The following is a 56,927-nucleotide window of genomic DNA, read 5'->3' as shown; positions in this document are numbered from 1 at the left end:
TTTTACATTGATATCATGATTGGTTCTGGCGAGACTAGCCGAAGTGTTCACCTTGATTTGCCACCGTTCACGCTAATTGGGGCGACGACTCGGGCAGGGATGCTTTCCAACCCTTTGCGTGCTCGCTTTGGGATTAGTGGTCACATGGAGTATTATGAGCTCGATGATTTGGCGGAAATAGTAGAACGTACGGCCGATATTTTTGAGGCGGAAATTACACATGAGGCCGCAATCGAGTTGGCTAGACGTAGCCGAGGGACGCCTCGTATAGCTAATCGTCTGTTGAAACGCGTGCGTGACTTTGCTCAAATTATGGGTGATGGTTTAATTGATGACCAAATGACCGATAAGGCTCTCAATATGTTAGATGTTGACCATGAAGGTTTGGATTACGTTGACCAGAAAATTTTGCGTACCATGATTGAAACATACGGCGGAGGTCCTGTTGGTCTAGGAACTCTTTCTGTCAATATCGCTGAAGAAAGAGATACGGTAGAAGATATGTATGAGCCTTATCTCATTCAAAAAGGATTTATCATGCGGACACGGACCGGACGGGTTGCCACAGCTAAAGCCTATGAACATTTGGGATATCCTTATCAGGAAAAATAAGAGACGGAGTCTCTTTATAGAAATACAGAACAAGTTAAGATTGATGTCTTAGCTTGTTTTGCATTTCTGAATGGATTTTCTATTTTACTTTTATCTTCTGAATGCTTATTCTAAATAGGGGAAAAGGGTTGAAGTAAATTGTGTATTGGTTATAATAAAAATGTAAGCGGTACCAATACAAATTTTCTAAAAAGGAGAAACTATGTCACAACGTATCACAAAAGAAGAATTTCTAGGGATGATACGGTCAGGGATTATTGTTTCTTGCCAAGCGTTACCAGGTGAGCCTCTTTATACTGAAAAAGGAGGGGTTATCCCTTTGCTAGCCCTTGCTGCTGAACAGGCAGGTGCAGTCGGTATTAGAGCCAATTCAGTCCGTGACATCAAAGAAATTCAAGAAATCACAGATTTACCGATTATCGGTATTATCAAAAAAGACTATCCTCCAGAAGAGCCATTCATCACACCGACAATGGCTGAGGTGGACGAGTTAGCCAAGTTAAATATTGCAGTTATTGCCCTAGATTGTACACAAAGACCACGTCATGATGGCCTAACAGTAGTAGAATTTATTCGCCAAGTTAAGGAAAAGTATCCAGATCAACTATTGATGGCAGATATTTCAACATTTGAAGAAGGGGCTTTGGCGGCTGAAGCGGGTGTTGATTTTGTAGGCACAACGCTTTCGGGATATACATCTTATAGCCGTCAAGCAGATGGGCCTGATGTTGATTTAGTACATCGCTTGGTAACAGCGGGTCTAGATGTTATTGCTGAGGGTAAGATTCATTCACCTGAGGATGCGAAACTAATCAAAAAACAGAATCCAGCGGGGATTGTTATTGGTGGCGCTATTACACGTCCTAAGGAAATCGCGAGTCGCTTTATCAAGGCATTAGCTGAAGATTAAAGAGGCAGTTATTATAACCGTCATATAAACTATTATCACTAACAAAAGGAGTTAAGGATATGAAACTTAAGAAAACGCTTATGTCTCTCTTTACAGGAGCAGCCGTCCTATCACTGGCCGCTTGTGGAGGTGGAGGAAAAACTGAAAAAGCAGCTGATACTGGTTCTGGAGAACTATCTGGAGATATAGTTATGTGGCATTCTTTTACACAAGGTCCACGACTTGAGAGTATTCAAAAATCAGCAGAAGAATTTATGGAAGAACATCCCAAAGTAAAAATTAAGATTGAAACTTTTTCATGGAGTGACTTTTATACTAAATGGACTACTGGTTTAGCAAATGGGAATGTCCCAGATATTAGCACCGCCCTACCTAATCAAGTTATGGAAATGGTAAATGCTGATGCAGTAGTTCCTCTCAATGATACAATTGATAAGTTAGGGGCAAGTAAGTTTAATGAGACAGCGCTTAATGAAGCAAAGGTTGGGGATAACTATTATTCAGTACCTCTTTACTCACATGCCCAAGTTATGTGGGTTCGTACCGATTTGTTAAAAAAGCATGGTCTAGAAGTGCCAAAAACATGGGATGATTTGTATGAAGCAAGTAAGAAACTAAAGGAATCAGGAGTATATGGTGTATCAGTACCTTTTGGAACTAATGATTTAATGGGAACCCGATTTTTGAATTTTTATGTACGTAGTGCAGGTGGAAGTTTATTAACCAAGGATCTTAAAGCAGACTTAACGAGTGATTTGGCACAAGAAGGCATTAAATATTGGGTGAAAATGTATAAAGAAATTTCTCCACAGGATTCATTAAATTTTAATGTCCTACAACAGGCAACTTTGTTCTACCAAGGTCAGACAGCTTTTGATTTTAATTCAGGTTTCCATATTGGAGGTGTGGAAGCAAATAGTCCGCAATTATTAGATTCTATTGATGCCTATCCAATGCCTAAGGTAAAAGAATCTGATAAGGATTATGGTATTGAAACTTCTAATATTCCGATGGTAGTTTGGAAAAATTCAAAATATCCAGAAGTAGCAAAAGCATTTATGGAATATCTTTTTGAAGAAGATAATTATCTCGAATTCCTTGATTCTACACCAGTTGGCATGCTTCCAGCATTTAGTGGAGTATCAGATACAGATGAGTATAAATCAAATGAGACACGCAAAAAATTCCAACATGCTGAGGAAGTTATTTTGAAGGCTGTGGCCTCTGGAACGGCAATTGGTTATGAAAATGGACCAAGTGTACAAGCAGGTATGCTAACTAATCAACATATCATTGAGCAAATGTTCCAAGACATCATTACAAATGGAACAGATCCTATGAAAGCAGCGAAAGCAGCAGAAAAACAACTTAATGATTTATTTGAAACAGTGATTGTTGAAATAGATAAGTAGTTAATTTGATGGGCTAAGGAATGGCTCCTTAACCTTATTTATAGAGAAAGGAGAAAGAGTGCCTTGGAAAAACGAAATTTGACACGTTGGGTCTTTGTTTTGCCAGCTATGATTATTGTAGGTGTATTATTTATTTATCCATTTTTTTCAAGTATTTTTTATAGTTTTACAAATAAAAACTTGATTATGCCTAATTATAAGTTTGTTGGCTTTGATAACTATGTTGCAGTTTTACAAGATTCTAATTTCTTTAATGCATTCTTTAACTCACTAAAGTGGACGATACTTTCACTTAGTGGACAGGTTCTAGTTGGATTTATTTTAGCTTTATCACTTCATAGAGTGAAGCATTTAAAAAAGTTCTATCGTACATTATTGATTGTACCGTGGGCCTTTCCTACAATAGTCATTGCCTTCTCATGGCAATGGATTTTGAATGGAGTATACGGTTATTTGCCAAATGTTTTAGTAAAACTCGGTTTTATGGAAGTAGCTCCTTCATTTTTAACAGATAGAACATGGGCATTTATTTGTTTGGTATTTATCAATATTTGGTTTGGTGCTCCAATGATTATGGTTAATGTATTGTCAGCATTACAAACTGTACCAGAAGAACAGTTTGAAGCAGCTAGAATTGATGGGGCATCTTCTTGGCAAGTCTTTCGTTATATAACCTTTCCACATATTAAGGTAGTAGTTGGACTATTAGTAGTATTGAGAACCGTTTGGATTTTTAATAATTTTGATATTATTTATCTTATTACGGGCGGAGGACCCTCTAATGCAACAATGACTTTACCTATTTTTGCTTATAATCTAGGTTGGGGAACCAAACTTTTAGGACGAGCATCAGCTGTTACAGTATTGCTATTTATTTTCTTACTAAGTATATGTTTTATTTACTTTAAAGTAATTAGCAAATGGGAGAGAGAGGGAAGATAGAATGCACAAAAAAAATAGCTTATTTTTAGATATTGGTTCTCACCTTATATTGATTACGGCTACAGTAATTGCAATATTTCCTCTTTTGTGGATTATACTTTCATCAATAAAGGGTAAAGGAGAATTAACACAATTTCCAACAAGATTTTTTCCAAAAGAATTTACTTTAGATTATTTTACACATGTTATCAATGATTTGAATTTTTTAGCCAATATAAAAAATAGTTTATTAATTTCTTTAGGTTCGACAGTAGTTGCAACGATTGTTTCTTCAATGGCAGCCTATGGAATAGTACGTTTTTTTCCGAAGTTAGGTGCCATTATGTCAAAACTGCTTGTAACAACTTATATTTTTCCTCCTATTCTTTTAGCAATTCCCTATTCAATTGCAGTTGCAAAGATGGGATTGTCGAACAGTTTGTGGGGACTATCAATGATTTATCTTTCTTTTAGTGTTCCTTATGCAGTATGGCTTTTAGTAGGATTTTTCCAAACGGTGCCTATAGGAATTGAAGAGGCAGCTAGAATTGATGGAGCAAATAAATTTGTTACATTTTATCAAGTAGTTCTTCCAATTGTTGCACCTGGTATAGTTGCAACAGCGATTTATACCTTTATAAATGCATGGAATGAATTTTTGTATGCACTGATTTTAATTAATGATACAAGTAAAATGACTGTTGCCGTTGCGCTTAGATCGTTAAATGGTTCAGAAATTTTAGACTGGGGAGATATGATGGCGGCATCAGTAATTGTTGTATTACCATCAATTATTTTCTTTTCAATTATTCAAAATAAAATTGCTGGTGGCCTATCAGAAGGGGCTACTAAATAAGGAGGTCAATATGGTCAATACGCAAAAAAAGAACTTCATTAGTTCTATTGGGATTGCTTTAATAGCGATAACATTGCTATTAAGTATTCCGCTAACTGTTAGTGCAGTTGATTTTGGTGCAAGTCAATTAATTCAAGATTCAGTATATCACTCTGGAAAAGTTGAGTTAAATAGCCAAGGCATTGATATTACTACGGGTACTCTTGATAAATTCAAATCTGATAGTCAAAGCATAGTTGTAAAGTTTGCATCTAATAAACCTAATGCATTGCAAAGCCTTATAGGAATTTCAAATAGTAGTCGTGGATATAAAAATAATTATTTTTCAATTTTTATGCGAGATAATGGTGAAATAGGTATTGAAGTCCGTGATGCTGGTAAAAGAATAAATTATTTATTTTCTCGCCCAGCTTCTATTTGGGGAGAGCACAAAGGAATAGCTGTTGAAAATACAGTAGTATTTGTTAGTGATGCCACTAATAAAAGCTATAGTATGTTTGTTAATGGAACAAAAATTTTTACAGAATATGTAGATAATTATATCCCGATTTCAAGTATTGAGGGGCAGGATAATATTTCTTTGGGAGGTGTAAATAGAGAAGGAAAATACCATTTTGGAATGGTTGGTACAATAGCAGATTTATCCTTATATAATCGTTCGCTTAGTTATGAGGAAATTAAGGAAATATCACATAATTCTCCTGCGAAACTTATTTTTCAATCTGGTGATACAACTCAAGCTAATTATTTCCGCATACCGGCTCTCTATACTTTGAGTAATGGAACTGTGTTAGCTAGTATTGATGCTCGTTATGGAGGAACTCATGACTCTAAGAGTAAAATAAATATAGCGACATCGTATAGTGTTGATAATGGTGAAACGTGGTCAGACCCTATTTTTGCAATGAAGTTTCATGACTATGAAGAGCAATTGGTTGAATGGCCACGTACAGGAAATGCTAAAAATTTACAAATTTCGGGAAGCGCATCATTCATTGATTCAGCAATAGCAGAAGATAAAGCAACAGGTAAAGTCATTTTACTTGCAGATGTGATGCCGGCTGGGATAGGAAATAGAAATGCTGATAAATCTGATTCAGGATACAAAGAAATTTCTGGAAATTATTATTTAAAGTTGAAAAAAGAAGGAGAAAGTAGTTATAATTATACAGTTCGTGAAGATGGAGTCATTTATGATGATAGAACAGGAAATCCGACGCAATATAGTTTAAACGCTAAGTATGAAATTAGCGAAGCTGGTTCTCCATTAATGCAAGAACAGTATTCTGTAAGATTTGAAGGTGAATCTTTACAAGAAGTGAAAAATGGTGTACAGATACCAATGAATATTTTTTATAAAGATAGTTTGTTCAAAGTATCTCCAACCAATTATATCGGGGTATCTACGAGTGATAATAGTGGGCAAACATGGAGTGACTTTAAGTTGTTACCACCGTTTTTAGGAGTTAATCACAATGCGACATACCTAAGTCCTGGGCAAGGTTTGGCGTTAAGTAACAGTAACCGTATTATTTTTGCAACATATACTAGCGGAGAATTGACATATCTTATTACAGAAGATGCAGGGCAAACATGGAAGAAGGTTTCAGCTAAAATCCCCTTTACAAATGCTACAGCAGAAGCTCAAATGGTAGAACTTGGTGAAGGGATTATTAGGACATTCTTTAGAACAACTACTGGTAAAATTGCCTATATGACAAGCTATGATTCCGGAGAAAGTTGGTCTGAGACTTTCTATCTTGATAATATTACGCAGACTAATTATGGTACACAGGTATCTGCTATTAAGTATTCACAGTTAGTTGATGGTAAAGAGGCTATTATTTTGAGTACATCCAATGCTACAGATGGGCGTAAAGGAGGTCAACTAAATGTTGGTTTAGTTAACCCAGAAGATTATTCAATTGATTGGAAATATAGTTATAATGTTGATTTACCCAAATATGGATATGCTTATTCTTCTCTAACAGAACTACCTAATCATAAGATAGGTGTTTTATTCGAAAAATACGATTCATGGTCACGTAGTGAGCTACATTTAACAAATGTTGTACAGTATATTGATTTAGATATAACTGATATTACTAGATAGAAAGAAGATAATTATGATTAAATATGGAGTAGTTGGTACAGGTTATTTTGGTGCAGAATTAGCAAGAGCACTAACAACAAATGAGGGAGCAGAAATTACAGTTGTTTATGACCCTGAAAATGCAATAGCTATTGGTGAAGAATTAGGTGCTCGTGTAGCAAGCTCGCTAGATGAATTGGTATCTAGTGCAGATGTTGATTGTATTATTGTCGCGACTCCTAATAATTTACATAAAGAACCAGTTATTAAAGCAGCACAAAATGGGAAACACGTCTTTTGTGAAAAGCCTATTGCTTTATCCTATCAAGATTGTCGTGAGATGGTTGATACTTGTAAAAAGTGTGGTGTAACCTTTATGGCTGGACATATTATGAATTTCTTCAACGGTGTTCACCACGCTAAAGAATTGATCAATGATGGCGTCATTGGTGATATTCTTTATTGCCATACTGCTCGGAATGGTTGGGAAGAAGAACAAGAAACGATTTCTTGGAAAAAAATTCGTGAAAAATCAGGTGGACATCTTTATCACCATATTCATGAATTAGATTGTGTCCAATTTTTAATGGGTGGTATGCCAGAAACAGTTACAATGACTGGTGGAAATGTTGCACATAAAGGTGAGAATTTTGGTGATGAAGATGATATGATTTTTGTAAACATGGAGTTTTCAGGAAAACGGTTTGCACTTTTAGAATGGGGATCAGCATATCGTTGGGGAGAACATTATGTACTTATCCAAGGAACTAAAGGTGCTATTAAAATTGATATGTTTAATTGCCGAGGCACGCTAAAAGTTAATGGTGAAGAAACCTATTTCTTGGTACATGAAACTCAAGAAGAGGATGATGATCGTACAAGAATTTATCATAGTACTGAAATGGATGGAGCAATTGCTTACGGTAAGCCAGGAAAACGTACTCCTATGTGGTTATCTTCTATTATTGCAAAAGAAATGCAGTATCTACATGGTATTATGGAGGGAAAAACGGTGTCAGAGGAATTTATTAAATTGTTAACAGGTGAGGCTGCTCTAGAAGCCATTGCGACAGCAGATGCGTGTACTTTATCAATTAATGAAGATAGAAAGGTAAAACTTTCAGAAATTGTAAAATAGTTTAATTAGACAGCAGGACTATCTCATAGAAGATATTTCTACTGTCTAAATTATTAGGATATATACAGTACGAGGAGTTAAAAATGATTTACGACCACATCAAAAATCTTGGACTCTACAAAGGTATTCATCCCAATTTGGATAAGGCGTTAACTTACCTTGAGGAAAATGACGTCAGCAAATTGACAGTAGGTACCTATGATATTGATGATAAAAATGCTTTTTTCTTTATTCAAGAAAATATATTGGATGATAGTTTAGAAAATCGTTTTGAATACCACGAAAAGTACCTAGATTGTCACCTTATTATTGAAGGTGAAGAACTCATTCGTTATGGTTCTGGAGAAAAGGTAGAATTGGTTGACTTTGATAAGGACAGAGACATCGGTTTTGTTTCTTGTAAACGAAGCTATGATTTTGACCTTGTTGATGGTTATGCCACTTTGTTCTTTCCTGAAGAACCTCATCGACCAAATCTTTTTAAAGAGCATTTAAGAGCCGTTAAAAAGTGCGTAATTAAGGTTTTAATTGATTAATTGAAAATATAGGAGGTAAAGATGAAAAAAACATCAACGAGCATCATCAAAACGATTTTTGGGCTAGACAATGCCTTTGTGCGTATCTGTGCCCTTATCTATGATTTGTTTTTGGTTAACGTGATTTTCATCTTAACTTGCTTACCTGTATTTACAATTGGTATGGCCAAACGTAGTCTCTATGAGACCTTAGTTAAGAGGCGACAAAGTGCGCAACTATCCGTTATCAGAATCTACTTAAAGGAATTTAGCAGCAAGAAAGGGCTTGGTTTAGGACTTTTAGAACTTCTTTTGATTATGGTATGTCTTCTTGATATCATCCTCCTCTTAGGTCAGGAAACGTTGGTTGCGCAGCTTATTAAAGTGCTAAGTTTTAGTGTTTTATTTCTTGTGACCATGACCTTTCTTATGGTCTATCCTTTGGAGACAAGGATGGAACTACCAATCAAAGAAGCCCTTAAACGCTCATTTTTACTGGCTGGCATTCATTTACCAGTAACTCTAATCACGATGACAGTCTTATTGGGTATCCTATTTATTCTTTTCTATTCAGGATTTACCTTATTGATAGGTTTGTCACTCTTGAGCCTAGGAGGATATGCTGGCTTAGTTTATGGGCATCTTTACTTAATTGAAAAAAGGATAACATAATGCCGAAGTGTTTATCATATGATTGAACAGTTCTTGAATAGATATCCTATGACTTAGAAAATTGGAGAAACTAAAATAATGAAAAATCTCGAAAAATATGAGGGCGTCATTCCAGCTTTCTACGCTTGTTATGATGAAGCTGGTGAAATCAGTCCAGAAGGCGTACGTGCTTTGACACAATATTTTATTGATAAAGGTGTTAAGGGACTTTATGTGAATGGTTCTTCCGGGGAATGTATTTATCAAAGTGTTGCGGATCGTAAATTAGTTCTTGAAGAAGTGATGGCAGTGGCGGAAGGGAAATTAACCATTATTGCCCATGTTGCTTGCAATAATACCAAAGATAGTATGGAACTAGCAGCTCATGCAGAAAGTCTTGGAGTTGATGCGATTGCAGCTATTCCACCAATCTATTTCCGCCTACCAGAAGCCTCAGTAGCAAACTATTGGAATGCAATCTCAAGTGCTGCTCCAAATACTGATTTTGTCATTTACAATATTCCACAGTTAGCAGGAATTGCCTTAACTCCAAGTCTTTACCGTGAAATGTTGAAAAATCCACGTGTTATTGGTGTTAAAAATTCATCAATGCCTGTCCAAGATATTGAGACTTTTAATGCTATTGCAGGTGATGGCCATCTTGTGTTCAATGGTCCAGACGAACAATTCTTAGGTGGTCGTTTGATGGGGGCTGCTGGTGGTATTGGTGGTACTTATGGTGTTATGCCTGAACTTTTCTTGAAACTTAATGAGTTAATTGCTGAGAAAGATTTAGAAACTGCTAAAGATCTTCAATACGCTATCAATGCTATTATCGCTAAACTTTGTTCTGGTAAAGGTCATATGTATGCTGTTATCAAAGGTGTTATGGCTATTAATGATGGTCTAAATCTGGGTTCTGTTCGCTTGCCACTTAGCCCGTTAACTGAAGAAGATCAAGTGGTGGTAGAAGAGGCAGCTAGTCTTATTCGTGCCGCTAAGGAACGTTTTTGCTAGGAGGTAACTATGGTTACTTTAGCGATTGATATTGGTGGAACAGCTGTGAAGTATGGCTTGATTGATGATAAGGGTCTTATTGTGGAACGCTATGAAACACCAACTGAAGCTCATTTGGGTGGACCTCACATCTTAGAACTTGTTTGTTCACTCGTTGTATCTTTTAAAGAAAAGGCAGAGCTAAAGGGAGTTGCTATTTCTTCCGCGGGGATGGTTGACCCTGTTAAAGGAGAAATTTTCTACGCAGGTCCTCAAATCCCAAATTATGCGGGAACTCAGTTTAAAAAAGTTATTGAAGAGCGCTTTAATCTTCCTTGTGAAATTGAAAATGATGTAAACTGTGCTGGTCTAGCAGAAAGTATTTCTGGAGCTGGAAAGGGAAGTTCATTATCACTTTGCTTAACCATTGGAACAGGTATCGGAGGCTGTCTCATTCAGGGTGGACAGATTTTCCATGGGTCATCTTATTCAGCCTGTGAAGTCGGCTATATCCCTCTTCCGAATGGAGCTTTTCAAGATATTGCCTCAACGACTGCTCTAGTTAAAACAGTTGCGGAAGCTACAGGTGATGATGTTAGTGATTGGAATGGACGTCGTGTTTTTACAGAAGCTAGATCAGGCAATGACATTTGTCGCTCTGCTATTTCACAACTCGTTAAAAATCTTGCTTTAGGAATTGCTAGTATTTGTTATGTGGTCAATCCTGAGATTGTTATTTTAGGTGGCGGCATCATGGCTCAAGAAGATTACTTGCGGCCTGAATTAGAGGCAATGCTCAAGGAAGTTTTGGTTCCAAGTATTGCTGAAAAGACACAATTAGCCTTTGCTCAGCATCAAAATGATGCAGGAATGTTAGGTGCTTATTATCATTTCATAAGTAAATTGGGGGAAAAATGATGAAGGATACGATGACTTTGCAGGAGATGAAAACCTATAAAGGTCGCGATGAGATTCCTGCAGATTTCGATGAGTTTTGGAATAGTCTTTTGTTAGAAACGTCAGTGCCAACCTATGAGTTGACAGAGAAAGACTTTGGTCTCAAATCAGTTGATTGTTATGAGTTGAGATTCCCTTCGCCAAAAGGATCGACTATTTTTGCGAAGTGCCTCTTCCCTAAAGGTGTCACCTCTTGTCCTGTAGTCTTTTATTTCCACGGTTATCAAGGTAAAAGCCCCGACTGGACAGAAGGGCTCAAATATACTGCAGAAGGTATGGGAGCGGTCTTTATGGATGTTCCTGGACAAGCAGGGCAGTCACGTGATGTGGGAGATTACTCGGGAATTACGGTTAAAGGGCAAGTGATTCGTGGGATGTTAGACGGTCCTAAAGAGTTATTCTTTGTAGATGTTTATCGCTCAATTGTGAAACTGATTGATATCGTGGCTGATTTTGAATGGGTAGATGAACAACAATTATACAGTTACGGAGCTTCTCAAGGAGGAGCTTTAGCCCTTATTGCGTCAGCTTTGTCACCCAAAATCACAAAAACCGCTAGTATCTATCCGTTTTTATCTGACTTTAAGCGTATCTTAGAATTAGGGTTGACAACGGAGCCTTACGATGAATTCTTCAGATATTTTAAATATTCAGATCCTTTTCATGACACTGAAAAAGCGGTGTTAGGTACCCTAGCTTATATGGATGTGAAAAATTTTGCTCATCGCATCACGTGTCCTGTTCTTTTTATAACAGGCTTGGAAGATGATGTCTGTCCACCATCAACTCAATTTGCCATTTACAATCGATTGACAACAGAGAAATCACACTATATCTTACCAGATTATGGACATGATGCTATGCATGTCAAAGTAAATGATTTGGTCTATGATTTTCTGACGGGAAGTTGTGTTTTAACTTGTTAAAAATAATGACTTATTGTCAACAGTAGTGGGATTTACTCATTCCACTACAGAAATTATAGAGCCAAAATAATGAGGTTGGGATAAAATATCTCAACCTTCTCTTTTTGTATAGTAATAACAGATCAACGCAGTGGTTGATTGGAGGTCTGCAACTGGACACCTCTTCATTTTCAAGTGTCCACCTAAAACATCCACTGGATTTTTGTCCCACTCTCATTTTTCTTTTATGACAATACTGGCATTTTTTGCTACAATAACGGCAATAATAAGGTAAGTATCTGTTGGGCTTACTGACGTGAAAAGGAGGTTGCTATGTCAATGTTATTGTCACCAGTTGAACTAGCTGGTCTATCGCTAAAAAATCGTGTGGTCATGCCCCCAATGTGTATGTACGAGGTTAAAGCAGAAGATGGTCTTCCTACTGCTTTTCACCATGCTCACTACGGTGCGCGTGCTATAGGAGGGGTTGGCCTTATCATTCAAGAAGCGACAGCTATTGAACCAGATGGACGTCTAACGAAGCATGATTTAGGGCTTTGGAATGATGACCAAAAGGACGCACTATCAGCATTAGTTGCTGAACTGCATGCTTTTGGAGCTAAAGTGGGTGTTCAGTTGGGGCATGGTGGCCGTAAGTCTGCGGATGCACCAACACCCTATGCTCCAAGTGCCATTCCTTTTGACGATAGCTACAACGCTCCTCAAGAGATGACCCTTGCTGATATCAAACGTATTAAAGCTGCCTTTGTTGCGTCAGCGATTCGTGCCGACCAAGCAGGTTATGACATGATTGAACTTCATGGAGCTCATGGTTACCTCATTAACCAATTTTTAGAACCAATGACAAACCAACGTACGGATGCCTATGGTGGTTCTTTGGAAAATCGCTTCCGCCTCCTAAAAGAAATCGTTGAAGAGATTAGAAAAGTCTTTTCAAAACCTATCTGGGTCCGCCTATCTGTGACATCATACGATGAAGCTGGAAATACACTTGAAGATTACCAACACATTTCGAAGTGGTTAGAAAAGTTAGGGGTTGCAGCGCTGGATATTTCGACAGGAGGTCTCTTACCAATCCGCCCTAATATCCCAATTTATGGTGGTTATCAAGCAGGATTTTCTGCAAAAATCAAAGAAGTTGTCACAATTCCAGTTACTGCGGTTGGGCTTCTTAATAGCCCAGAACTCTGTGAGTATATTTTACAAAATGGCCAAGCAGACTTGATTCAAGTTGGACGAGGTCTGATTCGTAATACAAATTGGTTAGCTGATGCAGCAGAAGTGCTTCATGATCATGACTATAAAGTTTATAACAATTCATACAAACGTGGACAAGTCAGATAATTAAAAAATCCTAATACTTACCTTGAAATAGAAGTATTAGGATTTTTTTATGATTTAATAATTGTTCCTTTGAAAATTTGTTCTTTCTTTGCTTTGTTTATTTCTAAGAAGTAGGCGTAGAGAATATCAACCATGACCAGCATTGGAAATTGTGGTGAAATCCGATTACCATAGTCCAAATGGTGCGTAGAGGCGACACGAACAACATCTGTAAAACTTGGTTTATGCTCAAAATTTGCTGTCGTGATGAGAACTGTCTGTGCTCCTTTATCATGAGCTTTTTCAAGACTGGATAACACAGAGTGTGTTTTTCCCGACAGTGAAAATCCAATGACGAGACAGTTTTTAGTCAGACTATTAGTATTCCAAATCATGCTCTCAGTGGTACTAATAGCATCACAAATGAGTCCCAATCTCATGAGTCGAAGCTTTAATTCTTGGGCAACAAGGGCAGAGCTTCCCTTTCCATAAAAGTAAACCCGATCTGCTTTTTCCAACATTTCAGCGATGGCTTGCAGTTGCTCCTCATCAACCAAATCATGGGACTGTTGGATAAGTTCATGGTAATCAAGCATGACACGTTTGGTTAAATCCCAATGAAAAATCTCAAAATCTTTTTTATCTGATTTCTGACTATTGAGGTATTCAAAGACAAATTCACGATAGCCTTTAAAGCCACATTTTTTAGCGAAACGTGTCAAAGTTGCCTGAGAAATATGTAAAGTCTGAGTAATTTGCGTCGTCGCTAAATCGTACTCCGTAAGTTGCTGAGAAATAAAATAATCTGCAATACTACGCTCCAAACTTGTCATACTAGGTAAGTAGGCAGAAATCTTTGTAGTGAGAGAACTTGTCATAGAAAGCCTTTTCAAATATAGGATAAATTAAGTATAACATAAAAAATTTAAAACCCCCAAATTTAGGGTTATTATATATAGGAAGAAAGCGGTAAATATATTGTTATTATAAGGTTTTTTGGTTATTTTCCCTGATGAAAAAACGTGACCTTTTGTGAAAAAAGTGCTATGATAATTCCTAAGGAGGTGGACTATGAGTCTTGCATCACAAGCTATTTTAGAGGTCGAAGGAAAAATTTCAGATCGTCTAAGAGAGCATGAGGAGGCAATTTCAGCCCTTAGTCACAAGACAGACCAAGATTTAGCAGCTGCGGCAGAAGCTAGTGGCAAAGCGATTTTAGCATATCAAAAAGCTAAAGAGTCTCAGTTGACTGGCGAAATTGCCCAAAAAGAAACGGCATCTCAGCAACAGATTTCAGAAGAAGTTGCGAGATTAACAGATAAGGTTGCTCAGAAAGAAGCTGAGCTTATTGCTAGCATTTTAGAGGAGGTAAAGACGCGGTATGGCGGTATCTAAAATGCAAAAACTTCTCATTCTGACGGATTATCAGACGAGAGGTGAACTTTTAAAATCCGTCCAAGAATTTCAAGCTTTCGAGCCGGCTGCGGTAGAGGATATGCGTTATGGGGACAATACATTGAGTGAGTTAACAACTCAAATACAGTCCCTGGAGACAGAATTAGCTCAAGTAGCGCAGGCTCAGACTTATTTGAAAGCTGTCACCCCTAAAAAAATTTGGAGTGACCGTTTCCATTTAACTGCACAAGCTTTTGCCAAAAAAATGACAGAGGTAAGAGAACGTGACCTTTTAGGACAAGTTCTGGCTCTTCAGCAAAAGGAAAATTTACTACAGAAGCAATTGGCGGATTTGGATGAAAATATCGAGCTTGCTAATAAGTGGAAGACACTTTCCTTTTTGAAAAAAGATCGCAGAGCATTGAAGGCAACTTATGCTATCATAGGGACCTTGCCTGAGGATCCCAATCAAGAAAAGCTAAATCAACTTTTGGCGCGTGACGATTTCTATGTGGAGCGTCTGTTTCAAAATGATTTAGAACAAGGATTGGTGGTTTATGCGGATCGTTCTGCTAAGCATGAGCTCAAGGAGTTTTTGGACACTCTTCACTTTGATCAGTTTGATTTTCCGTTTGGAAAATTACCTGCCGAGCAATTGGAAGATTTCAAGATTGAGCGTTCTGAATTATTAGCTGAACAAAAAGCAGGTGCTGCTAGATTAAAGGCTCTCAGTCAAGATTATGCAGATTTGATGTTCTTAGAAGAAGACCTTTACAATCAAAAAGAACGCCTTCGTGCAGAGCAATTATTGGCATCTGGTCAAGAATTGGTTGGTTTATCTGGATGGGTCAGAGAAGATGATATCTCTCACTTGAAAGAGCTGTTAGCAGAGACTTTGCCGGAAGGCACTTACATCAGTTTGGTTGATGATACTGAGGTTTCTGAACAAGAGATCCCAACGCAATTAGTCAATCATCCGCTTGTTGAACCTTTCGAAGCATTAACTGAGATGTATAGTCTGCCTAAGTATTCTGAGGTTGACCCAACGCCTCTTTTGGCTCCGTTTTATGCGGTATTCTTTGGAATGATGGCTGCTGATGTGGGATATGGTTTATTATTATGGTTCGGAACCTGGTATTTGTTGAATAAGACAAAAGCGTCTAAAAGTGCGAGAAAGAACTATAAACTGTTTCACATTTTATCCTATCCAACTATTTTATGGGGGCTTTTCTTTGGTTCCTTCTTTGGAATAGAATTACCTTTCCATGTGCTATCAACGACGACAGATGTTATTTCAATTTTAGTATTGTCAGTAGTCTTTGGTTTGGTGCAGTTACTGTTTGGTTTGGCAGTCAATACACAGTTACAACTCAAAGCTAAGGATTACCCTTCTGCGATTTCAGATGGTCTGGGTTGGATTGGATTACTGGTTGGTGTGATTTTACTAGTCCTACAGAACTTTACAGGACAAGCTGTACTGGGAGATATTGCTAAATGGTTAATCATTCTTAACGTGGCTATGATTATCCTTGGAACAGCAGTAGGTAGTAAGAATAAACTACTAGGTATTGGTTCAGGATTGTACAAATTATACGGCGCAACTTCTTATATCGGAGATATTGCTAGCTATACTCGTTTGATGGCCCTCAGTGTGTCTGGAGCAAGTATTGCGGCTTCCTTTAATATGGTGGTTGGTCTATTGCCACCTGTAGCACGCTTTACAGCAGGCATTCCTCTGATTATTGCTTTACAAATGCTCAATATGGGAATGTCCTTCCTAGGTGCATATGTGCATGCTATCCGCTTACAATTTGTAGAATTCTTTGGTAAATTCTACGAAGGTGGTGGTCATGCCTTTAAACCTCTTAAAACTTACGAAAAATATACCGATTTAAAAACAAGAAAAATGGAGAAATAAACTCATGAAAGACTTTTTAGAATTTTTAACTTCTGCAAATGGCGGAACAATGATGGCGGCAGCTGGTATGGCATTCTCAATGATTATGGCTGGTACTGGTTCTGCGAAAGGAACTGGTATGACTGGTGAAGCAGCAGCAGCACTTGCAAAAGAACAACCTGAAAAATTTGGTAAATCATTGGTACTTCAATTGTTGCCAGGTACGCAAGGTTTTTACGGTATGATCATTTCATTGATGATTTTTGGTCAAATGGGCAGCGGTCTTGATTTCCAAACCGGGGCAAAATTATTGGCAGCTGGTTTGACAATGGGATTCACTGGTCTAACTTCAGGTATTGCTCAAGGTCGCGTTGCAACAGCTGGTATTCAAATCTTAGCTAAAAATGAAGAGCACTTCATGAAAGGTGCTATCTACGCAGGGATGGTTGAAATGTACGCTATCCTAGGCCTTGTTATTGCCCTCATGATGATTATCTAAGGGTGAGCCTATGACAGAATTACAGGAATTTACGGCTAATATTTTAGCCCGTAAAGAGGAAGAATTGTCGCTTTTATTAGAAAAAGCAACAGCTGATGAGAAGGCAAGACTAGAAGCAGGTTTGATGGCTATTTCTGAAAAAGAAAGAGCAGAAAAAGCAAAGCTAGATAGTAAATTTGCCTTAGAAACGGCAACGGCCTTGCAAGGTATTGACAATAAAAGTCGTAATGCCATTCTTTCAAATCGACAAGAGCAGTTGCGTAGCTTATTTGACAAGGCCTATCAAGCCATGGCAAATTGGGACAGCCAAACTTTTAACAGCTTCTTACAAGGCGTCTTGGAACAGTTGGATAAACGTAAACACTACAGTTTACAGCTAGGTGAACAGAGTCAACATGACTTAAACCTGCCATCTCATGTGAGTTTGAATGCAGAAAATATTCCAAACGAAGCAGGTTTTGTTCTTGAAGCTGATGGTGTGCGTTACAATTACCTTTTCCGTGCCCTTTTAACTGATTTGACCCAAGACATGATGGGACGTTTGTCACGTCAACTTGGATAGCAAGGAGGTTGCTATGCTAGATATTGACTATGCAAGTATCAATACGGCTGTCCGTATTCGTGAAAAGGAATTATTGAGTCGAGATACCTTTGAAAGTCTGCTAAAGGCTAAAGACTTCGTTCAAGCTCAGCAACTGTTGAAATCAACTCAATACCATGATCTTACTGAGGATTTTGAACCGCTATTAATGGCAGAGTTGGCTAAAACATCTGAATTTGTGACAGAACAAGTTGAAGATGCCCCAGTAGCTCAGATTTTTTCTCTGATTTATACTTATCATAATCTAAAAGTACTTTTGAAAAATCATTTAGCAGGTTTGGAGTTAACAGATCTCCTCTTACCTATGGGGGGGTATCCTATTGATGAGTTGAGAAATCTAGTCAAGACAGAACAATCTGAAACCTTACCAGAACTCTTGGTACAAGCGGTGCAGGATACCTGTCAAGATTATCGTGAGTATGGACGACTAGAAAGTGTTGATATCCTTCTTGACCGTCGTTACTTCAAACACTTGGTAGCAGTTGCGCGCGAGTTAGATGACTCAGTTATTCTTAACATGGTACAGGCTTGGGTTGATCTTTATAATTTGAATTGTATTTTCCGCTTGCGGGATAAAAAGCTGTCGCGAGCCTTTCTGATAACTGTTTTATCAAATGAAGGTCAACTTAATCAACTAGAACTCATTGGGCTAGCGCAAGCCAATCGGTACGAAGAGATTCTTAACTTGTTGAATGAAACAGCCTATGCTGGTGCTCTAGCAGGTATGATTGATCAAAATGGAAACTTAAATTTATCGCTCGAACTGGCACGTGATCGTGTATCACATGTCTATTTGGATGAGGCTCGCTTTGAAGCCTTTGGCTATTTACCATTATTAGCCTATCACTATTACAAGGAAATGGAAGTCAAAAATCTTCGCCTCATCTTAACAGGCAAGGTAAACCATTTTGACCAAGCTATGCTGAGAGAAAGGATGAGACCGATTTATGACTTATAAGATTGCTGTTGTCGGTGATAAAGACTCGATTCTCCCTTTCAAGATGATTGGCTTTGATATTTTTGATGCGAAAACAAGCCGAGTGGCTCGCCAAACGATTGACCAATTGGCTCAGGATAATTATGGGATTATTTATGTGACAGAAAGTCTGGCTCAAGAAATCCCTGAAACGTTAGAGTGCTACCGCAGTCAGGCAGTGCCTGCAGTTATCCTAATTCCTAATCATAAAGGGAGTTTGGGGCTAGGTATGCAAAATATTCAAGATAATGTTGAAAAAGCCATTGGGCAGAATATTCTCTAGAAGATAAAACACGAAAAGATCTGATGAAAGGAGCTCGTGTGAAAACTGGAACAATTATAAAAGTATCTGGTCCGCTGGTCATGGCTAGTGGCATGGAAGATGCTAATATTCAAGATATTTGTAAGGTCGGAACTATTGGCCTTATTGGTGAAATCATTGAGATGCGTAAAGATGTCGCATCTATTCAGGTTTACGAAGAAACATCAGGAATTGGTCCTGGTGAGCCAGTTGTGACGACTGGTGAAGCTCTCTCAGTAGAGTTAGGACCTGGTATTCTCTCGCAGATGTTTGATGGAATTCAACGTCCTTTAGATACCTACCATGAAGAAACAAACAGTGACTTCCTTTTACGTGGTGTAGAAGTTAAGCCTCTAAGCCGACAAAAAGTATGGCATTTTGCCCCAACAGTTACAGTTGGTGACAAGGTGGTTGCTGGAGATATTGTCGGAACGGTTCAAGAAACCTCTGTTATTGAGCACCGCATTATGGTACCTTTCGGTAAAGAAGGGGTTGTTAAATCTATCAAAGAAGGTGACTACACCTTAGATGATACGGTTTATGTTCTTGAAACAGCGACTGGCGAAGAAAGCTTTACCTTGATGCAAAAATGGCCAGTTCGTCGTGGTCGTCCATTTGCTCAAAAATTAAATCCAAGAGAACCGATGTTGACTGGTCAACGTGTCATTGACACTTTCTTCCCAGTTGCTAAGGGTGGTGGAGCTGCGGTACCTGGACCATTTGGGGCTGGTAAAACTGTTGTGCAACACCAAGTGGCGAAATGGTCTGACGTGGACATCGTCGTTTACGTTGGTTGTGGGGAACGTGGAAATGAAATGACTGACGTTTTGAATGAGTTCCCAGAATTGATTGACCCAAATACTGGCCAGTCATTGATGAACCGCACCATTTTGATTGCTAATACGTCTAACATGCCCGTAGCGGCACGTGAGGCCTCTATTTATACAGGTATCACCATTGCAGAATACTTCCGTGACATGGGTTACAATGTTGCGATCATGGCTGACTCTACCTCTCGTTGGGCAGAGGCGCTCCGTGAAATGTCAGGGCGTTTGGAAGAAATGCCTGGTGACGAAGGATATCCAGCTTATCTTGGTAGCCGTATTGCAGAATACTATGAGCGTGCGGGTAAAGTCATTTCACTTGGTAGCACAGGGCGTGAAGGGTCTGTTACAGCTATTGGTGCAGTATCACCTCCTGGAGGAGATATTTCTGAGCCTGTTACGCAAAATACGCTTCGTATCGTTAAAGTGTTCTGGGGATTGGATGCTCTCTTGGCACAAAAACGTCACTTCCCATCAATGAACTGGTTGTCATCTTATTCACTTTATTCAGATGAAATTGGTAAATACCTCAATGAAAAATTGGGAACAAACTGGTCTGAGAAAGTAACGCATGCCATGAAAACTCTTCAAGAAGAGTCAGAATTGGAAGAAATCGTGCGTTTGGTTGGTCTTGATTCCCTATCTGATAAGGACAAGATTACCATGTTGATTGCCCGTATGATCCGTGAGGACTATCTCCAACAAAATGCCTTTGATGAAGTGGATACCTTTACGTCTTATGCAAAACAATCACTCATGCTTGACTTGATTAGTACCTTTGAAAAAGAAGCGCGTAAAGCATTAGAGCTAGGTGCCTACTACAATGAAATTTTATCAGGGACAGTTGCTTTACGTGACCGTATTGCGCGTGCCAAGTATGTTGCTGAAAAAGACCTCGATCAATTAGAAGCTCTGCTATTGTCAATCCCAGAAGAGCTTAAAGCGATTGTGGCGAAAGGAGGAATGACTGCCAATGATTAAAGAATACAAAACGGTCAGCGAAGTTGTCGGCCCTCTGATGATGGTTGAGGGTGTTGAAGGCATCAAGTTTGATGAGCTAGTTGATATTCAAACCCAAGATGGCTCAACCCGTCGCGGTCAAGTCTTGGAAGTTCAAGAAGACAAGGCTGTTGTGCAGCTCTTTGAAAGTGCCGCAGGAATTAACTTGCGTGATACGAAAGTTCGTTTCCGTGGTAAACCGCTAGAACTTGCGGTGTCAGAAGACATGCTTGGACGTGTCTTTGATGGAATGGGTAAGGTCAAGGATGGTGGTCCAGAGATTTTGGCAGAGCAAAGCCTTGATATCAATGGCCAAGCGATTAACCCAATCCGTCGTGACTACCCAGATGAATTTATCCAAACAGGTATCTCAGCCATTGACCATTTGAACACGCTCGTGCGTGGTCAGAAATTGCCAGTGTTCTCTGGCTCAGGTCTGCCTCATAAGGAATTAGCTGCTCAGATTGCCCGTCAAGCGACTGTACTTAACTCAGATGAGAAATTTGCCGTTGTCTTTGCAGCAATGGGGATTACCTTTGAAGAAGCGGAATATTTCATGGAAGACTTCCGTAAGACAGGTGCCATTGAGCGTTCAGTCATGTTTATCAACTTAGCTAACGACCCAGCGATTGAGCGTATTGCCACACCAAAAATGGCCTTGACGACAGCCGAGTATTTGGCTTATGAAAAAGACATGCACGTTTTGGTTATCATGACAGACATGACCAACTACTGTGAAGCCCTTCGTGAGGTCTCAGCAGCTCGTCGTGAGGTACCAGGTCGTCGTGGTTACCCAGGTTACTTATACACGAACTTGTCAACCCTTTACGAGCGTGCGGGACGTTTGGTTGGTAAAAAAGGGTCTGTGACTCAGATTCCAATCCTGACCATGCCAGAGGATGATATCACCCACCCAATTCCTGACTTGACTGGTTATATTACAGAAGGTCAGATTATCTTGGCGCGTGACTTGTATAATGCTGGTTACAAACCACCAATCAATGTGTTGCCGTCTCTTTCTCGTCTGAAAGATAAGGGAACGGGTGAAGGCAAGACGCGTGCTGACCATGCAGCAACCATGAACCAACTCTTTGCAGCTTATGCCCAAGGGAAGCAGGTTAAAGAATTGGCAGTCGTTCTTGGAGAGTCAGCCCTCTCTGAAACGGATAAATTGTATGTGAAATTCACGACCCGTTTTGAGGAAGAATACATTAACCAAGGCTTCTACACCAATCGTAGCATCATTGACAGTTTGACCCTAGGATGGGAACTCTTGTCAATCTTGCCACGAACAGAGTTGAAACGGATTAAGGATGACATGCTAGACGAATACCTTCCAAAAACGGAGGGCTAGTCCTATGGCAAGACTTAATGTAAAACCGACCCGTATGGAGCTGTCAGTCCTTAAAAAACGATTGAAAACCTCTACCCGTGGTCACAAATTACTCAAGGATAAGCAAGATGAACTCATGCGTCGCTTTATTGACTTGATTAAGCAAAATAACCTCTTACGTCAGTCGGTTGAAGAGCGGCTAACGCGTGCGATGCAGGCCTTCGTCCTTGCCAAGTCAATCCTGTCAGAAAGTTTCATTGAGGAATCCTTTGCCTTGCCAACACAGGCTGTCAATTTACAGATTGATCAGAAAAACATCATGTCAGTCGATGTGCCTCAGCTTCACGTCCAGTTACCTGAGAAGACAAGTGAGTTTCAATACGGTTTCTTAAACTCCAATAGTGAGATGGATGATGCCATTGATACCTTCCAAACCATCAGCCAGGATTTGTTAGAATTGACTGAGATTGAGAAAACCTGTCAGCTCTTGGCAGATGAAATTGAAAAAACCCGTCGTCGTGTCAATGCCTTGGAACACATGATTATTCCTCAGCTACAAGAGACGATTGATTATATCCAGATGAAACTGGAAGAAAATGAACGGAGTAACATTATCCGTATGATGAAAGTCAAAGACATCCAGTAAAGAAATATCAGTCTCAAACGTAAGAGAGTGGGGCAACATTCGTTAAATCGTCAAAAAATGACGATGTCGATTGTCCTCGCTCTCTGTTTTTTTATGCTCAGGCTGAAATTGTCCAGTAGACGATTCGGTCGAACACTTGAAAATGAAGAAGAGACCATTTCCAAGGCCTTCAATTAACCACTGCATGATATTGTCTTTAGTTTATAATTCAAGAGGGCAGAAGGCTTTTTTCCAAGCCGCTTTTTCTTTAGTCATTCCTTGCTTAGTACGTTTTACTAAAAAAAGTAGACGAAAAACAGATTTTAGGTAGGTGGCTAATAGGATAATAAACTATAATTTAGCTATTAAACAGCGAAAGAAGGTTTTTTTCTATGCGATCACGCAAATTAACAAAACTGTGTCAAGTGACCTTGACAGCAGCCCTGCTAGCAGGCACCATATCAACAACCCCTGTTTGGGCTAAAGAAGCAGCGGCTCAGAGATTGGGGAAAGTCCTTATTAAAGGTAAAAAGTTTGAGGATGAAGAAGTTAAAAAAGTTCTTCAAGAGTTTACTCTTGAGGAGTTGAGAATCGCGGCTAAGGAGCCGAACGGGCTTAATTTTTTTGTAGAAAGTGATGATGCTGCTAGAGCGCGATTATTTAGTCTTCTTCTGAAAGAAATCGCAGGGCGTGACCTTCATGAAGGAAGAAGAAATGATGAAGATTTACTTCTTAAGGAATTAAATGAAGAACAAGAAAAAAATAAGATGTTGACAAATGCTCTGGAAAATCAATTGGAGGAGTTCAAAGAAAGTCAAAAAGATTTTTTACAAAAACTTGATGGATTGAGTCAAGAAAATGAAAAGTTGCAACATGAAAAAAGAGATTTGGAATCTAAACTTTCAGGAACAGAGACTGGTCAAGAGAATCAGAGGATGAAAGAGGAACTGAGAGAGCTTAGGACTAAGTTGCAAGAAAATGAGGAGGAGATAAGACAATTAAATGATGAAGTGAATAAACAACGAGAAGACCAAGAAAAATCTAATACCGAAGTCAAACGTCTTCAAGACGAGAAAACTAACCTCAGTCATGAGAAGCAAAAACTGGAGTCTGATAAGGACAAACTCGAGAAACGCGTTCAAGCCATTGGTGATGAAAAACAAGCACTTCAAGAAGAACATAGAGAAGCTCTAACACAATTAGAAACTTTGAAAGAGCAAAAAGAGGACTTAGAACTCCAAAAAAATAATCAAGCAAAAGTAATAGATACTTTAGAAACACAGAAGAAGATTTTAGAAGATTCTCTAAAAACTAAGCCTGAAGGGAATGTTCAACTTGAAAACATGAAGCTTAAAGAAGAGCAAGAGCGCTTAAGTGCAGAACTTGCCAAAGAAAAAGCAAAACAAGAAGAGCTGGATAAAAAACTAACCGATAGTCAGACAGAAATCGGCAAGAAATCAGCAGAAGTAGAAGCTTTGAGACAAAGCGAGCAAGCCTTATCAGCTGAAAAAGCTGACTTGGAAGCTAAGCAAGCTCAGTTAGAGGCTGATAAAGCTAAGTTAGAAGGCACAGTGAAGTCACTTGAAGAACAGTTGGCTAACCAGCCAAAAGAGCAGCTGCCTAAAGAAGATCAGCAAAAATTTAAGGACTTGCAGAAACAACTAACAGACTTAGAGGGTCAAAACAAAGAATTGATGACGCAAAAGTCTAATTTGGAAAAACAACTGCAATCTAAAGAGGCAGAACTTGCTGCACAAAAAGCAGATTTAGAACGTCGCTTGTCTGAAAACCAAGGCAAATTAAAGGACTTACAGTCAGAGCGTGATCAATTAGCGAAATCGCTTCAAGATTCCCAAGATGCTGTAAAACAATTAGAAGAAAAACTGTCTGAGTTAACCAAGAAAAATCTTGACCTCAAGAAGAGCTTATCAGAGGCGCAAGCCAATGGGCAAGAGCTACAAGCTGAAAAAGACCGATTGACTAAAGAACTAGAAAAATCAGAAGCTCTAGTTGCTGAGTTGAAAGCAAAACTTGCTGAGTTGAAAAAACCAAGTGATATGATGGAGCAACCTAAAGCTGAGCAACCGCAAGTACCAAAATCTGAAGGTGAAAAACCAAAAGAAAAAGAAGAGCAAATTAAACCAATCTTGCCTGTCGAGCCTGAAAAACAGCCTAAGTCAGACGAGAAAAAGACTGATAAAGTTGATCCTTTAATCAATGATGATAAACCACGTTTTGAGCCTAATAAAGACATGCCAAAACCTAAGAAAAACACAAATACGATTACTCCTACCACCAAATCAAGCGACAAGCAACGCGTGGCTAAGCCAGTTGCTCAAGCAGCACCAGCAGCTAAAACAGCAGAAAAAGAGCAGAAGAAACAGTTACCAAACACCGGTACTGCTTCAACTGACCTTCTGCAATACCTTGGTTTGTTGACTGGATTCACAGGGCTCTTTGCTTATTCAAGAAAAAGAAAAAAGCAAAACGCAAACCTTGAACAATAGGTGATAAAGACAATAAAACCGAGCTGGGAACAGCTCGGTTTTATTATCAGATTTTTCGATAAATACTGTTAAATGACAAAAGATTACAAAAATCAATTTACCACCCTTCTTGTTAAATAAAATAAAAAAAGACTGCGTCCTGTGTAATACAGAATACAGTCCTTAGCCTCAATTAATTATTAAACTTTTTTGGGTAGTACATCGCTGTTTTTTAGTTACTAATTTTTCTGTTAGATTCTGCGATAAATACTAGAACGATGTCCAACATGTAGATTAGTTATTACAAAATCATTATTTTCAATTTTTGCAATAACACGATAATTTGAAACTCGGAAACGAACATAGCCTGCCAGTCGTCCTGAAAGTTGCTTACCAGAAACTGTTGGAAAGTCCACATCATGAAGATGCTTCTCTATCCAAGTGTGTGTAAGTAGGCGTAGCCGAGAAAATTACCGGCAAGAGAAATGTTGATTCTATCAGCATATCACGGAACGTGATATCAGTTTCCCTTATGCTCTTTTCTAACACAACACACCCCAGAAGGCATTAGCCACAGTAGTGTGTGTTTGTGTGTGGAAAAACTGCAAAAGTGTGTAATACAGAATTCATGATGTTAAATATCAGAAAATTTAAAAGCTTTCAACGAAAAATCAACACAAATTTCAAAATTTTTCAAAAAACCTTGTGAAACTATTTACAAAGTTAAAATATATGCTATAATGAAATTACACTATAAATGTGAAAAAAATAACAATGTTTTTTAAGGAGACAACATGGCGGAAAAAACAGTAACCCCAGAAGAAAAGTTAGCAGCAGCTCAAGCACACGTTGATGGTCTTGTTCAAAAAGGTCTCGAAGCTCTTGAAGAGTTCCGTAAACTGAATCAAGAACAAGTGGACTACATTGTTGCCAAAGCTTCAGTAGCAGCCTTGGATGCTCATGGTATCCTCGCAGAACATGCCGTTCGTGAAACAGGGCGTGGTGTTTTTGAAGACAAAGCAACGAAAAACTTATTTGCATGTGAACATGTTGTAAACAATATGCGTCATCAAAAAACAGTTGGCATTATTGAAGAGGATGACGTGACAGGTTTAACATTGATTGCAGAACCTGTAGGAGTTGTATGTGGTATCACGCCAACAACTAACCCAACATCAACTGCGATTTTTAAATCATTGATTGCATTGAAAACTCGTAATCCAATTGTTTTTGCTTTCCACCCATCAGCGCAAGAATCATCAGCTCATGCAGCACAGATTGTACGCGACGCAGCAATTGCAGCAGGAGCTCCAGAAAACTGTGTGCAATGGATTGAAAAACCGTCTCTTGAAGCAACAAATGCTTTGATGAATCATGATGGCATTGCAACAATCCTTGCAACCGGTGGTAATGCGATGGTTAAGGCGGCTTATTCATGTGGTAAACCTGCACTTGGGGTAGGAGCTGGTAATGTTCCTGCTTATGTTGAAAAATCAGCTAACATCCGTCAAGCGGCTCATGATATTGTGATGTCTAAATCATTTGATAACGGTATGGTTTGTGCTTCTGAACAAGCAGTTATCATTGATAAAGAAGTTTATGATGAGTTTATAGCAGAGTTCAAATCTTATCACACTTATTTTGTCAATAAAAAAGAAAAGGCTCTTCTTGAAGAATTTTGCTTTGGTGTCAAAGCTAAAAGTAAAAACTGTGCCGGAGCTAAATTAAATCCAGATATCGTTGGTAAGCCAGCAACTTGGATTGCAGAACAAGCAGGTTTCACCGTTCCAGAAGGAACAAATATTTTAGCAGCAGAATGTGCTGAAGTGGGTGAAAAAGAGCCATTGACTCGTGAAAAATTGTCACCAGTTATTGCAGTATTGAAAGCTGAATCAACAGAAGATGGTCTTGAAAAAGCACGTCAAATGGTTGAATTCCACGGTCTTGGTCACTCAGCTGCTATTCATACAAATGATGAAGCTCTTGCTAAAGAATTCGGAACACGTGTTCGTGCCATTCGTGTGATTTGGAACTCTCCGTCTACTTTTGGTGGTATTGGTGATGTTTACAATGCCTTCTTGCCATCCTTGACATTAGGCTGTGGATCATACGGCCGCAACTCAGTTGGTGACAACGTTAGTGCTGTCAATCTCTTGAATATCAAAAAAGTAGGAAGACGTAGAAATAATATGCAATGGTTTAAAGTTCCTTCAAAAACATACTTCGAACGTGACTCTATCCAATACCTTCAAAAATGTCGTGATGTTGAACGTGTGATGATTGTCACAGACAAATCAATGGTTGAATTTGGATTCTTAGACCGTATCCTTGAACAATTGCATCTGCGCCGCAATCATGTAACGTATCAAATCTTTGCAGAGGTTGAGCCAGATCCAGATATTACGACTGTTATGAAAGGTACTGAATTGATGCGTCAATTTAAACCAGATACAGTTATTGCCCTAGGTGGTGGTTCGCCAATGGACGCAGCGAAAGTAATGTGGCTCTTCTATGAACAACCAGAAGTTGACTTCCATGACTTAGTTCAAAAATTCATGGACATCCGTAAACGTGCCTTCAAATTCCCTGAACTTGGTAAGAAAACAAAATTCATTGCCATCCCAACAACGTCTGGTACTGGTTCAGAAGTAACACCATTTGCTGTTATTTCGGATAAGGCCAATAATCGTAAATACCCAATTGCTGATTACTCATTGACACCAACAATTGCGATTGTTGACCCAGCGCTTGTTATGACGGTCCCTGATTTTGTTGCTGCTGATACAGGTATGGATGTCTTGACACATGCGACAGAAGCTTATGTATCACAAATGGCCAATGACTTTACAGACGGTTTGGCACTTCAAGCAATTAAGATTGTATTTGAATACCTAGAAAGCTCTGTTAAGAATGCTGATTTTGAATCTCGTGAGAAAATGCATAATGCTTCAACTATGGCTGGTATGGCTTTTGCTAACGCATTTTTAGGTATTTCACACTCAATGGCACATAAAATTGGTGCTCGTTTCCACACGGTTCATGGTCGTACAAATGCTATTTTGTTACCATATGTTATTCGATACAATGGTACACGTCCTGCCAAAACTGCAACATGGCCTAAATATAATTACTACCGTGCTGATGAAAAATATCAAGATATTGCAAGAATGTTAGGCTTGCCAGCGTCTACACCAGAAGAAGCAGTTGCTTCTTATGCAAAAGCGGTATATGATCTTGGTTGTCGCCTTGGTATTAAAATGAACTTGCGTGATCAAGGAATTGATGAAAAAGAATTGAAGGAATATTCTCGTGAACTTGCTCTACTTGCTTATGAAGATCAATGTTCACCAGCAAACCCACGCCTTCCAATGGTGGATCATATGCAAGAAATTATTGAAGATGCTTACTATGGTTACGAAGAACGTCCAGGTCGTTTAAAATAGTATTATCAGAGAACTTTAGAAGAGAATGCTGTCATTGAAGAGCTTTCTCTTCTTTTTTGCATCAGGTCGATAATGTTAAATCTTCGGTGATGTTATGCTCAAAGGCTGTCTATATTTCAAAAATTAATATAATAATTACAATAAAACTAATGAGATATCATTTGGCTTCGATGCTACTAAGTCAATCTCTCCTATTTAGGAAATAGTCTAAAAACTTATTCTGATAAAATACATAACCAGTTAATTATATTTTCAGAAAAAAAACTGAAAATCATCTTGACTTTTTTTGTGAATTCGTTTACAATTTATATGTAAGCGATTTCTTTAATTGAACATAAAAAATATTTTTGGAGGCATTTATGAAAGCAGTAGTAGTAAATCAAGCAAGTACAGGCGTTGAAGTTGTAGAACATGAACTTCCAAGAGTCGGTCATGGAGAAGCTCTGGTAAAAGTGGAGTACTGTGGTGTATGCCATACAGACCTTCATGTTGCTCATGGTGATTTTGGACAAGTACCTGGACGTATTCTTGGACATGAAGGTATTGGTATTGTTACAGAATTGGGTGAAGGAGTAACTTCACTTAAGGTTGGAGACCGTGTTTCAATTGCTTGGTTCTTTGAAGGTTGTGGTCATTGTGAGTACTGTACTACTGGACGTGAAACACTTTGCCGTTCTGTAAAAAATGCTGGTTACTCAGTAGATGGAGGTATGAGTGAGTATGCGGTTGTTACAGCTGACTATGCCGTAAAAGTGCCAGAAGGTCTGGATCCAGCACAAGCATCATCAATTACCTGTGCAGGTGTAACAACTTACAAAGCGATTAAGGAAGCAGGAGCTGCTCCGGGTCAGTGGATTGCCATTTATGGTGCAGGCGGTCTAGGCAATCTTGCTGTACAGTATGCTAAAAAGGTGTTCAATGCTCATGTTGTAGCAGTTGATATTAATGCTGATAAACTTGAACTTGCCAAAGAAGTAGGAGCTGACTTAACTGTTAACGGTAGAGAAGTAGATGATGTGGCTGCTTATATTCAAGAAAAAACAGGTGGTTGTCATGGTGTTGTTGTAACAGCTGTTTCTAAAGTAGCCTTTAACCAAGCTATTGATAGTGTTCGCGCAGGTGGAACTGTTGTAGCAGTTGGTCTTCCATCAGAATACATGGAATTGAGTATTGTTAAGACAGTTCTTGATGGTATTCGTGTTGTTGGATCACTTGTAGGTACTCGTAAAGATTTAGAAGAAGCTTTTGAATTTGGTGCGCAAGGTTTGGTTGTACCTGTTGTAGAAACGGTGCCAGTAGAAACGGCTCCAGATGTTTTCCAAGAAATGGAAGAAGGTAAGATTCAAGGGCGTAAAGTTTTAGATTTTACTAGATAATAGATTAATCTAACTAGAATTTGGGCAAAAAGTCTAAAAAATAGTAAATGGTTTAGAGTAACGTCGTCAAAAAACGTTGATTCTAAACCATTTTATTTTGTCTAATTCTTAATAATGGAATATAGATAGAAAACAGATAAAGAATACTCGAACGAGATAGCTATATCTGTTTTTTTGATTTAAACTAACTAGTAGTTAAGATTATTTTATCCAAAAGGATAGTGTCACAGAAGAAAGGAGAAATCACGTGGTAGTAAAAAATAAAAAAGATTACTACAGTCTTCGCAAACTAAAGGGAGGCGTAGCTTCTGTCCTTGTCGGGGCTCTTCTTTTGACAGGAACAAGTGTCGTTATGGCAGAAGAGTTAAGTGGACTTGAAAGTTCAGAAAGTCAATGGCAACTTATTGATGGAGATGAGGATTGGGATGAGTCAGAGTACTCAGTACCATTCGAGAATAGAGGAGTTCTTCTCTTAGATAGAGAAGGAAGAGGGATACTTGATTATCTTGGAGGCGAGGATGAAGATTTCCCAAATTTAACAGATCAGGGGCGCCACTTGCCAGAATTTCCGGATATTCTACCTGGACCAGGAGTTCCAGTAGATCCAGAGATGGAAGAGCAACCAGAAAAGCAAGTAGCACCTGCTGAGCAACCGAAAGGTCAAGAAGCTACCCCTCCTTCTCCTCCAACGTTGAGACTAGAGGAAGATTCAGTGACTGTGACTCCTCCAGAGGATGAAGATGTGGCGGCAGTAAAACTTGATGGGATCTTCATCTTTAATGAAGATAGTCGGGGGTATCTTTTTCCTGAAGCTACCAAATTTTCTGATGAATGGAAGTTATCTGATATGGGTGGGTTTAATGGTATTAAACTTGATCCAAAAACAGGACAATGGACTATTCCCCTAGGCTCTCTTGTGAAGGGGGAGCCACTTGGCGCCACTGCTGTGTATAAAGATGGGAAGCAATCAGAGAGGAGGAGTATAGATATTCCTGGGGTAGAACCTACCCCAGCGCCCGAGTCTGCTCCAGCACCGGCTGAGAAGACCCCAGAAGCACCAGCTGAGAAGACCCCATCAGCGCCAGCTGAGAAGGCCCCAGAAGCGCCAGCTGAGAAGGCCCCAGAAGCACCAGCTGAGAAGACCCCAGAAGCCCCGGCTGAGAAGGCCCCAGAAGCGCCAGCGCCGCTTACACGTAAGCCGAGAGGTTTAGGTTTGGGAAGCTCTAAACAGGGTCTTTCAGAAAAAGAGGAACAGGTGATGAGGTTTTTGGAAGGCGCTTACACTATTTTCTTGTACACGGATAAAGAGAGAATTGAGTATCCTTTCCATGGAACACCAGAAGAATTGGAAAAAAAGATAAAGGAGACGATTACAGCTTATAAATCTGGGCACTATCCTTACGTGGAAAGATTTCAAAATGACAAACGTGTGCTTTTGCAATTTTACAAAGAAAAATACCTGTTGAGAGTAATTTCTGGCGATGAAGGCAGTCGCCAGCATGTAGAGACTCCTTTCTACGATAAGGAAAAACTGGAAGATCGCATCCAAGAATTGCAGAATGGCGCAGAAGGCTATGATGTGCTCAAACAAGAGGACGAGGATAAAGATAAGAAGTCATATAACAAGCGTGTCACCTTGACCTTTACACGAAAGGTTGAGAAGAAGATTGAGCCTGAACTGCATGAGGAAAAACCATTCTTCCCAGAAACGGAAGTTCCGAAGATGCCAGAGGTACCTAAGAAAGCAGAAGCGCCTAAAGCAACTCCGGATTCGTCTACACATAAGCCAAGAGGATTAGATTTGGGAAGCTCTAAACAGGGTCTTTCAGAAGAAGAACTGATAATGGGTTTTCTAGACAGCGCTTACACTATTTTCCTACGTACTGATAAAGAGCAGGTTGGTTATCCTTTCTATGGTTCACAAAAAGAATTGGAAGAAAAATTAAAGGAAACGATAGAGGCTTATAAATCTGGACACTACCCTTATGTGGAAAGATTCCAAACAGATAAGCGTGTACTTCTTCATTTCTACAAAGAAAAATATCTGTTGAGAGTTATTTCAGGTGAAGAAGGAAATCGTCAACAGGTAGAGACTCCTTTCTACGATAAGAAAAAACTGGAAGATCGTGTCAAAGAATTGGAAGATGGTGCAGAAGGCTATGACGTGTTCAAACAAGAGGATGAGGATAAAGATAAGAAGTCATATATCAAGCGCGTCACCTTGACCTTTACGCGAAAAGTTGAGAAGATAGAGCCTGAACTGCATGAGGAAAAACCATTCTTCCCAGAAACAGAGGTACCACAGAATCCTGCAACCCCAGAGAAATCGGAAGAGCCACAAAAATCAGAATCGCAAAAGAGTCCAGAGGTTCCAAGTAAGTCCGAAACTCAAAAGAGTCCAGAGGTTCCAAGTAAGTCCGAAACTCAAAAGAGTCTAGAGGCTCCAAGTAAGTCCGAAACTCAAAAGAGTCCAGAGTCTCCAAGTAAGTCCGAAACTCAAAAGAGTCCAGAAGTTCCAAGTAAGTCTGAAACTCAAAAGAGTTCAGAGTTATCACAGAATCCTGAAAATCTACAGAAACCGAAAGTACCAATGACATCAGCTATTTCTAATGCAACAACTATGGCTCAACCTCAACAGGTCAAGCAGTTACCGGCTACAGGTGACTTGCCATCAGCATTAACTTGGCTAGGAGGCAGTCTTTTAGGCTTGTTAGGTGCTATCTATCAAAAGAAAAAAGATTAAAAGAGCTCTTTGTAAACGGCTTATTCCTTCTTATTTCTTCCTTTTGGGATAAAATTTAGGTATAGAACTAGCTCTTATAACCTTTTAGAACAGTACACGGTATATTTGACAGTAGTCATAGAATGGGCGTAGATGCAAATCTGTTACCTTAAAAGATATAAAAGGAATAGGAATGAATGCTTTAACATCGCTTTGAGGTTTCTCCTGCTCTTACACGAAGCAACTGAGCTAATGTCTGACTTCTTAGCTATATCCGACGAACATTTCTCAAAAATTTCAGCAAACCCATTGCCAAGACATCTAAATGATCATTAACTATCAAAAATTGCGAATAACTCTAATGATGTCCTGTGAGACATGGAAGTTAATCTAAAAAAGAAGTCTTGTTTTGTTAATAAGTCATGGTTTTTGATGAAACTTTCACTGAGAGTGGGACAGAAGTCATGATGTCGAAGTCTTGACTTTCCCTCGCTCTCTGGTCTCTAAGCTCAGGCTGAAACTGTCCACTGGACAGTTTCACTCCCACATCCGCACAGCTCTAAAGGTCTGGGAGACCTTTGGAGGTTGGAAATAAATAAGATGAACGACATTCATCACATTCGTATAGGATGGCTGCTAACGATTGTGTGGTACTAAAATAGTCCAGTGGACTATTTTAGGTGGACACTTGAAAGGGAGAGAAGTGTCAACCTACAGACCGCCTATCAACACTGCGTTAATCTGTTATTGCTATCAAACATACTAAGATTAGTAGTGAGGAAATCTCCGACGGGAGAAAGTCCTCACTACTTTTTCATTATGTTAAAGTAGAGGTGTCTTGTTAAGTCGTACTCTTTTTAGGCGCTAGACGTCGCATATCAAAAAAAGAAGGTTGAGATATTTTATCCCAACCTCTTTTCTTATAGAGTAGGTTCCAATTTAATAAAGGCAGACAAAGAGCTAGCATTAAAGGAGGAATACTATGTTGGGGTTAAAACTCGATAAAAACAATCAACGTGCGCTTGCCTCTGCCATTGTGGCGTCTGGAACAGATGATTTAAATGTTATGTTCTTATCATTTTCGATGTCTAGTATCATTGCAGATTTGGCAATTTCAGGGACTCAGGCAGGTTGGATTGCTACCGTCACTAATTTGGGAATGTTATCGGCTTCTTTGTAAATGGGATGTTTGCAGGCTACGGTGCTATGATTACTCGCCTTTACCCGCACCACATTCGCTCAACAGCCAACAATATTATCTCAAATGTCAGTCGATCAATCGGAGGCTTTTCCTCGGTGATTATTGGAATACTCTTAGATGTAGATGTGTCAGGTCCTTCGACAGTGACGCTTTTCCCGGCCAGTCTTTACCTGGTTAGTTTGGTGGCTATGTTCTTCATTACCAGCCTCAAAACGCATCAATACAAAATATTGGGAGTTGACTCATTCTTGGGTTAGAAAACCCAATTGAAAAAGATATTTGCTTCAATTTTCTGGTAATTATGGTAAAATAGACAAAACATTATCAACAAATGAGGATATCCAATGACCCTAGTTTATCAATCAACTCGCGATGAGAATAATAAAGTAACTGCTAGCCAAGCAATTTTGCAAGGTTTAGCCACAGATGGTGGTTTATTTACACCTGTTGCTTTGCCAGAACTCACTCTTGATTTTGAACAATTAAAAGATGCATCTTATCAAGAGGTTGCAAAGCTAGTTCTTTCGACTTTCTTGGATGATTTTAGTGAAGAAGAGCTTGACTACTGTATCGCCTCAGCCTACGATGAAAAATTTGACACAGTAGTTATTGCCCCTGTTGTCAAGTTGGGTAATCAGTACAATCTGGAACTTTTCCATGGGTCAACCATTGCCTTTAAAGACATGGCCCTATCAATCTTACCTTACTTGCTAACAACATCAGCAAAAAAACAAGGTGTTGACAACAAAATCGTCATTTTAACAGCGACTTCAGGAGATACTGGTAAAGCTGCTATGGCAGGTTTCTCTGATGTTCCGGGAACAGATATTATTGTCTTTTATCCAAAAGACGGCGTGTCAAAAATCCAAGAATTGCAGATGACCACACAGACAGGTGCCAATACGCATGTGGTTGCTATTGATGGAAACTTTGATGATGCTCAGACAGATGTGAAGCGCATGTTTAATGATGCAGATTTGCGTGAAAAATTGCTAGCGCATAACGCTCAATTCTCATCAGCTAACTCAATGAACATTGGTCGCTTGGTGCCGCAAGTCGTTTACTATGTTTATGCCTATGCTCAGCTGGTTAAAGCGGGCCACATCACCAACGGTGAAAAGATTAACATCACGGTGCCAACTGGTAACTTTGGGAATATTTTGGCGGCTTATTATGCACGTGAAATTGGGGTACCGGTAGGGAAACTCATCTGTGCGTCAAATGAGAATAAGGTCTTAACAGACTTCTTTACAACGGGGACTTACGACAAAAAACGTGACTTTAAAGTGACGACGAGTCCGTCAATGGACATCTTAGTATCGTCAAACTTAGAGCGTCTCATTTTCCATTTGGTGGGCAATAGCGCAGCGAAAACCAAGGCTTTGATGGAAAACTTAGCGACTGCAGGAGAATATACCTTGTCTGATGTTGACCAGTCTATTCTTGACCTTTTTGAAGCAGGGTATGCAACGGAGGAAGAAACTGCTCTTGAGATTAAACGTGTGTACGAAGAAAGTAAGTACATTGAAGATCCTCACACAGCTGTCGCCTCTGCGGTTTACCAGAGGTATGTTGCTAGAACAAATGACCTCACGCCAACAATCATTGCTTCAACGGCCAGCCCTTATAAATTCCCACGTGTGGCTATCGAGGCTGTGACAGGAGAAGATTCAGGTGATGACTTCACAGCGGTTCAAAAATTACATGACCTATCTAAAGTTGCTATTCCTTCAGCAGTAAATGGTCTGGAAACAGCTGAAGTTCGTCACACAACTGTTGTTGCGACAGCAGACATGCAACAAGCTGTGGAAACCTATCTAGGCTTGGTGTAGAGCATGTTAAATATCTTTATTCTTGAAGATAATCTACAACAACAGTTTCGTTTGGAAAAAATTGTAGCGGGAATTTTAGTGAATAAAGGTATCAAGGCAAGACATCTGAATGTTTTTGAAAAACCTAGTCAGCTATTAGACAGTATTTCTGAAAAGGGTAGTCACCAACTCTTTTTGCTAGATATTGAAATTAAGGATGAGTTACGCAAAGGACTTGATTTGGCTAAAGAAATTAGAGCTTTGGATCCGTTAGCACATATCGTATTTGTGACGACTCATTCTGAATTTCTAACCTTGACCTATCGCTATAAGGTGTCAGCCTTGGATTTTATTGATAAGGGGCAAAATGATGCAGAGCTGACCGAATGTTTGGAAGAGGTTGTTTCATACGTTCTTGAGCAGTTAACAGGGGTTCCTCAGGAGGATATTTTTCTATTCAAAACAGCTTACGCTCATATTCAGGTACCCTTTCGTGATATTTTTTATTTTGAGACCTCGGAAAAATCCCATAAAATCAATCTTCGGACAAAGACAGAGCGTTTAGAATTTTATGGAAAACTGTCAGATATCATCGCCTTAGATAAACGACTTTATCAGAGCCATCGCTCCTATGTGGTCAACCCAGAAAATATTCTGGCGTTGAACTATAAGGACAATGTAGCCGTCTTTCCAGATGAGGAGACCTGTCTGGTGTCACGTCTCAAGATGAAGGGGCTGAAACAGCGCATTTTAGAAAGCAATACTAAGAAAGGTTGAGAAGCATACTCTCAGCCTTTTAGTTATCTGTTAAATCAACCATTCAGGGTGAAAAAATGACCGTTTAGGGAAGTGTAACCGATTCAGAACTTCCCTCTGCTATACTTAAACCATAAAGTTTAAGAGGTAAATAATATGAAAAAAGAATACCAATCAAAGTTCTATTATCGTTTTTTGAAATGGTTCTACGGGATTGAAGGAGATTTTACGACTGACCATGAGCTAGAGATTCAGAAATTGTCATCAGAAGTTTATCCTTTTATGATAACAGTCTTAATCGGAGGTTTCTTATTATCTATGCTATTTTATACTGACTTAACCAGTTGGGCTTATCTGATAGCTGTTGTGTATCCGTTAGCCTATCAATCTAGCGTAGTCCAGAAATTTGGTTGGGATAAACTCACAGTAGTTCCTTCTCAGCTGAAAGAGGCCCGTCGTAAAATGTTTCGTAAAACACTGAGAATGGCCCTGTTTTATGTTATTGTTCTTCTTTTAACAACCGTTTGGCTCTGGCAATCAGGAATCCCACAAGAAGCTGGAACCACTTTTGAGGTTTATTGGAAAATCGCTGCGCCGGGAGTTATGGTGCTGTACACACCGATTATATTTATGATAGCCTTCTTCAGTAATCGTCGAAAAATTAAAGTAATCAAAGAATAGGAAAAATGGATATGTTACAATTAGTAAGAAGAATTGATAAACAAATTGAAGTTGGCTTTAATCGCCTACCTTGGTTTTTACGTTATACTGTTGGGATTTTGTTTTTCTTAGCTATCATGTGGTTTATATCAGAATGGTGGCCAAAAATTTATGAAGTTGGCAATGAGTTTGGCAGAGAACTTTATCGCTATTTTCATAAATAGGGTGGTGGGTGACTATTAGCAAAGGAGACATATGGACATTGTTTTACACCTCTTACTTATTGTCATGCAGATTATTGGTTTGAACTACCTGCTAAAAGCAATTAGTGGGATTACAATAACCTGGCAACAGAGTATCTTTCTAGTTCCTATCTGGTATATTTTTGATGATTTTGCCCTGTTACTTGTTTTTGGTTACTGCTGGCTCTTAGTTCGCCAAAAGCTCCCTTTTGAAACAAAGACACGGCGATTCTTCTATGCTGCCACTCCTTACACGATGATTTGTCTCTTTCAGATTAGCCTAGAGGTTTATTTCAAAATGCTTTTCGGAGAAGCAATAGTTAATTCCTATAAGGATTGGTTTGCGCTATTGAGCTACGTATTGGTCTTTGCGTTATTCAAAGGATTAACGAAATGGTTGAATATTGATTATGCCTTGATTAGACGTTACACCTCGCAAGCCTTATTAGACAAGCTATTAGTACCGATTAATATATTGACGGTATTTTACTGGTCTTCGACAGTTATTAGCCTATTTGTGCTAGGCATGATACAAGGCATGGTTGAAGCAGGCCTCACACTATCAGTAACGATTTCAGAGCAATTGGCTTTTCACATTGCAGAGCAGATAGCAGTGATTTGTTGTGTGATGTATATCGCAGCGATGCTGTCACTGAGTTATCGCATCCGTATCAACCAAGAAAAAGAATCGCGTGACCGTTATGAACACCAGTTGCGTTCCTTATCAGATTATAGTCGGCATATTGAACAGTTGTATCAAGAAATTCGTAGCTTCAGACATGACTATGTGACGATTTTAAGTAGCCTAGCCAGTGCTATTGAGGATAAGGATATGGAAATGGTTGAGTCTATTTATACCAGTGTCTTGGCAGATACAGGGAAGTCTTTCTACCAAGAAAAATATGAAATTGGCAACCTTTCACGCATAGCTAATACCGCTATTAAAAGTGTGATTTCTGCTAAATTAAGAGAAGCCCAGCATAAAGGCATTGCTGTAACGGTAGAAGTGGAAGAGGTGGTTGATGAACCACCGATGGATTTATTAGATTACATCACGTTGTTATCGGTATTCCTAGAAAATGCGATTGAAGCTGCTAAGGTGAGTGACTCTCCTGAGCTGATACTGGCCTATTTTATGGAGAACGGTACCTATCATCTCATTATTGAAAATAGCACAGCAGAGGAAAAAATTTCCATTACTAAGGTGTTTGATAAAGGTTATTCGACCAAAGGAGAAAATCGAGGGCTAGGTTTATTTAAAGTAAGAGGCATTTTGGATAGGTATCCTCAAATATCATTGAACACAAAGAGTGACGCTTACCGTTTCAAACAACGTTTGGAAGTGAATTCCTAAACACTGAGAGTTGCTTTCTCAGTGTTTTTTTCTATATAATAGAAGAATGTTCAAGTATTCCAAAAAAATCCTCTCCATTGCTCTACCAGCGATGGCGGAAAATATTCTCCAAACCCTTATGGGAGTTGTTGATAGTTATTTGATTGCTCAGTTAGGTCTTATCGCTGTTTCTGGAGTAGCTGTTGCAACGAATGTTTTAGCGGTTTACCAAGCTCTCTTTATTGCTTTAGGAACAGCTATTTCAAGTCAGATTGCCCGTAATCGAAGAGATTCTAAAAAACTACTTTTCTATCAAAGGAAGGCAGTTATATTGACAGTTTTGCTTAGCAGTTTTCTAAGTATCTTAGCCATATTTGGAAGTCATTTTATCTGGCCGTTATTAGGTGTCAAGGGAGAGGTTCTTTTAGCTGCGAATCGGTATTTTGCTATTGTTGGGGGTGGGGCAATTAGTTTAGGTTTGCTGACTAGTCTTGGAGCTATCCTACGTTCTCAAGGAAGTCCCAGAATACCGATGTATGTTAGTTTGACAACGAATATTTTAAATGCTCTTTTATCAGCTTTATCGGTATTTGTTTGGGATTTTGGGATTACTGGTGTTGCGGTAGCGACGGTTTTATCGCGTTTTATAGGGATTATAATTCTTGCTAAACAGCTTCCAACTCTCTGGTCTGCTCAGCCTTGGTCTTGGGAAATCAATAGAGAATTATTGAGCCTGAGCTTACCAGCGGCAGGGGAGCGCTTGATGATGAGGGCAGGAGATATTGTCGTTCTTTCGATGATTATCCCCTTAGGAACGACAGTAGTATCTGGAAATGCAATTGGAGAAACTCTTACTCAGTTTAACTATCTACCAGGTGTTTCGATTGCGACAGCAGTAGTTATTCTAATAGGAATATTATCTGATGCAGATAGAAAACGGTTGATAAGGACGGCCTATGCCCTATCCTTGATTTTTATGCTTCTTATAAGTGGTTTGGTTTTGGCCTTTGGCCCAATTCTTATTTCATTTTTTACGGAAAATAGCAGAGCTTCAGAAACAAGCGAGCTAGTATTGTTGGCGTCGTTTTTAGGAACAGTAGCTACTGCGGGGACTTTAGTTTATACAGCGGTCTGGCAGGGGGTAGGAAATGCCAAACTCCCTTTCCACGCGACAACTATAGGAATGTGGTGTGTCAGAGTTCTATGTACTTATCTAAGTGTTACTGTTTTAAAGATGGGATTTGTGGGTGTATGGATAGCAACGATTTTGGACAATCTCTTTAGATGGCTAGTATTAAGTTATATCTATAGAAGACAGGGATATCAAAACTAACACTCGAAAAATTGATTAAAACGATGAGTTCAGTTTAATACATTTGAACAAATCACACGAAAATTTTCGAAGATAATTCTGACTTTTTAAGAGAAGTGAGAGCAAGGTTAAAAAATAAGCCAAAAAAATAAAAAATCGCATTAAATCTCTTGCAACAGCAGGAGATTTTTGTTAAACTATTATGGTGCTGTAAATAAACAGCTATAGCTTTGACGCAAGAGGTTGCGACACGCACGGTTGCATTGCCACGCAACGCGAGTCGGTTTTTCTTGAAGAGCTAGCCTATTATCTTAAATAGACGAAAAAAGGAGAAAAAGATGGCAAACAAAAAAATCCGCATCCGCTTGAAAGCGTACGAACACCGTACACTTGACACAGCAGCTGCAAAAATCGTAGAATCTGCAACTCGCACAGGTGCAACAGTTGCTGGACCAGTTCCACTTCCAACTGAACGTAGCCTTTACACAATCATTCGTGCGACACACAAGTACAAAGATTCTCGCGAACAATTTGAAATGCGTACACACAAACGTCTTATCGACATCATCAACCCAACTCAAAAAACAGTTGATGCTTTGATGAAACTTGATTTGCCAAGTGGTGTTAACGTAGAAATCAAACTTTAATTGATTTCGGAGCATAAAAAACGCTCCTAAAAAACTTTTTTGAGCATAAAAAACGCTCATTAAAAACTTTTTGAAAAACAAAATTAAGAAAAGGAAATATTTTCTCATGACAAAAGGAATCTTAGGGAAAAAAGTGGGAATGACTCAAATCTTCACTGAATCTGGTGAATTTATCCCTGTTACTGTCATCGAAGCAACTCCAAACGTTGTTCTTCAAGTGAAAACTGTTGAAACAGATGGTTACACTGCAACTCAAGTTGGTTTTGATGACAAACGCGAAGTATTGAGTAACAAACCTGCCAAAGGCCATGTCGCAAAAGCGAACACTGCTCCTAAGCGCTTCATCCGTGAATTCAAAAACATTGAAGGCTTAGAAGTGGGAGCAGAACTTACTGTTGAACAATTTGAAGCTGGTGATGTTGTTGATGTAACTGGAACTTCAAAGGGTAAAGGTTTCCAAGGTGTTATCAAACGTCATGGTCAATCACGTGGTCCTATGGCTCACGGTTCTCGTTACCACCGTCGTCCAGGTTCAATGGGACCTGTTGCACCTAACCGTGTATTCAAAGGTAAAAACCTTGCAGGACGTATGGGTGGAAATCGTGTAACAGTTCAAAACCTTGAAATTGTTCAAGTTATCCCAGAGAAAAACGTTATCCTTATCAAAGGTAACGTACCAGGTGCTAAGAAATCTCTTATCACTATCAAATCAGCAGTTAAAGCTGCTAAATAATAAGGAAAGGGGAAATCAGTTAACATGGCAAACGTAAAACTATTTGACCAAACTGGTAAAGAAGTTAGCTCAGTTGAATTAAACGACGCTATCTTCGGTATCGAACCAAACGAATCAGTTGTCTTTGATGTAGTCATCAGCCAACGTGCTAGCCTTCGCCAAGGTACTCACGCGGTTAAAAACCGTTCAGCAGTATCAGGTGGTGGTCGCAAACCATGGCGCCAAAAAGGAACTGGACGTGCTCGTCAAGGTTCTATCCGCTCACCACAATGGCGTGGTGGTGGTGTTGTCTTCGGACCAACTCCACGTTCATACGGCTACAAACTTCCACAAAAAGTTCGTCGCCTGGCTTTGAAATCAGTTTACTCAGCAAAAGTTGCTGAAGATAAATTTGTAGCTGTTGACGCTCTTTCATTTGCAGCACCAAAAACTGCTGAATTTGCAAAAGTTCTTGCAGCTCTTAGCATCGATACAAAAGTACTTGTTCTTATTGAAGAAGGAAACGAATTTGCAGCACTTTCTGCACGTAACCTTCCAAACGTAACTGTTGCAACTGCAACAACTGCAAGTGTTCTTGATATCGTAAACGCAGACAAACTTCTTGTTACTAAAGAAGCAATCTCTACAATCGAGGAGGTTCTTGCATAATGAATTTGTACGACGTAATCAAAAAACCTGTAATTACTGAGAAGACAATGATTGCTCTTGAAGCAGGTAAATATACTTTTGAGGTTGACACACGTGCGCACAAACTCCTTATCAAACAAGCTGTAGAAGCTGCGTTTGAAGGTGTTAAAGTTGCAAGTGTGAACACAGTAACATCAAAACCAAAACAAAAACGTGTTGGTCGTTACGTAGGTTACACTTCAAAAACTAAAAAAGCTATCATTACTCTTACAGCTGATTCTAAAGCAATCGAGTTGTTTGCAACTGAAGCTGAATAAGACAAAGGAGAAATAACGTGGGTATTAAAGTTTATAAACCAACGACAAATGGCCGTCGTAACATGACTTCTTTGGATTTCGAAGAGCTTACAACAAGCACACCTGAGAAATCATTGCTTGTTTCTTTGAAGAAAAAGGCTGGTCGTAACAACAACGGTCGCATCACTGTTCGTCACCATGGTGGCGGTCACAAACGTCACTACCGTTTGATCGACTTCAAACGTAACAAAGATGGCGTTGAAGCAGTTGTTAAAACTATTGAGTACGATCCAAACCGTACAGCTAACATCGCTCTTGTACACTACACTGACGGTGTTAAAGCATACATCATCGCTCCAAAAGGTCTTGAAGTTGGTCAACGTATCGTTTCAGGTCCAGAAGCTGATATCAAAGTTGGTAACGCTCTTCCACTTGCTAACATCCCAGTTGGTACAGTGGTGCACAACATTGAGTTGAAACCAGGACGTGGTGGTGAACTTGTTCGTGCTGCTGGTGCTTCTGCACAAGTACTTGGTCAGGAAGGTAAATATGTCCTTGTTCGTCTTCAATCAGGCGAAGTTCGTATGATTCTTGGTACTTGCCGTGCTACTGTTGGTACAGTTGGTAACGAACAACAATCACTTGTTAATATTGGTAAAGCAGGACGTAGCCGTTGGAAAGGTATCCGCCCAACAGTCCGCGGTTCTGTAATGAACCCTAACGATCACCCACACGGTGGTGGTGAAGGTAAAGCACCAGTTGGACGTAAAGCGCCATCTACTCCTTGGGGTAAACCTGCGCTTGGTCTTAAAACTCGTAACAAGAAAGCGAAATCTGACAAACTTATCGTTCGTCGTCGTAATCAAAAATAATCAACTAGCAAGTTGATTCATCCGCCAGCTCGGTAGCCAGCTTTTGCTGGCAGGCCGTTGTGGTACATACTTTAAAGGAGAAAACTACAAAATGGGACGTAGTCTTAAAAAAGGACCTTTCGTCGATGAGCATTTGATGAAAAAAGTTGAAGCTCAAGCAAACGACGAAAAGAAAAAAGTAATCAAAACTTGGTCACGTCGTTCAACGATTTTCCCAAGTTTCATCGGTTATACAATCGCTGTTTACGATGGACGTAAACACGTGCCTGTATATATTCAAGAAGACATGGTAGGTCACAAACTTGGTGAATTTGCACCGACTCGTACTTACAAAGGTCACGCTGCAGACGACAAGAAAACACGTCGTAAATAATCTAGGAGGAACACATGATGGCAGAAATTACTTCAGCTAAAGCAATGGCTCGTACAGTGCGTGTTTCACCTCGTAAAACACGTCTTGTTCTTGATCTTATCCGTGGTAAGAAAGTTGCTGACGCAATCGCAATCTTGAAATTCATGCCAAACAAAGCTGCTACTGAAGTTGAGAAAGTTCTTAACTCAGCAATCGCTAATGCGGAAAACAACTTTGGTTTGGAAAAAGCAAACTTGGTAGTATCTGAGACATTCGCAAACGAAGGACCAACAATGAAACGTTTCCGTCCACGTGCGAAAGGTTCAGCTTCACCAATCAACAAACGCACAACTCACATCACAGTAGTTGTGTCAGAAAAATAAGGAGGTAAAATCGTGGGTCAAAAAGTACATCCAATTGGTATGCGTGTCGGAATCATCCGTGACTGGGATGCGAAATGGTATGCTGAAAAAGAATACGCGGATTACCTTCATGAAGATCTTGCAATCCGCAAATTTATTAACAAAGAGTTGGCTGATGCTTCAGTTTCTACAATTGAAATTGAACGTGCAGTAAACAAAGTTATCGTGTCACTTCACACTGCTAAACCAGGTATGGTTATTGGTAAAGGTGGTTCAAATGTTGACACACTTCGCGCACAACTCAATAAATTGACTGGTAAACAAGTACACATCAACATCATTGAAATCAAACAACCTGATCTTGATGCACACCTTGTAGGTGAGTCAATTGCTAAACAATTGGAAGCTCGTGTGGCTTTCCGTCGTGCTCAAAAACAAGCTATCCAACGTACAATGCGTGCAGGTGCTAAAGGTATTAAAACTCAAGTATCTGGTCGTTTGAACGGCGCTGATATTGCTCGTGCTGAAGGTTACTCAGAAGGAACTGTTCCACTTCACACACTTCGTGCAGATATCGACTATGCTTGGGAAGAAGCAGACACTACATACGGTAAACTTGGAGTTAAAGTATGGATCTACCGTGGTGAAGTTCTTCCAGCTCGTAAAAACACTAAAGGAGGTAAATAACAAATGTTAGTACCTAAACGTGTAAAACACCGTCGTGAATTCCGTGGAAAAATGCGCGGTGAAGCTAAAGGTGGAAAACAAGTTGACTTCGGTGAATACGGTCTTCAAGCTACTACAAGCTCATGGATCACTAACCGCCAAATCGAAGCTGCCCGTATCGCTATGACGCGTTACATGAAACGTGGTGGTAAAGTTTGGATCAAAATCTTCCCACACAAATCATACACCGCTAAAGCTATCGGGGTACGTATGGGTTCTGGTAAAGGGGCACCTGAAGGCTGGGTGGCACCAGTTAAACGTGGTAAAGTAATGTTTGAAGTTGCAGGCGTTTCTGAAGAAATTGCACGCGAAGCTTTCCGTCTTGCTGGCCACAAATTACCAGTTAAAGTTAAATTCGTAAAACGCGACGCAGAATAAGGAGAAGACATGAAACTTGAAGAAATCAAAAAGTTTGTTGAAGAGCTTCGTGGCTTGTCTCAAGAAGAGCTTGCGAAAAAAGAAAACGAACTTAAAAAAGAACTCTTTGAACTTCGTTTCCAAGCAGCTGCAGGTCAACTTGATCAAACAGCTCGTTTGAATGAAGTGAAAAAACAAATTGCACGTGTTAAAACTGTGCAATCTGAAATCAAATAATAGATTGGGAAAGGAGAAATTCAAATATGGAACGTAATCAACGTAAAACTCTTGTTGGACGCGTAGTATCTGACAAGATGGAAAAAACAATCACTGTTGTAGTTGAGACAAAACGTAACCACCCAGTCTATGGTAAACGTATCAACTATTCTAAAAAATATAAAGCTCATGATGAAAACAACGTTGCTAAAGAAGGCGATATCGTTCGTATCATGGAAACTCGTCCACTTTCAGCTACAAAACGTTTCCGTCTTGTAGAAGTTGTAGAAGAAGCTGTTATTATCTAATCACACTAAAAGGAGAATATTGGAATGATTCAACAAGAAACTCGCTTGAAAGTTGCTGATAATAGCGGTGCCCGTGAAATCCTTACTATCAAAGTACTTGGTGGTTCAGGACGTAAATTCGCTAACATCGGTGACATCATCGTTGCTTCTGTAAAACAAGCTACTCCTGGGGGAGCAGTTAAAAAAGGTGACGTGGTTAAAGCAGTTATCGTTCGTACAAAAACAGGTGCTCGCCGTCCAGATGGCTCATACATCAAATTTGACGACAACGCTGCTGTAATCATCCGTGAAGATAAAAACCCTCGCGGAACTCGTATCTTTGGCCCTGTTGCACGTGAATTGCGTGACGGTGGTTTCATGAAGATTGTATCACTTGCACCAGAAGTTCTTTAATTAACTCAAACAATTAGTCCCCTGCATCATTTGCAGGGTGCCCTAAGGGGCGTAAGAAATATATAGGAGAAACTCTCAATGTTTGTAAAAAAAGGCGACAAAGTTCGCGTTATTGCTGGTAAGGACAAAGGCACTGAAGCTGTTGTTCTTAAGGCACTTCCAAAAGTTAACAAAGTTATCGTAGAAGGTGTTGCTATCGTTAAGAAACACCAAAAACCAAACAGCGAAAACCCTCAGGGTGCTATCGTTGAAAAAGAAGCAGCTATCCACGTGTCAAACGTACAAGTTCTTGACAAAAATGGTGTATCTGGTCGTGTTGGTTACAAATTTGTTGACGGCAAAAAAGTTCGTTACAACAAAAAATCAGGCGAAGTGCTTGATTAATCACGAAGGAAAGGAGAAGTATAATGGCAAATCGCTTAAAAGAAAAATATCTTAAAGAAGTTGTTCCTGCGTTGACAGAACAATTCAACTACACATCAGTTATGGCTGTGCCAAAAGTTGAGAAAATCGTTCTTAACATGGGTGTTGGTGAAGCTGTATCAAACGCTAAGACTTTGGAAAAAGCAGCTGCTGAATTGGCACTTATCTCAGGTCAAAAACCACTTATCACTAAAGCTAAGAAATCAATCGCCGGCTTCCGTCTTCGTGAGGGTGTTGCGATCGGTGCAAAAGTTACCCTTCGTGGTGAACGTATGTACGAATTCTTGGATAAATTAGTTACTGTTTCACTTCCACGTGTGCGTGACTTCCACGGTGTTCCAACAAAATCATTTGACGGACGCGGGAACTACACACTTGGTGTTAAAGAGCAATTGATTTTCCCTGAAATCAACTTTGATGATGTTGATAAAGTACGTGGTCTTGATATCGTTATCGTTACAACTGCTAACACAGACGAAGAAGGACGCGCACTTCTTAAAGGCCTTGGAATGCCTTTTGCAAAATAATATAGGAGGTAAATCTAATGGCTAAAAAATCTATGATTGCTAAAAACAAACGTCCAGCGAAGTTCTCTACGCAAGCTTACACACGTTGCGAAAAATGCGGACGTCCACACTCAGTTTACCGCAAATTTAAACTTTGCCGTGTTTGCTTCCGTGAATTAGCATACAAAGGTCAAATCCCAGGTGTTACTAAAGCATCTTGGTAAAAACATGATACGAGTGCGTTAAAAGTTCACAGTTAAAATAGAAGACAGACGTAGAAGTCTTTTGACTTCAAGAAAGTCTATCTATTTCACTAGGATTTTAGCCGTGCTCAAATAATATGATACTAAGGGCGTAACGGACTAAGTGAAAATAGGAAATCTGACGAAGAACATTTGTGCTCTAAGAAGATTTACACCCGTTAAAAGGGTAGAACCTCTTTTTTACACAGGCCGTAGCCCGAGTTTAAATCAAATAATGCGAATGTATACATACGCATACACGCCTTCGGGCATCATTAACTGGTAAGTGAAGTAATCATACTGCCAGTAAGAGGAGAAATTTAAAATGGTTATGACTGACCCTATTGCAGACTTTTTGACACGTATTCGTAATGCTAACCAAGCACGTCACGAAGTACTTGAAGTACCTGCGTCAAACATCAAAAAAGGTATCGCTGAAATCCTTAAACGTGAAGGTTTTGTAAAAAACGTTGAAATCATCGAAGATGATAAACAAGGGATTATTCGTGTATTCTTGAAATATGGACAAAACGGTGAACGTGTTATCACTAACTTGAAACGTGTTTCAAAACCAGGTCTTCGTGTTTATACTAAACGTGAGGATCTTCCAAAAGTTCTTAATGGACTTGGAATTGCAATCATCTCAACATCAGAAGGTCTTTTGACAGATAAAGAAGCTCGTCAAAAGAACGTTGGTGGAGAAGTTATTGCTTACGTTTGGTAAAATCAAGATACAAAGAGCGTTATGGGCAAAGTGAAAATAGGAAATCTGACGAAGAACATTTATGTTCTAGGAGGATTTATCTTTTTCACAGAGACCATAGCTCGTGTTCAATTTAGCATAAATGTTAAGTTGAGTATCTAGCTACCAAATTTTAAAGACTACTTGTTAGTCGCCCCGTGAAAACTAGTCGCTAGTCGGCTTGATAATTTAACAGGAGAAAATAAAAACATGTCACGTATTGGTAATAAAGTTATCAACTTGCCAGCTGGTGTTGAAATCAAAAATGACAACGGTTTGGTAACTGTAAAAGGACCTAAAGGTGAATTAACTCGTGAATTCAACACAAACATTGAGATCCGTGTTGAAGGAACAGAAGTAACTCTTCACCGTCCAAATGACTCAAAAGAAATGAAAACAATCCACGGTACTTCACGTGCAAACTTGAACAACATGGTTGTTGGTGTTTCTGAAGGGTTCAAAAAAGAACTTGAAATGCGCGGGGTTGGTTACCGTGCTCAACTTCAAGGTACAAAACTTGTACTTTCTGTTGGTAAATCTCACCAAGATGAAGTGGAAGCTCCAGAAGGAATTACTTTCACACTAGCAAATCCAACCTCAATCACTGTTGAAGGTATCAACAAAGAAGTTGTTGGACAAACTGCTGCTTACATCCGTAGTCTTCGTGCACCAGAACCATATAAAGGTAAAGGTATCCGCTACGTTGGTGAATTTGTACGCCGTAAAGAAGGTAAAACTGGTAAATAATAGATTATGGCAAGCGCAGCAAGAAGTTCTCTCTTGTTGGCAGTCATACTCTAAAATTTTACTAGTGTCTTAATAGACAAAGAAAATTTTAAGAGGTGAAAATTGTGATTTCGAAACCAGATAAAAACAAACTCCGCCAAAAACGTCACCGTCGAGTACGCGGAAAACTCTCTGGAACTGCAGAACGCCCACGTTTGAACATTTTCCGTTCTAATACAGGCATCTACGCTCAAGTAATTGATGACGTAGCGGGTGTAACGCTCGCAAGTGCATCAACTCTTGACAAAGAAGTTTCTAAGGGAACTAAAACTGAACAAGCCGTTGTTGTCGGTAAACTCGTTGCTGAACGTGCTGCTGCTAAAGGCATCACTGAAGTCGTGTTCGACCGCGGTGGCTATCTCTATCACGGACGTGTGAAAGCTTTGGCTGACTCAGCTCGTGAAAACGGATTGAAATTCTAATAGGGAGGACACTTAATAATGGCATTTAAAGATAATGCAGTAGAACTTGAAGAGCGTTTGGTTGGTATCAACCGCGTATCGAAAACTGTAAAAGGTGGACGTCGTCTTCGTTTCGCTGCTCTTGTAGTTGTTGGTGACCGTAACGGCCGTGTTGGATTTGGTACTGGTAAAGCTCAAGAAGTTCCAGAAGCAATCCGTAAAGCTGTTGAGGACGCTAAGAAAAACCTTATCGAAGTACCGATGGTTGGTACAACAATTCCTCACGAAGTTCGTTCAGAATTTGGTGGAGCTAAAGTATTGTTGAAACCTGCTGTAGAAGGTGCTGGGGTTGCCGCTGGTGGTGCAGTTCGTGCCGTTGTTGAATTGGCTGGTATCTCTGATATCACGTCTAAATCACTTGGTTCAAACACACCAATCAATATCGTTCGCGCAACTGTTGAAGGTTTGAAACAATTGAAACGTGCTGAAGATGTTGCAGCTCTTCGTGGCGTATCAGTTTCTGACTTGGCATAAGAAAGGAGATTAACATGGCTCAAATTAAAATTACTTTGACTAAGTCTCCAATCGGACGCATTCCTGCACAACGTAAAACAGTTGTTGCCCTTGGACTTGGTAAATTAAATTCTTCAGTTATTAAAGAAGACAACGCAGCTATTCGTGGAATGGTTAACGCGATTTCTCACTTGGTAACTGTAGAAGAAGTTTAAAAACTTTTGAAGTCGTAGAATTTTCTGCGACTTTAACTTGAATATATGCATAGGCGAGTTTCATTAGAGCGTCCTTTTTCACTCTGGTGGAGCGTTAGCATTATGCCCATAAAAAGGAGAAAAATAAATGAAACTTCATGAATTAAAACCTGCAGAAGGTTCACGTAAAGTTCGCAACCGTGTTGGTCGTGGTACATCATCTGGTAATGGTAAAACTTCAGGCCGTGGTCAAAAAGGTCAAAAAGCTCGTTCAGGTGGCGGTGTACGTCTTGGATTTGAAGGTGGACAAACACCATTGTTCCGTCGTCTTCCAAAACGTGGTTTCACTAACATCAACGCTAAAGAATACGCATTGGTTAACCTTGACCAATTGAACATCTTTGAAGATGGTGCAGAAGTAACTCCAGTTGTTCTTAAAGAAGCTGGTATTGTTCGCGCTGAAAAATCAGGTGTTAAAATCCTTGGTAATGGCGAATTGACTAAAAAATTGACTGTTAAAGCAGCTAAATTCTCAAAATCTGCTGAAGCAGCAATCACTGCAAAAGGTGGTTCAGTCGAAGTCATCTAAGCGAGGTAACTCAGATGTTCTTTAAATTATTAAAAGATGCGCTGAAGGTGAAACACGTTAGAAGAAAAATCTTATTTACGATTTTTATTATTTTCGTATTTCGTCTAGGGACTCATATTACAGTCCCTGGTGTAAATGTAAAGAGTCTGGAGCAATTAGGTGATCTGCCATTCTTGAACATGTTGAACCTTGTTTCAGGGAATGCGATGAATAATTTTTCAGTATTCTCTCTGGGTGTTAGCCCGTACATCACGGCATCAATCGTTGTTCAATTGCTACAAATGGATATTTTGCCAAAGTTTGTAGAATGGGGTAAACAAGGTGAGGTTGGACGTCGTAAGTTAAATCAAGCGACGCGCTATATCTCGCTCTTCTTAGCCTTTTTCCAATCAATTGGTATCACCTATGGATTTAATGCCCTATCAAGCGTAGCGCTTGTTCCGACACCAAATCCACAAACCTACATCCTAATTGGTGCAATCTTAACAACTGGTAGTGTAGTTGTAACATGGCTTGGGGAGCAAATCACAGATAAAGGTTTTGGTAATGGCGTTTCAATGATTATCTTTTCCGGTATCGTCTCTGCTTTACCAAATACATTTTCAAGTATTTATGAAGATTACTTTGTCAACGTTCGTTCGAGCGATTTACAAAGTTCATACCTCTTTATTGTAGGCTTTATTGTTGCAGCGCTCATCATTATCTTCTTCACGACCTTTGTTCAACAAGCGGAGTACAAGATTCCAATCCAGTATACTAAACTTACAAAAGGAGCTTCAACGAGCTCATACCTACCGTTAAAAATTAACCCTGCAGGAGTTATTCCTGTTATCTTTGCAAGTTCGATTACAGCACTTCCAAGTACTATAATTCCTTTTGTCCAAAGTCAAGGGTGGAATTTGCCTTGGTTATCATCTGTACAGTCAGCATTTGACTATCGAACATCTGTTGGGATGGTAGTTTATGCAATTTTGATTGTTGTGTTCTCATTCTTTTATACTTTTGTTCAGGTTAATCCAGAAAAAACAGCTGAAAATCTACAAAAGAATGCTTCTTATATTCCAAAAGTTCGCCCAGGTCGAGAGACTGAGCAATACCTCACTCGCTTGCTTAAAAAATTGGCAACTTTAGGAGCTATCTTCTTAGCCTTTGTTGCCTTGAGTCCAATCTTGGCCCAACAATTGTATGGCTTATCAGCGGGTGTGGCTCTAGGAGGAACAAGTCTTCTTATCCTAATTTCAACAGCTATCGAAGGAATGAAACAGCTAGAGGGTTACTTACTTAAGAGAAAGTATTCTGGTTTTATGAACATTGAAGATTAAACGCTTTGCAAACAAAATTGAGGATAGGGATTTCCCTATTCTTCTATTTTGTTTTTAGATAAGTTTGTCAAACCTGGCAAATTTATGTGAAAACAAAATAAAGTTGTCCAAATTTAACATATAAAAACTAAATTTATTAATGAGAATCATTCTAAGAGTTGAGTTTAATAACAATGAGGACAACATCTTTAAGAAACTTTATATCATATAAATAAAAGGAGAAACTCATGAATCTTTTGATTATGGGCTTACCAGGTGCCGGTAAAGGTACTCAGGCAGCTAAAATTGTTGAGCGCTTTGGTGTGGCGCATATTTCTACTGGAGATATGTTCCGTGCAGCAATGGCCAACCAAACTGAAATGGGCAAACTTGCCAAGTCATATATTGACAAAGGTGAGTTGGTTCCAGATGAAGTGACTAATGGCATTGTTAAGGAACGTCTTGCACAAGACGATATCGCAGAAAAGGGCTTCTTACTTGATGGCTATCCACGTACTATTGAACAAGCATATGCTTTGGACAAAGCGTTAGCAGATCTTGACATCACACTTGACGGTGTTATTAATATTGAAGTTGATCCGGACAGTCTCTTGGAACGTCTTAGCGGGCGTATTATCCATAAAGTCACAGGTGAAACTTTCCATAAAGTTTTCAATCCACCAGCTGGTGATTACAACGAAGAAGACTATTATCAACGTGAAGATGATAAGCCTGAAACAGTAAAACGTCGTCTAGATGTTAACATTGCTCAAGGAGAACCAATTCTTGCTCACTATCGTGCGAAAAAACTTGTTCATGATATTCAAGGTAATCAAGCAATTGATTCTGTTTTTGCCGATGTAGAGAAAGTGATTTCATCTCTAAAATAATGGATAATGTCACTTGCATACTGATTAAACTCATGATATAATAGCTTAGTCTGACTTATAATTGTTACCTCTGTGCTCAGAGGACATCAAATCGAAATTTAGGGGGTGCTTTTGCGTGGCAAAAGAAGACGTGATTGAAATTGAAGGTAAGGTGGTTGAAACCATGCCTAATGCAATGTTTACGGTTGAACTCGAGAATGGACATCAAGTTCTTGCTACTGTATCAGGTAAAATTCGCAAAAATTACATTCGAATTTTGGTCGGTGACCGTGTTACAGTTGAGCTCAGTCCATATGATTTAACACGTGGACGCATCACATACCGCTTTAAATAATTCGAAATAATTGGAGGGATTAGAACATGAAGGTAAGACCATCGGTTAAACCAATTTGCGAATACTGCAAAGTTATTCGTCGTAACGGTCGTGTTATGGTTATTTGTCCAACAAATCCAAAACACAAACAACGTCAAGGATAAGATAGAAAGGAGAAAACATGGCTCGTATTGCTGGAGTTGATATTCCAAATGACAAACGTGTAGTAATCTCATTGACTTATGTCTATGGTATCGGTCTTGCGACATCTAAGAAAATCTTAGCAGCTGCTGGAATTTCTGAAGATATCCGCGTTAAAGATTTGACATCTGATCAAGAGGATGCTATCCGTCGTGAAGTGGATTCAATCAAAGTTGAAGGTGACCTTCGTCGTGAAGTCAACCTTAACATCAAACGTTTGATGGAAATCGGTTCATACCGTGGTATCCGTCACCGTCGTGGTTTGCCAGTTCGTGGACAAAACACTAAAAACAATGCTCGCACTCGTAAAGGTAAAGCTGTTGCGATTGCTGGTAAGAAAAAATAATCAAAAATAAAATAGGAGGTAAAAATCTTGGCTAAACCAACACGTAAACGTCGTGTGAAAAAGAACATCGAATCTGGTGTTGCTCACATTCACGCTACATTTAATAACACTATTGTTATGATTACAGATGTGCATGGTAACGCTCTTGCTTGGTCATCAGCTGGTGCTCTTGGTTTCAAAGGTTCTCGTAAATCTACACCATTCGCTGCTCAAATGGCTGCTGAAGCTGCTGCTAAATCTGCACAAGAACACGGTCTTAAAACAGTTGAAGTTACTGTAAAAGGTCCAGGTTCAGGTCGTGAGTCTGCTATTCGTGCACTTGCTGCTGCTGGTCTTGAAGTAACTGCAATCCGCGATGTGACTCCTGTGCCACACAATGGTGCTCGTCCTCCAAAACGTCGTCGTGTGTAATCATAATAACTAAACTACACAAGATTCGTTTCGAGGGAGTAACTAAATGATTGAGTTTGAAAAACCAATAATAACAAAAATTGATGAAACAAAAGATTATGGCAAGTTTGTTATCGAACCACTAGAGCGTGGCTACGGTACAACTCTTGGTAACTCTTTACGTCGTGTACTCTTGTCATCTCTTCCAGGTGCAGCAGTAACATCCATCAAGATTGATGGTGTTCTCCACGAATTTGATACAATTAAAGGTGTCCGTGAAGATGTTATGCAAATCATCCTTAATATTAAAGGGCTTGCTGTAAAATCACACGTCGAAGACGAAAAAACTATTGAACTTGATGTTGTAGGTCCAGCTGAAGTAACAGCAGGTGACATATTAACGGACAGTGATATTGAAATTGTGAATCCTGACCACTATCTTTTCACCATTGCTGAAGGCGCAACCATGAAAGCAACTATGACAGTTGCAAAAAAACGTGGTTATGTTCCTGCTGAGCAAAACAAACGTGAAGATTTACCTGTTGGGACTCTGGCAGTAGATTCAATCTACACACCAGTTAAAAAGGTTAATTACCAGGTTGAACCAGCTCGTGTTGGTAGCAATGATGGCTTTGATAAATTAACCATTGAAATCATGACAAATGGCACAATCATACCTGAAGATGCCCTAGGTCTTTCAGCTCGTGTCTTGATTGAACACCTAAATCTCTTTACTGATTTGACAGAAGTGGCTAAAGCTACAGATGTAATGAAAGAAGTAGAAAAGGTTTCAGATGACAAAGTGCTTGACCGAACAATCGAAGAACTTGATTTGTCAGTGCGCTCTTATAACTGTTTGAAACGTGCAGGTATCAATACTGTACTTGATTTGACAGAGAAAACAGAGCCTGAAATGATGAAGGTCCGCAACCTTGGACGTAAGAGCCTTGAAGAAGTCAAGGTGAAATTACATGACCTTGGTCTTGGATTAAAAAACGATAAATAATAGAGGAGGAACACATGGCTTACCGTAAACTTGGACGCACTAGCTCACAACGTAAAGCAATGTTGCGCGATTTGACAACAGACCTTTTGATCAATGAATCAATCGTGACTACTGAAGCTCGTGCGAAAGAAATTCGTAAAACCGTTGAAAAAATGATTACTCTTGGTAAACGTGGTGATTTACACGCGCGTCGACAAGCAGCAGCATTTGTTCGTAACGAAATTGCATCAGAAAACTATGATGAAGCAACTGATAAATACACATCAACAACTGCTCTTCAAAAACTTTTCTCAGAAATCGCACCTCGTTATGCAGAACGTAACGGTGGATACACACGTATCCTTAAAACTGAACCACGTCGTGGTGATGCAGCCCCAATGGCTATCATCGAATTAGTATAAAATCATCAATTTTGTTGAGTGTTATGATGATGGAAAGGAAACTTTCTTAGTCTAGCTCTGGTCTACCGCTAGGAATTTTCCTAGCGGGAACACTCATCATATGATGAAAAAAATAGCAAGTCAACGCTTGTTTACGAAGTGTTTCTAGTTTTAGAACCACTTCGTAAGCAGGCGTTTTTTGAGTTCTGTAATTTAGCTCTTTGTGACTCTTTGAGCTCTTTGTCAACTGTAGTGAGTGACTTATAGTTAAAGACGAGATTCGTCTTCTCTTCTCTTCTCTTCTCTTCTCTTCTTCTACCATTTGTCAAGCCTACCAAGGGTTTAAAGCAAAAATAATTTGAGAGCAGCAACTAACAATCAGTTATTGTCCTCTTTTTCTGTGCTAAGCAGCGATAAAAGTGTACACAAAAGGAACACCTTATCTAGCTTTTTTTAAAATAAGGTATTAGAATAGTATGGCATAAACAACTTTATTGATTTTGGGTCAAAGTGTAATCGTAAAGTTTGTTATGCGTTATGAGGTAATACATTGTCCTTATGAGGCGATGTATAGAGGCAATCGTATGTGGCTTAGTTGAAGCTATTTGCGATTGTCTTTTTCGTTTCTCATAGAAGTCTGCGATGTGACAAGGATTAGTGTGGCTAGCTGAAGCGATGGTGTGAATACACTTGAAGAGAATCTTTCTGGCATAAGGATTCCCTCGTTTGGTGATGTGTTCCTTGGCAAGAAAGTTCCCAGATTCATAGTGTCTGAGATCAATCCCGATAAAAGCATTGATTTGATTGGCAGACTGAAACCGACGAATATCTCCCAATTCGCCAATGATAGAAGTCGCTGTTGTTTCTGCGATACCAGGGAGAGACAGTAAGATATCGTATTCAGGTAAAGGCTGAGCTAGGGATACCATAATGTCTAAAACCACTTGTCTGCGTCCAGAAAGTCGAAGCAGTTCTTGCGCATAATAACGAACCTCTTCAATACAGGAGAGGTTTTCTTGACAGCACAGTAGGACTGTTTAGCGAGTTCAGTAAGCTTCTCAGCCAAATAAGTCACACGCTTGTCAGAGATACGTTTTGATGTCGAGTTTCAAATGACATGTGATAACTCATCACTACTCAACTCAAGCACCATTTCCTTACAAGGAAAAGCTGTGACTAAGTTCCAGTATTGTTCACCAGTTGGTGTTGACAAGAGGCTTTCCAACTCTGGGAAAGTGACTTGCAAGACCTTGTGGAGACGGTTCTTAGTTCGAACGATATCTTCTGTCAGGTTCTGATAGAATCGGCTTAAATCACGTAACTCTTGATAGACTTCCTCTTGGACGTAAGTTGGTTTATGATTCAGCACAAACTGAGACTGAGCCAATTTTTCAGCGTCAATTTTGTCTGTTTTACGGACACGTAAGCTGTCTAGTTGCTTTTTAGCTTCGAGAGGATTTAACCGTGCATAAGCCTAGCCATTGTCCTCAAGAAAGGCTTGAAGGCGATGAGAATAGACGCCTGTTGCTTCGAAGACAATCTCAGGATTTTGGACGGTTTTCAAGTCACCAAGTAGCCGATTGAATACGATAGAATCATTAGGCATAGTGTAGCCATGAACCTTATCACCATTGACTAACATAGCCACTTCCGAACTTGCTTTATTCACCTCAATCCCAAATACAACTCGCATGGTATTACCTCTTTGTCTTGA

65 protein-coding genes and 2 pseudogenes (1 of these 67 running past the window's edge) are annotated in these 56,927 nt (G+C 39.4%); 63 read left to right on the top strand and 4 right to left on the bottom strand.

The genetic code is table 11. From position 1 onward, the window contains the following. From ruvB to GZ996_RS03800, 13 genes are all read left to right on the top strand, one after another. Positions 1-612, top strand: partial view of a Holliday junction branch migration DNA helicase RuvB gene (gene ruvB / locus GZ996_RS03860; RefSeq protein ID WP_156806194.1) — the 3' portion only. 387 nt of this gene lie to the left of the window's left edge; only the last 612 of its 999 coding nucleotides appear in the window; its start codon lies off the left edge, out of view; it ends in the stop codon at positions 610-612. Positions 613-814: 202 nt separating this feature from the next. After that, a complete protein-coding gene (locus tag GZ996_RS03855) occupies positions 815-1,522 on the top strand; it encodes an N-acetylmannosamine-6-phosphate 2-epimerase (RefSeq protein WP_161980238.1) in 708 nt (235 codons plus the stop codon). A 59-nt stretch (positions 1,523-1,581) separates the two neighbouring features. Continuing rightward, complete coding sequence (locus tag GZ996_RS03850) at positions 1,582-2,934, top strand: ABC transporter substrate-binding protein (RefSeq protein WP_156806192.1); 1,353 nt, start codon at positions 1,582-1,584, stop codon at positions 2,932-2,934. 108 nt (positions 2,935-3,042) lie between these two features. Further along, on the top strand, positions 3,043-3,876 hold the full coding sequence (locus GZ996_RS03845; RefSeq protein ID WP_156806221.1) for a carbohydrate ABC transporter permease: 834 nt from the start codon (positions 3,043-3,045) through the stop codon (positions 3,874-3,876). A gap of 1 nt (position 3,877) precedes the next feature. Continuing rightward, on the top strand, positions 3,878-4,711 hold the full coding sequence (locus tag GZ996_RS03840) for a carbohydrate ABC transporter permease (protein WP_156806191.1): 834 nt from the start codon (positions 3,878-3,880) through the stop codon (positions 4,709-4,711). 10 nt (positions 4,712-4,721) lie between these two features. Next, positions 4,722-6,824 (top strand): sialidase family protein, encoded by a 2,103-nt coding sequence (locus tag GZ996_RS03835; RefSeq protein WP_162011362.1) that lies wholly within the window; start codon positions 4,722-4,724, stop codon positions 6,822-6,824. A 13-nt stretch (positions 6,825-6,837) separates the two neighbouring features. Next, entirely contained in the window at positions 6,838-7,941 is a 1,104-nt protein-coding gene (locus tag GZ996_RS03830; protein ID WP_156806189.1) for a Gfo/Idh/MocA family protein, read from the top strand. Between the two features lie 83 nt (positions 7,942-8,024). Next, positions 8,025-8,477, top strand: a complete 453-nt coding sequence (locus tag GZ996_RS03825; protein ID WP_156806188.1) for a YhcH/YjgK/YiaL family protein — start codon at positions 8,025-8,027, stop codon at positions 8,475-8,477. A gap of 21 nt (positions 8,478-8,498) precedes the next feature. Continuing rightward, the gene (locus GZ996_RS03820) at positions 8,499-9,128 is read left to right on the top strand and encodes a DUF624 domain-containing protein (RefSeq protein WP_162011361.1); all 630 of its coding nucleotides are present in this window, start codon (positions 8,499-8,501) and stop codon (positions 9,126-9,128) included. Between the two features lie 78 nt (positions 9,129-9,206). Then, positions 9,207-10,124, top strand: a complete 918-nt coding sequence (locus GZ996_RS03815; protein WP_162011360.1) for a dihydrodipicolinate synthase family protein — start codon at positions 9,207-9,209, stop codon at positions 10,122-10,124. 9 nt (positions 10,125-10,133) lie between these two features. Continuing rightward, a complete protein-coding gene (locus tag GZ996_RS03810) occupies positions 10,134-11,021 on the top strand; it encodes an ROK family protein (RefSeq protein ID WP_162011359.1) in 888 nt (295 codons plus the stop codon). Then, positions 11,021-11,986: an acetylxylan esterase gene (locus GZ996_RS03805; protein WP_162011384.1), complete on the top strand. Its 966-nt coding sequence runs from the start codon at positions 11,021-11,023 to the stop codon at positions 11,984-11,986. Before GZ996_RS03810 ends, GZ996_RS03805 begins: the two co-directional genes overlap by 1 nt. A gap of 312 nt (positions 11,987-12,298) precedes the next feature. After that, positions 12,299-13,330 carry an NADH:flavin oxidoreductase/NADH oxidase gene (locus GZ996_RS03800; RefSeq protein ID WP_156806183.1) on the top strand — a complete coding sequence of 344 codons (1,032 nt, stop codon included), beginning with the start codon at positions 12,299-12,301 and terminating at the stop codon, positions 13,328-13,330. A gap of 47 nt (positions 13,331-13,377) precedes the next feature. Here the strand turns inward: GZ996_RS03800 and GZ996_RS03795 are convergent, their stop codons facing one another. Beyond that, a complete protein-coding gene (locus GZ996_RS03795; protein WP_161980244.1) occupies positions 13,378-14,187 on the bottom strand; it encodes a MurR/RpiR family transcriptional regulator in 810 nt (269 codons plus the stop codon). A gap of 193 nt (positions 14,188-14,380) precedes the next feature. Between GZ996_RS03795 and GZ996_RS03790 the strand changes: the two genes are divergently transcribed. From GZ996_RS03790 to GZ996_RS03750, 9 genes are read left to right on the top strand one after another with little or no spacing between them, the layout of a single operon-like run. Further along, a complete protein-coding gene (locus tag GZ996_RS03790; protein WP_156806181.1) occupies positions 14,381-14,704 on the top strand; it encodes a hypothetical protein in 324 nt (107 codons plus the stop codon). Beyond that, positions 14,691-16,622 carry a V-type ATP synthase subunit I gene (locus tag GZ996_RS03785; RefSeq protein WP_162011358.1) on the top strand — a complete coding sequence of 644 codons (1,932 nt, stop codon included), beginning with the start codon at positions 14,691-14,693 and terminating at the stop codon, positions 16,620-16,622. The genes GZ996_RS03790 and GZ996_RS03785 overlap by 14 nt, the downstream gene beginning before the upstream one ends. 4 nt (positions 16,623-16,626) lie before the next feature. Continuing rightward, entirely contained in the window at positions 16,627-17,100 is a 474-nt protein-coding gene (locus GZ996_RS03780) for a V-type ATP synthase subunit K (RefSeq protein ID WP_156806179.1), read from the top strand. 10 nt (positions 17,101-17,110) lie between these two features. Then, positions 17,111-17,662 carry a hypothetical protein gene (locus GZ996_RS03775; protein WP_156806178.1) on the top strand — a complete coding sequence of 184 codons (552 nt, stop codon included), beginning with the start codon at positions 17,111-17,113 and terminating at the stop codon, positions 17,660-17,662. A gap of 13 nt (positions 17,663-17,675) precedes the next feature. Then, entirely contained in the window at positions 17,676-18,659 is a 984-nt protein-coding gene (locus GZ996_RS03770; RefSeq protein ID WP_156806177.1) for a V-type ATPase subunit, read from the top strand. Next, complete coding sequence (locus GZ996_RS03765) at positions 18,649-18,960, top strand: V-type ATP synthase subunit F (RefSeq protein WP_162011357.1); 312 nt, start codon at positions 18,649-18,651, stop codon at positions 18,958-18,960. The genes GZ996_RS03770 and GZ996_RS03765 overlap by 11 nt, the downstream gene beginning before the upstream one ends. A 38-nt stretch (positions 18,961-18,998) precedes the next feature. Continuing rightward, positions 18,999-20,783, top strand: coding sequence for a V-type ATP synthase subunit A (locus tag GZ996_RS03760; protein WP_162011356.1), 1,785 nt, complete (start codon positions 18,999-19,001; stop codon positions 20,781-20,783). Continuing rightward, entirely contained in the window at positions 20,770-22,155 is a 1,386-nt protein-coding gene (locus GZ996_RS03755) for a V-type ATP synthase subunit B (RefSeq protein WP_156806174.1), read from the top strand. Before GZ996_RS03760 ends, GZ996_RS03755 begins: the two co-directional genes overlap by 14 nt. Before the next feature lie 4 nt (positions 22,156-22,159). After that, positions 22,160-22,780: a V-type ATP synthase subunit D gene (locus GZ996_RS03750; protein WP_162011355.1), complete on the top strand. Its 621-nt coding sequence runs from the start codon at positions 22,160-22,162 to the stop codon at positions 22,778-22,780. A 42-nt stretch (positions 22,781-22,822) separates the two neighbouring features. Here GZ996_RS03750 and GZ996_RS03745 read toward each other — a convergent pair whose 3' ends face one another. Further along, on the bottom strand, positions 22,823-22,966 hold the full coding sequence (locus GZ996_RS03745) for a hypothetical protein (protein ID WP_162011354.1): 144 nt from the start codon (positions 22,964-22,966) through the stop codon (positions 22,823-22,825). 185 nt (positions 22,967-23,151) lie between these two features. On the opposite strand from GZ996_RS03745, the gene GZ996_RS03740 reads away from it, so the two are divergent. Beyond that, positions 23,152-25,266, top strand: coding sequence for an LPXTG cell wall anchor domain-containing protein (locus GZ996_RS03740; protein ID WP_162011353.1), 2,115 nt, complete (start codon positions 23,152-23,154; stop codon positions 25,264-25,266). Positions 25,267-25,496: 230 nt separating this feature from the next. On the opposite strand, the gene GZ996_RS03735 is transcribed toward GZ996_RS03740, so the two are convergent. Next, the gene (locus tag GZ996_RS03735; RefSeq protein WP_161978969.1) at positions 25,497-25,682 is read right to left on the bottom strand and encodes a type II toxin-antitoxin system RelE family toxin; all 186 of its coding nucleotides are present in this window, start codon (positions 25,680-25,682) and stop codon (positions 25,497-25,499) included. Between the two features lie 357 nt (positions 25,683-26,039). Between GZ996_RS03735 and adhE the strand changes: the two genes are divergently transcribed. The 40 genes and pseudogenes from adhE (at position 26,040) to rplQ (ending at position 55,234) form a co-directional block, all read left to right on the top strand. Then, positions 26,040-28,688, top strand: coding sequence for a bifunctional acetaldehyde-CoA/alcohol dehydrogenase (gene adhE, locus GZ996_RS03730; RefSeq protein ID WP_156806169.1), 2,649 nt, complete (start codon positions 26,040-26,042; stop codon positions 28,686-28,688). A 359-nt stretch (positions 28,689-29,047) separates the two neighbouring features. Then, positions 29,048-30,064, top strand: a complete 1,017-nt coding sequence (gene adhP, locus GZ996_RS03725; protein ID WP_162011352.1) for an alcohol dehydrogenase AdhP — start codon at positions 29,048-29,050, stop codon at positions 30,062-30,064. Between the two features lie 247 nt (positions 30,065-30,311). Then, positions 30,312-32,807, top strand: a complete 2,496-nt coding sequence (locus GZ996_RS03720; RefSeq protein ID WP_162011351.1) for a YSIRK-type signal peptide-containing protein — start codon at positions 30,312-30,314, stop codon at positions 32,805-32,807. A gap of 961 nt (positions 32,808-33,768) precedes the next feature. Next, a complete protein-coding gene (locus GZ996_RS03715; RefSeq protein WP_162011350.1) occupies positions 33,769-33,966 on the top strand; it encodes a hypothetical protein in 198 nt (65 codons plus the stop codon). After that, positions 33,942-34,244, top strand: a pseudogene (locus GZ996_RS11835) (MFS transporter); the annotation flags it as partial. The gene GZ996_RS03715 and the pseudogene GZ996_RS11835, both read left to right, overlap by 25 nt. 87 nt (positions 34,245-34,331) lie before the next feature. Beyond that, the gene (thrC, locus tag GZ996_RS03705; protein ID WP_162011349.1) at positions 34,332-35,819 is read left to right on the top strand and encodes a threonine synthase; all 1,488 of its coding nucleotides are present in this window, start codon (positions 34,332-34,334) and stop codon (positions 35,817-35,819) included. A 3-nt stretch (positions 35,820-35,822) separates the two neighbouring features. Next, on the top strand, positions 35,823-36,575 hold the full coding sequence (locus GZ996_RS03700; RefSeq protein WP_161980694.1) for a response regulator transcription factor: 753 nt from the start codon (positions 35,823-35,825) through the stop codon (positions 36,573-36,575). 135 nt (positions 36,576-36,710) lie between these two features. Further along, on the top strand, positions 36,711-37,235 hold the full coding sequence (locus tag GZ996_RS03695) for a DUF3278 domain-containing protein (protein WP_162011348.1): 525 nt from the start codon (positions 36,711-36,713) through the stop codon (positions 37,233-37,235). A gap of 11 nt (positions 37,236-37,246) precedes the next feature. Then, a complete protein-coding gene (locus GZ996_RS03690; protein ID WP_161980692.1) occupies positions 37,247-37,438 on the top strand; it encodes a hypothetical protein in 192 nt (63 codons plus the stop codon). 31 nt (positions 37,439-37,469) lie between these two features. Next, positions 37,470-38,810, top strand: a complete 1,341-nt coding sequence (locus GZ996_RS03685) for a sensor histidine kinase (protein WP_162011347.1) — start codon at positions 37,470-37,472, stop codon at positions 38,808-38,810. A 91-nt stretch (positions 38,811-38,901) separates the two neighbouring features. Further along, positions 38,902-40,122, top strand: a complete 1,221-nt coding sequence (locus GZ996_RS03680) for an MATE family efflux transporter (RefSeq protein WP_238386386.1) — start codon at positions 38,902-38,904, stop codon at positions 40,120-40,122. Positions 40,123-40,439: 317 nt separating this feature from the next. Further along, positions 40,440-40,748 carry a 30S ribosomal protein S10 gene (rpsJ, locus tag GZ996_RS03675; RefSeq protein WP_018368193.1) on the top strand — a complete coding sequence of 103 codons (309 nt, stop codon included), beginning with the start codon at positions 40,440-40,442 and terminating at the stop codon, positions 40,746-40,748. A gap of 106 nt (positions 40,749-40,854) precedes the next feature. After that, positions 40,855-41,481: a 50S ribosomal protein L3 gene (gene rplC / locus GZ996_RS03670; protein WP_156806164.1), complete on the top strand. Its 627-nt coding sequence runs from the start codon at positions 40,855-40,857 to the stop codon at positions 41,479-41,481. Between the two features lie 24 nt (positions 41,482-41,505). Continuing rightward, positions 41,506-42,129: a 50S ribosomal protein L4 gene (gene rplD / locus GZ996_RS03665; protein WP_156806163.1), complete on the top strand. Its 624-nt coding sequence runs from the start codon at positions 41,506-41,508 to the stop codon at positions 42,127-42,129. Next, positions 42,129-42,425, top strand: a complete 297-nt coding sequence (locus GZ996_RS03660) for a 50S ribosomal protein L23 (protein ID WP_156806162.1) — start codon at positions 42,129-42,131, stop codon at positions 42,423-42,425. The genes rplD and GZ996_RS03660 overlap by 1 nt, the downstream gene beginning before the upstream one ends. Positions 42,426-42,442: 17 nt before the next feature. Then, positions 42,443-43,276 carry a 50S ribosomal protein L2 gene (gene rplB / locus GZ996_RS03655; RefSeq protein ID WP_156806161.1) on the top strand — a complete coding sequence of 278 codons (834 nt, stop codon included), beginning with the start codon at positions 42,443-42,445 and terminating at the stop codon, positions 43,274-43,276. 91 nt (positions 43,277-43,367) lie between these two features. Further along, complete coding sequence (gene rpsS, locus GZ996_RS03650) at positions 43,368-43,649, top strand: 30S ribosomal protein S19 (protein ID WP_000533766.1); 282 nt, start codon at positions 43,368-43,370, stop codon at positions 43,647-43,649. A gap of 17 nt (positions 43,650-43,666) precedes the next feature. Further along, positions 43,667-44,011 (top strand): 50S ribosomal protein L22, encoded by a 345-nt coding sequence (gene rplV, locus GZ996_RS03645; protein ID WP_027974083.1) that lies wholly within the window; start codon positions 43,667-43,669, stop codon positions 44,009-44,011. 12 nt (positions 44,012-44,023) lie between these two features. Then, positions 44,024-44,677, top strand: a complete 654-nt coding sequence (gene rpsC, locus GZ996_RS03640) for a 30S ribosomal protein S3 (protein WP_156806160.1) — start codon at positions 44,024-44,026, stop codon at positions 44,675-44,677. A 3-nt stretch (positions 44,678-44,680) separates the two neighbouring features. Next, the gene (rplP, locus tag GZ996_RS03635; protein ID WP_027974085.1) at positions 44,681-45,094 is read left to right on the top strand and encodes a 50S ribosomal protein L16; all 414 of its coding nucleotides are present in this window, start codon (positions 44,681-44,683) and stop codon (positions 45,092-45,094) included. Positions 45,095-45,103: 9 nt separating this feature from the next. Continuing rightward, the gene (gene rpmC, locus GZ996_RS03630) at positions 45,104-45,310 is read left to right on the top strand and encodes a 50S ribosomal protein L29 (RefSeq protein ID WP_121836379.1); all 207 of its coding nucleotides are present in this window, start codon (positions 45,104-45,106) and stop codon (positions 45,308-45,310) included. A gap of 26 nt (positions 45,311-45,336) precedes the next feature. Continuing rightward, positions 45,337-45,597, top strand: coding sequence for a 30S ribosomal protein S17 (gene rpsQ / locus GZ996_RS03625; protein WP_156806159.1), 261 nt, complete (start codon positions 45,337-45,339; stop codon positions 45,595-45,597). Between the two features lie 24 nt (positions 45,598-45,621). After that, positions 45,622-45,990, top strand: a complete 369-nt coding sequence (gene rplN / locus GZ996_RS03620; RefSeq protein ID WP_018164522.1) for a 50S ribosomal protein L14 — start codon at positions 45,622-45,624, stop codon at positions 45,988-45,990. A gap of 78 nt (positions 45,991-46,068) precedes the next feature. Further along, positions 46,069-46,374, top strand: coding sequence for a 50S ribosomal protein L24 (gene rplX, locus GZ996_RS03615; protein WP_156806158.1), 306 nt, complete (start codon positions 46,069-46,071; stop codon positions 46,372-46,374). Positions 46,375-46,397: 23 nt separating this feature from the next. Then, positions 46,398-46,940, top strand: a complete 543-nt coding sequence (gene rplE, locus GZ996_RS03610) for a 50S ribosomal protein L5 (protein WP_121836381.1) — start codon at positions 46,398-46,400, stop codon at positions 46,938-46,940. Positions 46,941-46,957: 17 nt separating this feature from the next. Continuing rightward, positions 46,958-47,143 carry a type Z 30S ribosomal protein S14 gene (locus GZ996_RS03605; RefSeq protein WP_001085697.1) on the top strand — a complete coding sequence of 62 codons (186 nt, stop codon included), beginning with the start codon at positions 46,958-46,960 and terminating at the stop codon, positions 47,141-47,143. A gap of 343 nt (positions 47,144-47,486) precedes the next feature. Beyond that, positions 47,487-47,885 (top strand): 30S ribosomal protein S8, encoded by a 399-nt coding sequence (rpsH, locus tag GZ996_RS03600; RefSeq protein WP_156806157.1) that lies wholly within the window; start codon positions 47,487-47,489, stop codon positions 47,883-47,885. Between the two features lie 228 nt (positions 47,886-48,113). Beyond that, complete coding sequence (rplF, locus tag GZ996_RS03595) at positions 48,114-48,650, top strand: 50S ribosomal protein L6 (protein WP_156806156.1); 537 nt, start codon at positions 48,114-48,116, stop codon at positions 48,648-48,650. 104 nt (positions 48,651-48,754) lie between these two features. Beyond that, the gene (gene rplR / locus GZ996_RS03590) at positions 48,755-49,111 is read left to right on the top strand and encodes a 50S ribosomal protein L18 (RefSeq protein WP_121836384.1); all 357 of its coding nucleotides are present in this window, start codon (positions 48,755-48,757) and stop codon (positions 49,109-49,111) included. Between the two features lie 18 nt (positions 49,112-49,129). Then, positions 49,130-49,624, top strand: coding sequence for a 30S ribosomal protein S5 (gene rpsE, locus GZ996_RS03585; protein WP_156806155.1), 495 nt, complete (start codon positions 49,130-49,132; stop codon positions 49,622-49,624). A gap of 14 nt (positions 49,625-49,638) precedes the next feature. After that, complete coding sequence (gene rpmD / locus GZ996_RS03580; protein ID WP_156806154.1) at positions 49,639-49,818, top strand: 50S ribosomal protein L30; 180 nt, start codon at positions 49,639-49,641, stop codon at positions 49,816-49,818. Positions 49,819-49,945: 127 nt separating this feature from the next. Then, entirely contained in the window at positions 49,946-50,386 is a 441-nt protein-coding gene (gene rplO / locus GZ996_RS03575) for a 50S ribosomal protein L15 (protein WP_156806153.1), read from the top strand. A gap of 14 nt (positions 50,387-50,400) precedes the next feature. Further along, entirely contained in the window at positions 50,401-51,708 is a 1,308-nt protein-coding gene (gene secY, locus GZ996_RS03570; RefSeq protein WP_156806152.1) for a preprotein translocase subunit SecY, read from the top strand. A gap of 227 nt (positions 51,709-51,935) precedes the next feature. After that, positions 51,936-52,577: an adenylate kinase gene (locus tag GZ996_RS03565; protein WP_156806151.1), complete on the top strand. Its 642-nt coding sequence runs from the start codon at positions 51,936-51,938 to the stop codon at positions 52,575-52,577. A gap of 115 nt (positions 52,578-52,692) precedes the next feature. Continuing rightward, positions 52,693-52,911, top strand: a complete 219-nt coding sequence (infA, locus tag GZ996_RS03560) for a translation initiation factor IF-1 (protein WP_027974096.1) — start codon at positions 52,693-52,695, stop codon at positions 52,909-52,911. 26 nt (positions 52,912-52,937) lie between these two features. Further along, positions 52,938-53,054, top strand: coding sequence for a 50S ribosomal protein L36 (rpmJ, locus tag GZ996_RS03555; RefSeq protein WP_000868345.1), 117 nt, complete (start codon positions 52,938-52,940; stop codon positions 53,052-53,054). 17 nt (positions 53,055-53,071) lie between these two features. After that, positions 53,072-53,437 carry a 30S ribosomal protein S13 gene (gene rpsM, locus GZ996_RS03550; RefSeq protein WP_027972207.1) on the top strand — a complete coding sequence of 122 codons (366 nt, stop codon included), beginning with the start codon at positions 53,072-53,074 and terminating at the stop codon, positions 53,435-53,437. Positions 53,438-53,464: 27 nt separating this feature from the next. Continuing rightward, positions 53,465-53,848 (top strand): 30S ribosomal protein S11, encoded by a 384-nt coding sequence (gene rpsK, locus GZ996_RS03545; RefSeq protein WP_001118387.1) that lies wholly within the window; start codon positions 53,465-53,467, stop codon positions 53,846-53,848. 46 nt (positions 53,849-53,894) lie between these two features. Beyond that, positions 53,895-54,833 carry a DNA-directed RNA polymerase subunit alpha gene (locus tag GZ996_RS03540; RefSeq protein ID WP_156806150.1) on the top strand — a complete coding sequence of 313 codons (939 nt, stop codon included), beginning with the start codon at positions 53,895-53,897 and terminating at the stop codon, positions 54,831-54,833. 14 nt (positions 54,834-54,847) lie between these two features. After that, positions 54,848-55,234, top strand: coding sequence for a 50S ribosomal protein L17 (rplQ, locus tag GZ996_RS03535; RefSeq protein ID WP_000331493.1), 387 nt, complete (start codon positions 54,848-54,850; stop codon positions 55,232-55,234). A 470-nt stretch (positions 55,235-55,704) separates the two neighbouring features. On the opposite strand, the pseudogene GZ996_RS03530 reads toward rplQ, so the two are convergent. Next, a pseudogene (locus GZ996_RS03530) lies at positions 55,705-56,906 on the bottom strand (IS110 family transposase). Positions 56,907-56,927 lie beyond the last annotated feature (21 nt).

Source organism: Streptococcus sp. S784/96/1 (assembly GCF_902729355.1).
Lineage (GTDB): Bacteria > Bacillota > Bacilli > Lactobacillales > Streptococcaceae > Streptococcus > Streptococcus caledonicus.
Note: the sequence above shows the minus strand (reverse complement) of the source record. Positions and strands in the feature narration are given on the sequence as shown.

Excerpts from the sequence above, each read along its gene's own strand:
- GZ996_RS03855 (WP_161980238.1), top strand. The coding sequence starts at position 815 with ATGTCACAACGTATCACAAAAGAAGAATTTCTAGGGATGATACGGTCA.
- GZ996_RS03850 (WP_156806192.1), top strand. The coding sequence starts at position 1,582 with ATGAAACTTAAGAAAACGCTTATGTCTCTCTTTACAGGAGCAGCCGTC.
- GZ996_RS03845 (WP_156806221.1), top strand. The coding sequence starts at position 3,043 with ATGATTATTGTAGGTGTATTATTTATTTATCCATTTTTTTCAAGTATT.
- GZ996_RS03840 (WP_156806191.1), top strand. The coding sequence starts at position 3,878 with ATGCACAAAAAAAATAGCTTATTTTTAGATATTGGTTCTCACCTTATA.
- GZ996_RS03835 (WP_162011362.1), top strand. The coding sequence starts at position 4,722 with ATGGTCAATACGCAAAAAAAGAACTTCATTAGTTCTATTGGGATTGCT.
- GZ996_RS03830 (WP_156806189.1), top strand. The coding sequence starts at position 6,838 with ATGATTAAATATGGAGTAGTTGGTACAGGTTATTTTGGTGCAGAATTA.
- GZ996_RS03825 (WP_156806188.1), top strand. The coding sequence starts at position 8,025 with ATGATTTACGACCACATCAAAAATCTTGGACTCTACAAAGGTATTCAT.
- GZ996_RS03820 (WP_162011361.1), top strand. The coding sequence starts at position 8,499 with ATGAAAAAAACATCAACGAGCATCATCAAAACGATTTTTGGGCTAGAC.
- GZ996_RS03815 (WP_162011360.1), top strand. The coding sequence starts at position 9,207 with ATGAAAAATCTCGAAAAATATGAGGGCGTCATTCCAGCTTTCTACGCT.
- GZ996_RS03810 (WP_162011359.1), top strand. The coding sequence starts at position 10,134 with ATGGTTACTTTAGCGATTGATATTGGTGGAACAGCTGTGAAGTATGGC.
- GZ996_RS03805 (WP_162011384.1), top strand. The coding sequence starts at position 11,021 with ATGAAGGATACGATGACTTTGCAGGAGATGAAAACCTATAAAGGTCGC.
- GZ996_RS03800 (WP_156806183.1), top strand. The coding sequence starts at position 12,299 with ATGTCAATGTTATTGTCACCAGTTGAACTAGCTGGTCTATCGCTAAAA.
- GZ996_RS03795 (WP_161980244.1), bottom strand. The coding sequence starts at position 14,187 with ATGACAAGTTCTCTCACTACAAAGATTTCTGCCTACTTACCTAGTATG.
- GZ996_RS03790 (WP_156806181.1), top strand. The coding sequence starts at position 14,381 with ATGAGTCTTGCATCACAAGCTATTTTAGAGGTCGAAGGAAAAATTTCA.
- GZ996_RS03785 (WP_162011358.1), top strand. The coding sequence starts at position 14,691 with ATGGCGGTATCTAAAATGCAAAAACTTCTCATTCTGACGGATTATCAG.
- GZ996_RS03780 (WP_156806179.1), top strand. The coding sequence starts at position 16,627 with ATGAAAGACTTTTTAGAATTTTTAACTTCTGCAAATGGCGGAACAATG.
- GZ996_RS03775 (WP_156806178.1), top strand. The coding sequence starts at position 17,111 with ATGACAGAATTACAGGAATTTACGGCTAATATTTTAGCCCGTAAAGAG.
- GZ996_RS03770 (WP_156806177.1), top strand. The coding sequence starts at position 17,676 with ATGCTAGATATTGACTATGCAAGTATCAATACGGCTGTCCGTATTCGT.
- GZ996_RS03765 (WP_162011357.1), top strand. The coding sequence starts at position 18,649 with ATGACTTATAAGATTGCTGTTGTCGGTGATAAAGACTCGATTCTCCCT.
- GZ996_RS03750 (WP_162011355.1), top strand. The coding sequence starts at position 22,160 with ATGGCAAGACTTAATGTAAAACCGACCCGTATGGAGCTGTCAGTCCTT.
- GZ996_RS03745 (WP_162011354.1), bottom strand. The coding sequence starts at position 22,966 with ATGCAGTGGTTAATTGAAGGCCTTGGAAATGGTCTCTTCTTCATTTTC.
- GZ996_RS03740 (WP_162011353.1), top strand. The coding sequence starts at position 23,152 with ATGCGATCACGCAAATTAACAAAACTGTGTCAAGTGACCTTGACAGCA.
- adhE (WP_156806169.1), top strand. The coding sequence starts at position 26,040 with ATGGCGGAAAAAACAGTAACCCCAGAAGAAAAGTTAGCAGCAGCTCAA.
- adhP (WP_162011352.1), top strand. The coding sequence starts at position 29,048 with ATGAAAGCAGTAGTAGTAAATCAAGCAAGTACAGGCGTTGAAGTTGTA.
- GZ996_RS03715 (WP_162011350.1), top strand. The coding sequence starts at position 33,769 with ATGTTGGGGTTAAAACTCGATAAAAACAATCAACGTGCGCTTGCCTCT.
- thrC (WP_162011349.1), top strand. The coding sequence starts at position 34,332 with ATGACCCTAGTTTATCAATCAACTCGCGATGAGAATAATAAAGTAACT.
- GZ996_RS03700 (WP_161980694.1), top strand. The coding sequence starts at position 35,823 with ATGTTAAATATCTTTATTCTTGAAGATAATCTACAACAACAGTTTCGT.
- GZ996_RS03695 (WP_162011348.1), top strand. The coding sequence starts at position 36,711 with ATGAAAAAAGAATACCAATCAAAGTTCTATTATCGTTTTTTGAAATGG.
- GZ996_RS03690 (WP_161980692.1), top strand. The coding sequence starts at position 37,247 with ATGTTACAATTAGTAAGAAGAATTGATAAACAAATTGAAGTTGGCTTT.
- GZ996_RS03685 (WP_162011347.1), top strand. The coding sequence starts at position 37,470 with ATGGACATTGTTTTACACCTCTTACTTATTGTCATGCAGATTATTGGT.
- GZ996_RS03680 (WP_238386386.1), top strand. The coding sequence starts at position 38,902 with ATGGCGGAAAATATTCTCCAAACCCTTATGGGAGTTGTTGATAGTTAT.
- rpsJ (WP_018368193.1), top strand. The coding sequence starts at position 40,440 with ATGGCAAACAAAAAAATCCGCATCCGCTTGAAAGCGTACGAACACCGT.
- rplC (WP_156806164.1), top strand. The coding sequence starts at position 40,855 with ATGACAAAAGGAATCTTAGGGAAAAAAGTGGGAATGACTCAAATCTTC.
- rplD (WP_156806163.1), top strand. The coding sequence starts at position 41,506 with ATGGCAAACGTAAAACTATTTGACCAAACTGGTAAAGAAGTTAGCTCA.
- GZ996_RS03660 (WP_156806162.1), top strand. The coding sequence starts at position 42,129 with ATGAATTTGTACGACGTAATCAAAAAACCTGTAATTACTGAGAAGACA.
- rpsS (WP_000533766.1), top strand. The coding sequence starts at position 43,368 with ATGGGACGTAGTCTTAAAAAAGGACCTTTCGTCGATGAGCATTTGATG.
- rplV (WP_027974083.1), top strand. The coding sequence starts at position 43,667 with ATGGCAGAAATTACTTCAGCTAAAGCAATGGCTCGTACAGTGCGTGTT.
- rplP (WP_027974085.1), top strand. The coding sequence starts at position 44,681 with ATGTTAGTACCTAAACGTGTAAAACACCGTCGTGAATTCCGTGGAAAA.
- rpmC (WP_121836379.1), top strand. The coding sequence starts at position 45,104 with ATGAAACTTGAAGAAATCAAAAAGTTTGTTGAAGAGCTTCGTGGCTTG.
- rpsQ (WP_156806159.1), top strand. The coding sequence starts at position 45,337 with ATGGAACGTAATCAACGTAAAACTCTTGTTGGACGCGTAGTATCTGAC.
- rplN (WP_018164522.1), top strand. The coding sequence starts at position 45,622 with ATGATTCAACAAGAAACTCGCTTGAAAGTTGCTGATAATAGCGGTGCC.
- rplX (WP_156806158.1), top strand. The coding sequence starts at position 46,069 with ATGTTTGTAAAAAAAGGCGACAAAGTTCGCGTTATTGCTGGTAAGGAC.
- rplE (WP_121836381.1), top strand. The coding sequence starts at position 46,398 with ATGGCAAATCGCTTAAAAGAAAAATATCTTAAAGAAGTTGTTCCTGCG.
- GZ996_RS03605 (WP_001085697.1), top strand. The coding sequence starts at position 46,958 with ATGGCTAAAAAATCTATGATTGCTAAAAACAAACGTCCAGCGAAGTTC.
- rpsH (WP_156806157.1), top strand. The coding sequence starts at position 47,487 with ATGGTTATGACTGACCCTATTGCAGACTTTTTGACACGTATTCGTAAT.
- rplF (WP_156806156.1), top strand. The coding sequence starts at position 48,114 with ATGTCACGTATTGGTAATAAAGTTATCAACTTGCCAGCTGGTGTTGAA.
- rpsE (WP_156806155.1), top strand. The coding sequence starts at position 49,130 with ATGGCATTTAAAGATAATGCAGTAGAACTTGAAGAGCGTTTGGTTGGT.
- rpmD (WP_156806154.1), top strand. The coding sequence starts at position 49,639 with ATGGCTCAAATTAAAATTACTTTGACTAAGTCTCCAATCGGACGCATT.
- rplO (WP_156806153.1), top strand. The coding sequence starts at position 49,946 with ATGAAACTTCATGAATTAAAACCTGCAGAAGGTTCACGTAAAGTTCGC.
- secY (WP_156806152.1), top strand. The coding sequence starts at position 50,401 with ATGTTCTTTAAATTATTAAAAGATGCGCTGAAGGTGAAACACGTTAGA.
- GZ996_RS03565 (WP_156806151.1), top strand. The coding sequence starts at position 51,936 with ATGAATCTTTTGATTATGGGCTTACCAGGTGCCGGTAAAGGTACTCAG.
- rpmJ (WP_000868345.1), top strand. The coding sequence starts at position 52,938 with ATGAAGGTAAGACCATCGGTTAAACCAATTTGCGAATACTGCAAAGTT.
- rpsM (WP_027972207.1), top strand. The coding sequence starts at position 53,072 with ATGGCTCGTATTGCTGGAGTTGATATTCCAAATGACAAACGTGTAGTA.
- GZ996_RS03540 (WP_156806150.1), top strand. The coding sequence starts at position 53,895 with ATGATTGAGTTTGAAAAACCAATAATAACAAAAATTGATGAAACAAAA.
- rplQ (WP_000331493.1), top strand. The coding sequence starts at position 54,848 with ATGGCTTACCGTAAACTTGGACGCACTAGCTCACAACGTAAAGCAATG.